53 protein-coding genes (2 of these 53 only partly in view) are annotated in these 55,822 nt (G+C 72.2%); 26 read left to right on the plus strand and 27 right to left on the minus strand.

Annotated features, from left to right (window positions below):
* On the minus strand, positions 1–1,333 hold the 5' portion of the coding sequence (locus ACFPP6_RS25005) for a cation:dicarboxylate symporter family transporter (protein ID WP_382046433.1). It extends 74 nt beyond the left edge of the window; only the first 1,333 of its 1,407 coding nucleotides appear in the window; its start codon is at positions 1,331–1,333; its stop codon lies off the left edge, out of view.
* A gap of 225 nt (positions 1,334–1,558) precedes the next feature.
* Here ACFPP6_RS25005 and ACFPP6_RS25010 point away from each other — a divergent pair, with 225 nt between their 5' ends.
* The 4 genes from ACFPP6_RS25010 to ACFPP6_RS25025 all read left to right on the plus strand — a co-directional run bounded on the left by ACFPP6_RS25010 (position 1,559) and on the right by ACFPP6_RS25025 (position 6,528).
* Entirely contained in the window at positions 1,559–3,346 is a 1,788-nt protein-coding gene (locus ACFPP6_RS25010) for a sensor histidine kinase (RefSeq protein ID WP_382046435.1), read from the plus strand.
* Entirely contained in the window at positions 3,343–4,041 is a 699-nt protein-coding gene (locus ACFPP6_RS25015) for a response regulator (protein WP_382046438.1), read from the plus strand. Before ACFPP6_RS25010 ends, ACFPP6_RS25015 begins: the two co-directional genes overlap by 4 nt.
* 196 nt (positions 4,042–4,237) lie before the next feature.
* Entirely contained in the window at positions 4,238–5,608 is a 1,371-nt protein-coding gene (locus ACFPP6_RS25020) for an extracellular solute-binding protein (RefSeq protein ID WP_382046441.1), read from the plus strand.
* A 56-nt stretch (positions 5,609–5,664) separates the two neighbouring features.
* A complete protein-coding gene (locus ACFPP6_RS25025) occupies positions 5,665–6,528 on the plus strand; it encodes a carbohydrate ABC transporter permease (protein WP_382046444.1) in 864 nt (287 codons plus the stop codon).
* 68 nt (positions 6,529–6,596) lie between these two features.
* On the opposite strand, the gene ACFPP6_RS25030 is transcribed toward ACFPP6_RS25025, so the two are convergent.
* Complete coding sequence (locus tag ACFPP6_RS25030) at positions 6,597–7,367, minus strand: hypothetical protein (protein WP_382046447.1); 771 nt, start codon at positions 7,365–7,367, stop codon at positions 6,597–6,599.
* A gap of 144 nt (positions 7,368–7,511) precedes the next feature.
* On the opposite strand from ACFPP6_RS25030, the gene ACFPP6_RS25035 reads away from it, so the two are divergent.
* Positions 7,512–7,958: an RICIN domain-containing protein gene (locus ACFPP6_RS25035; RefSeq protein WP_382046450.1), complete on the plus strand. Its 447-nt coding sequence runs from the start codon at positions 7,512–7,514 to the stop codon at positions 7,956–7,958.
* Between the two features lie 66 nt (positions 7,959–8,024).
* Entirely contained in the window at positions 8,025–8,861 is an 837-nt protein-coding gene (locus tag ACFPP6_RS25040) for a carbohydrate ABC transporter permease (RefSeq protein WP_382046453.1), read from the plus strand.
* Positions 8,862–8,878: 17 nt separating this feature from the next.
* Here the strand turns inward: ACFPP6_RS25040 and ACFPP6_RS25045 are convergent, their stop codons facing one another.
* The 5 genes from ACFPP6_RS25045 to ACFPP6_RS25065 form a co-directional block, all read right to left on the minus strand.
* Positions 8,879–9,784 (minus strand): NAD(P)-dependent oxidoreductase, encoded by a 906-nt coding sequence (locus ACFPP6_RS25045; RefSeq protein ID WP_382046456.1) that lies wholly within the window; start codon positions 9,782–9,784, stop codon positions 8,879–8,881.
* Positions 9,785–9,927: 143 nt separating this feature from the next.
* Positions 9,928–12,459: an ABC transporter permease gene (locus tag ACFPP6_RS25050; RefSeq protein WP_382046459.1), complete on the minus strand. Its 2,532-nt coding sequence runs from the start codon at positions 12,457–12,459 to the stop codon at positions 9,928–9,930.
* A gap of 105 nt (positions 12,460–12,564) precedes the next feature.
* The gene (locus ACFPP6_RS25055) at positions 12,565–13,353 is read right to left on the minus strand and encodes an ABC transporter ATP-binding protein (RefSeq protein WP_382046462.1); all 789 of its coding nucleotides are present in this window, start codon (positions 13,351–13,353) and stop codon (positions 12,565–12,567) included.
* Between the two features lie 368 nt (positions 13,354–13,721).
* A complete protein-coding gene (locus ACFPP6_RS25060) occupies positions 13,722–14,720 on the minus strand; it encodes an AraC family transcriptional regulator (protein WP_382046465.1) in 999 nt (332 codons plus the stop codon).
* A gap of 262 nt (positions 14,721–14,982) precedes the next feature.
* Positions 14,983–15,273 carry a DUF6255 family natural product biosynthesis protein gene (locus tag ACFPP6_RS25065; protein ID WP_382046468.1) on the minus strand — a complete coding sequence of 97 codons (291 nt, stop codon included), beginning with the start codon at positions 15,271–15,273 and terminating at the stop codon, positions 14,983–14,985.
* 258 nt (positions 15,274–15,531) lie between these two features.
* Between ACFPP6_RS25065 and ACFPP6_RS25070 the strand changes: the two genes are divergently transcribed.
* Positions 15,532–16,359 (plus strand): helix-turn-helix domain-containing protein, encoded by an 828-nt coding sequence (locus ACFPP6_RS25070; protein ID WP_382046471.1) that lies wholly within the window; start codon positions 15,532–15,534, stop codon positions 16,357–16,359.
* On the plus strand, positions 16,356–16,577 hold the full coding sequence (locus tag ACFPP6_RS25075; protein ID WP_382046474.1) for a DUF397 domain-containing protein: 222 nt from the start codon (positions 16,356–16,358) through the stop codon (positions 16,575–16,577). The genes ACFPP6_RS25070 and ACFPP6_RS25075 overlap by 4 nt, the downstream gene beginning before the upstream one ends.
* 77 nt (positions 16,578–16,654) lie before the next feature.
* Here ACFPP6_RS25075 and ACFPP6_RS25080 read toward each other — a convergent pair whose 3' ends face one another.
* Together ACFPP6_RS25080 and ACFPP6_RS25085 are read right to left on the minus strand one after the other, a co-directional pair.
* Positions 16,655–17,272, minus strand: a complete 618-nt coding sequence (locus tag ACFPP6_RS25080; RefSeq protein ID WP_382046476.1) for an NAD(P)-dependent oxidoreductase — start codon at positions 17,270–17,272, stop codon at positions 16,655–16,657.
* 86 nt (positions 17,273–17,358) lie between these two features.
* Positions 17,359–17,736 (minus strand): allene oxide cyclase barrel-like domain-containing protein, encoded by a 378-nt coding sequence (locus tag ACFPP6_RS25085; protein ID WP_382046732.1) that lies wholly within the window; start codon positions 17,734–17,736, stop codon positions 17,359–17,361.
* 20 nt (positions 17,737–17,756) lie between these two features.
* Here ACFPP6_RS25085 and ACFPP6_RS25090 point away from each other — a divergent pair, with 20 nt between their 5' ends.
* Positions 17,757–17,966: a hypothetical protein gene (locus ACFPP6_RS25090; protein ID WP_382046479.1), complete on the plus strand. Its 210-nt coding sequence runs from the start codon at positions 17,757–17,759 to the stop codon at positions 17,964–17,966.
* An 86-nt stretch (positions 17,967–18,052) separates the two neighbouring features.
* Here the strand turns inward: ACFPP6_RS25090 and ACFPP6_RS25095 are convergent, their stop codons facing one another.
* The 3 genes from ACFPP6_RS25095 to ACFPP6_RS25105 all read right to left on the minus strand — a co-directional run bounded on the left by ACFPP6_RS25095 (position 18,053) and on the right by ACFPP6_RS25105 (position 20,699).
* Positions 18,053–18,913: a tyrosinase family protein gene (locus tag ACFPP6_RS25095; RefSeq protein WP_382046482.1), complete on the minus strand. Its 861-nt coding sequence runs from the start codon at positions 18,911–18,913 to the stop codon at positions 18,053–18,055.
* Positions 18,914–18,950: 37 nt separating this feature from the next.
* Complete coding sequence (gene melC1, locus ACFPP6_RS25100; protein ID WP_382046485.1) at positions 18,951–19,316, minus strand: apotyrosinase chaperone MelC1; 366 nt, start codon at positions 19,314–19,316, stop codon at positions 18,951–18,953.
* Positions 19,317–19,673: 357 nt separating this feature from the next.
* Positions 19,674–20,699 carry an ATP-dependent 6-phosphofructokinase gene (locus tag ACFPP6_RS25105; protein WP_382046488.1) on the minus strand — a complete coding sequence of 342 codons (1,026 nt, stop codon included), beginning with the start codon at positions 20,697–20,699 and terminating at the stop codon, positions 19,674–19,676.
* A 295-nt stretch (positions 20,700–20,994) separates the two neighbouring features.
* On the opposite strand from ACFPP6_RS25105, the gene pta reads away from it, so the two are divergent.
* From pta to pyk, 3 genes are all read left to right on the plus strand, one after another.
* A complete protein-coding gene (pta, locus tag ACFPP6_RS25110; protein WP_382046491.1) occupies positions 20,995–23,103 on the plus strand; it encodes a phosphate acetyltransferase in 2,109 nt (702 codons plus the stop codon).
* A 102-nt stretch (positions 23,104–23,205) separates the two neighbouring features.
* Complete coding sequence (locus tag ACFPP6_RS25115) at positions 23,206–24,417, plus strand: acetate kinase (RefSeq protein ID WP_382046494.1); 1,212 nt, start codon at positions 23,206–23,208, stop codon at positions 24,415–24,417.
* A 72-nt stretch (positions 24,418–24,489) separates the two neighbouring features.
* Entirely contained in the window at positions 24,490–25,917 is a 1,428-nt protein-coding gene (gene pyk / locus ACFPP6_RS25120; RefSeq protein ID WP_382046497.1) for a pyruvate kinase, read from the plus strand.
* Between the two features lie 110 nt (positions 25,918–26,027).
* On the opposite strand, the gene ACFPP6_RS25125 is transcribed toward pyk, so the two are convergent.
* The 4 genes from ACFPP6_RS25125 to ACFPP6_RS25140 all read right to left on the minus strand — a co-directional run bounded on the left by ACFPP6_RS25125 (position 26,028) and on the right by ACFPP6_RS25140 (position 30,085).
* Positions 26,028–27,344 carry a hypothetical protein gene (locus ACFPP6_RS25125; protein ID WP_382046499.1) on the minus strand — a complete coding sequence of 439 codons (1,317 nt, stop codon included), beginning with the start codon at positions 27,342–27,344 and terminating at the stop codon, positions 26,028–26,030.
* Complete coding sequence (locus ACFPP6_RS25130; protein ID WP_382046502.1) at positions 27,334–27,807, minus strand: DUF6114 domain-containing protein; 474 nt, start codon at positions 27,805–27,807, stop codon at positions 27,334–27,336. Before ACFPP6_RS25130 ends, ACFPP6_RS25125 begins: the two co-directional genes overlap by 11 nt.
* Before the next feature lie 100 nt (positions 27,808–27,907).
* A complete protein-coding gene (locus ACFPP6_RS25135; protein WP_382046505.1) occupies positions 27,908–28,552 on the minus strand; it encodes a DUF6230 family protein in 645 nt (214 codons plus the stop codon).
* A 558-nt stretch (positions 28,553–29,110) separates the two neighbouring features.
* Entirely contained in the window at positions 29,111–30,085 is a 975-nt protein-coding gene (locus ACFPP6_RS25140) for a tetratricopeptide repeat protein (RefSeq protein WP_382046508.1), read from the minus strand.
* 182 nt (positions 30,086–30,267) lie between these two features.
* Between ACFPP6_RS25140 and ACFPP6_RS25145 the strand changes: the two genes are divergently transcribed.
* Positions 30,268–30,888 carry a TetR/AcrR family transcriptional regulator gene (locus tag ACFPP6_RS25145; protein WP_382046511.1) on the plus strand — a complete coding sequence of 207 codons (621 nt, stop codon included), beginning with the start codon at positions 30,268–30,270 and terminating at the stop codon, positions 30,886–30,888.
* Positions 30,889–30,923: 35 nt separating this feature from the next.
* Here ACFPP6_RS25145 and ACFPP6_RS25150 read toward each other — a convergent pair whose 3' ends face one another.
* From ACFPP6_RS25150 to ACFPP6_RS25175, 6 genes are all read right to left on the minus strand, one after another.
* Positions 30,924–32,624: an acyl-CoA mutase large subunit family protein gene (locus ACFPP6_RS25150; protein ID WP_382046514.1), complete on the minus strand. Its 1,701-nt coding sequence runs from the start codon at positions 32,622–32,624 to the stop codon at positions 30,924–30,926.
* 172 nt (positions 32,625–32,796) lie between these two features.
* The gene (locus ACFPP6_RS25155; protein ID WP_382046517.1) at positions 32,797–33,126 is read right to left on the minus strand and encodes a DUF3817 domain-containing protein; all 330 of its coding nucleotides are present in this window, start codon (positions 33,124–33,126) and stop codon (positions 32,797–32,799) included.
* A gap of 140 nt (positions 33,127–33,266) precedes the next feature.
* Positions 33,267–33,779: a MarR family winged helix-turn-helix transcriptional regulator gene (locus ACFPP6_RS25160; protein WP_382046519.1), complete on the minus strand. Its 513-nt coding sequence runs from the start codon at positions 33,777–33,779 to the stop codon at positions 33,267–33,269.
* Between the two features lie 43 nt (positions 33,780–33,822).
* Positions 33,823–34,185: a hypothetical protein gene (locus ACFPP6_RS25165; protein WP_382046522.1), complete on the minus strand. Its 363-nt coding sequence runs from the start codon at positions 34,183–34,185 to the stop codon at positions 33,823–33,825.
* Positions 34,186–34,449: 264 nt separating this feature from the next.
* Positions 34,450–34,746 carry an MTH1187 family thiamine-binding protein gene (locus ACFPP6_RS25170; protein WP_073792111.1) on the minus strand — a complete coding sequence of 99 codons (297 nt, stop codon included), beginning with the start codon at positions 34,744–34,746 and terminating at the stop codon, positions 34,450–34,452.
* Positions 34,743–35,087 carry a DUF3817 domain-containing protein gene (locus ACFPP6_RS25175; protein ID WP_382046525.1) on the minus strand — a complete coding sequence of 115 codons (345 nt, stop codon included), beginning with the start codon at positions 35,085–35,087 and terminating at the stop codon, positions 34,743–34,745. Before ACFPP6_RS25175 ends, ACFPP6_RS25170 begins: the two co-directional genes overlap by 4 nt.
* Before the next feature lie 172 nt (positions 35,088–35,259).
* On the opposite strand from ACFPP6_RS25175, the gene ACFPP6_RS25180 reads away from it, so the two are divergent.
* The 4 genes from ACFPP6_RS25180 to ACFPP6_RS25195 all read left to right on the plus strand — a co-directional run bounded on the left by ACFPP6_RS25180 (position 35,260) and on the right by ACFPP6_RS25195 (position 37,894).
* Positions 35,260–35,898, plus strand: coding sequence for an AIM24 family protein (locus ACFPP6_RS25180; protein ID WP_382046528.1), 639 nt, complete (start codon positions 35,260–35,262; stop codon positions 35,896–35,898).
* Positions 35,898–36,548, plus strand: a complete 651-nt coding sequence (locus ACFPP6_RS25185) for an AIM24 family protein (RefSeq protein ID WP_382046531.1) — start codon at positions 35,898–35,900, stop codon at positions 36,546–36,548. Before ACFPP6_RS25180 ends, ACFPP6_RS25185 begins: the two co-directional genes overlap by 1 nt.
* Positions 36,545–37,318: an AIM24 family protein gene (locus ACFPP6_RS25190; protein ID WP_382046534.1), complete on the plus strand. Its 774-nt coding sequence runs from the start codon at positions 36,545–36,547 to the stop codon at positions 37,316–37,318. The genes ACFPP6_RS25185 and ACFPP6_RS25190 overlap by 4 nt, the downstream gene beginning before the upstream one ends.
* A gap of 99 nt (positions 37,319–37,417) precedes the next feature.
* Positions 37,418–37,894, plus strand: coding sequence for a MarR family winged helix-turn-helix transcriptional regulator (locus ACFPP6_RS25195; protein WP_382046735.1), 477 nt, complete (start codon positions 37,418–37,420; stop codon positions 37,892–37,894).
* A gap of 96 nt (positions 37,895–37,990) precedes the next feature.
* Here ACFPP6_RS25195 and ACFPP6_RS25200 read toward each other — a convergent pair whose 3' ends face one another.
* The 3 genes from ACFPP6_RS25200 to ACFPP6_RS25210 form a co-directional block, all read right to left on the minus strand.
* Positions 37,991–39,892, minus strand: a complete 1,902-nt coding sequence (locus tag ACFPP6_RS25200) for a transglycosylase domain-containing protein (protein WP_382046537.1) — start codon at positions 39,890–39,892, stop codon at positions 37,991–37,993.
* Positions 39,893–40,075: 183 nt separating this feature from the next.
* Positions 40,076–41,035 (minus strand): methylmalonyl Co-A mutase-associated GTPase MeaB, encoded by a 960-nt coding sequence (gene meaB / locus ACFPP6_RS25205; RefSeq protein WP_382046540.1) that lies wholly within the window; start codon positions 41,033–41,035, stop codon positions 40,076–40,078.
* Positions 41,036–41,072: 37 nt separating this feature from the next.
* Positions 41,073–42,248, minus strand: coding sequence for an acetyl-CoA C-acetyltransferase (locus ACFPP6_RS25210; RefSeq protein ID WP_382046737.1), 1,176 nt, complete (start codon positions 42,246–42,248; stop codon positions 41,073–41,075).
* Positions 42,249–42,441: 193 nt separating this feature from the next.
* Between ACFPP6_RS25210 and mce the strand changes: the two genes are divergently transcribed.
* The 8 genes from mce (at position 42,442) to ACFPP6_RS25250 (ending at position 53,766) form a co-directional block, all read left to right on the plus strand.
* A complete protein-coding gene (gene mce, locus ACFPP6_RS25215; RefSeq protein ID WP_382046543.1) occupies positions 42,442–42,882 on the plus strand; it encodes a methylmalonyl-CoA epimerase in 441 nt (146 codons plus the stop codon).
* Between the two features lie 181 nt (positions 42,883–43,063).
* Positions 43,064–47,644, plus strand: coding sequence for a polarized growth protein Scy (scy, locus tag ACFPP6_RS25220; protein WP_382046546.1), 4,581 nt, complete (start codon positions 43,064–43,066; stop codon positions 47,642–47,644).
* A gap of 114 nt (positions 47,645–47,758) precedes the next feature.
* Positions 47,759–48,697, plus strand: coding sequence for a coiled-coil domain-containing protein (locus ACFPP6_RS25225; protein ID WP_058046316.1), 939 nt, complete (start codon positions 47,759–47,761; stop codon positions 48,695–48,697).
* Positions 48,698–48,854: 157 nt separating this feature from the next.
* Entirely contained in the window at positions 48,855–49,856 is a 1,002-nt protein-coding gene (locus tag ACFPP6_RS25230) for an ATP-binding cassette domain-containing protein (protein ID WP_382046550.1), read from the plus strand.
* A 2-nt stretch (positions 49,857–49,858) separates the two neighbouring features.
* Positions 49,859–50,626, plus strand: coding sequence for an ABC transporter permease (locus ACFPP6_RS25235; RefSeq protein WP_382046553.1), 768 nt, complete (start codon positions 49,859–49,861; stop codon positions 50,624–50,626).
* A 27-nt stretch (positions 50,627–50,653) separates the two neighbouring features.
* A complete protein-coding gene (locus tag ACFPP6_RS25240) occupies positions 50,654–51,553 on the plus strand; it encodes a hypothetical protein (protein WP_382046556.1) in 900 nt (299 codons plus the stop codon).
* Between the two features lie 87 nt (positions 51,554–51,640).
* Positions 51,641–52,849 (plus strand): ABC transporter ATP-binding protein, encoded by a 1,209-nt coding sequence (locus ACFPP6_RS25245; RefSeq protein WP_382046559.1) that lies wholly within the window; start codon positions 51,641–51,643, stop codon positions 52,847–52,849.
* Complete coding sequence (locus ACFPP6_RS25250; RefSeq protein ID WP_382046562.1) at positions 52,846–53,766, plus strand: ABC transporter permease; 921 nt, start codon at positions 52,846–52,848, stop codon at positions 53,764–53,766. The genes ACFPP6_RS25245 and ACFPP6_RS25250 overlap by 4 nt, the downstream gene beginning before the upstream one ends.
* 21 nt (positions 53,767–53,787) lie before the next feature.
* On the opposite strand, the gene ACFPP6_RS25255 is transcribed toward ACFPP6_RS25250, so the two are convergent.
* The gene (locus ACFPP6_RS25255; protein WP_382046565.1) at positions 53,788–54,120 is read right to left on the minus strand and encodes an ATP/GTP-binding protein; all 333 of its coding nucleotides are present in this window, start codon (positions 54,118–54,120) and stop codon (positions 53,788–53,790) included.
* 206 nt (positions 54,121–54,326) lie between these two features.
* Here ACFPP6_RS25255 and ACFPP6_RS25260 point away from each other — a divergent pair, with 206 nt between their 5' ends.
* Positions 54,327–55,352, plus strand: a complete 1,026-nt coding sequence (locus ACFPP6_RS25260; protein ID WP_382046568.1) for an LLM class flavin-dependent oxidoreductase — start codon at positions 54,327–54,329, stop codon at positions 55,350–55,352.
* Positions 55,353–55,484: 132 nt separating this feature from the next.
* Here ACFPP6_RS25260 and ACFPP6_RS25265 read toward each other — a convergent pair whose 3' ends face one another.
* On the minus strand, positions 55,485–55,822 hold the 3' portion of the coding sequence (locus ACFPP6_RS25265; RefSeq protein WP_256789670.1) for an SCO5389 family protein. The gene runs 55 nt beyond the window's last position; 338 of the gene's 393 nt are visible here — the last part of the coding sequence; the start codon falls outside the window, past its right edge; its stop codon occupies positions 55,485–55,487.

Consider the following 55,822-nt stretch of genomic DNA (forward strand, 5'->3'; position numbering starts at 1 on the left):
CCCCGCCCCCGTGGCCGTCGCCGCTCAGCGTCGTCTCGTCGAACGGCATGCGTCCGGCGAGCACTTCGCCCATCCGCTCCTTGTCGATCTCCTTGGTCCACGTGCCGACGAGGACCGTCGCCACCGCGTTGCCCGCGAAGTTCGTCAGAGCCCGCGCTTCGCTCATGAAGCGGTCGATGCCGACGATCAGGCCGACGCCGTCGACGAGTTCGGGGCGGTGGGACTGGAGGCCGCCCGCGAGCGTGGCGAGGCCCGCGCCGGTGACGCCGGCCGCACCCTTGGACGCGATGATCATGAACAGGAGCAGCGAGATCTGCTGGCCGAGCGCCAGCGGTTCGCCCATGGCCTCCGCGATGAACAGCGACGACATCGTCAGGTAGATGGCCGTGCCGTCGAGGTTGAAGGAGTAGCCGGTGGGCACGGTGATGCCGACGACAGGCTTGCTGACGCCCAGGTGCTCCATCTTGGCGATCAGGCGCGGCAGGGCGGATTCCGACGACGACGTCGACAGGATCAGCAGGAACTCGCGGCCCAGGTACTTCAGCAGCGTGAAGATGTTCACCCCGGCCACCAGCCGCAGCAGCGCGCCCAGCACCACGATCACGAAGAGCACGCAGGTGACGTAGAAGCCGATCATGATGACGGCGAGGGACTTCAGCGCGTCGATGCCCGTCGCGCCGACGACCGCCGCGATGGCGCCGAAGGCGCCCACCGGGGCCGCCCACATGATCATGGCGAGGATGCGGAAGACCAGCTTCTGGATGTGTCCGATGCCGCGCAGGACGGGCTCGCCCGCCGTGCCCATCGCCTGCAGGGCGAAGCCCGCGAGGAGCGCGACGAGCAGGGTCTGCAGCACCTGGCCGCCGGTGAAGGCGGAGACCATGGTGGTCGGGATGATGCCGAGCAGGAACTGCGTCGTGGACTCGCTCCCGCCCTTGGCCTGCGCCTCGCCCGCGTGGCGCAGCGCGTCCGTCAGGTGCAGCCCGCTGCCGGGCTCCAGGAGGTTGCCCACCACGAGGCCGATGGCCAGCGCGACGGTGGACATGACCATGAAGTAGCCGAGGGCGAGGCCGCCGACCGCGCCGACCTTCGCGGCCTTCCGCACGGAGCCGATGCCCAGCACGATCGTGCAGAAGATCACCGGCGAGATCATCATCTTGATCAGGTTCACGAAGCCGGTGCCGAGCGGCTTGAGCTCGACCGCGACGCCCGGCGCCGCGAAGCCGACGGCGATGCCGGCGAGCACGGCCGCGATCACGGCCAGGTAGAGGTAGTGGGTCCGGTCCGGCCGCCGGGGCGGCTTCGCGGCCTGTGGTGCTGCCTGTGCCGTCACGGGGTCTCCTCGTAGTCGCGGCTCTGGGCGCACTGCATCGGTCCCGGCGGGCAAGCGGACGCGAGCGAGTGCGAGCGAGCGGATGCGGGCGGGTGCAGGGCAACAGTCTGGGGGCGCCCCGCTCTCCCGACGAGTGGGGCTCCGGTGACTATGCACGGCTCTGTGACCGTGGTCACCCTTATGTGCATTACGTTCACGGGCACGGGCCGGTGCACACTGTCCGCCATGCGCAGACCCCGCATCCGCCGCCCCCGCAGCCTGGCCGGCCAGCTCTTCGCGATGCAGATCGTGCTGGTCGCCTTCGTGGTGGCCGGCTGCGCGGCCTTCGCGTACGTCGCGGACCGCGGCCAGGCCGAGGAGGCGGCGCGCCGCGAGGTGACGGCGGCGGCGGTCGCCGTGGCCGCCTCCGCGTCGGTGCGGGACGCGGTGCGCTCCGCCGACCCGCCCTTCATCCTCCAGGCGTACGCCGATCGCGTGCGCACCGACACCGGCGTCGACTTCGTGACGATCATGAGCCCGGACGGCATCCGCTGGACGCACCCGGACCCGGAGCGCATCGGCGAGCGCTTCCTGGGCCACACCGGGCCCGCCCTGCGGGGCCGGACCTTCTCGGAGACGTACACGGGCACGCTCGGGCCGTCGGTCCGCGTGGTGGTGCCCGTCATGGACGGCGACCGGGTCACCGGGCTCGTGAGCGCGGGCATCACCGTCGACGCGATCAGCGCAGAGATACGCCGCCAGCTGCTGGCCCTGCTCGGCGTGGCCCTGGGCGCGCTCGCCCTGGGCGGGGCGGGGACGTACCTGCTCAACGCCCGGCTGCGCCGCCACACCCACGGCATGAACGCCACCGAGCTGAGCCGGATGCACGACTACCACGAGGCCACGCTCCACGCGGTGCGCGAGGGGCTGCTGATGCTCGACGGGCAGCACCGCATCGCCCTCATCAACGACGGCGGGCGTGAACTCCTCGGCCTCACCGGGGAGGTGATCGGCCGCCGGGTCGACGCCCTCGGCCTGCCGCCCGCCCTCACGGACGCCCTGCTGGCCGCCGGGCCGCGCGTCGACGAGGTCCACGCGACCGCCGACCGCATCGTCGTCCTCAACACCTCGCCGGTCTCCGGGGGCGAGCACCACGGCACCGTCGTGACCCTGCGCGACCACACCGAACTCCAGGCGCTCTCCGGCGAGCTGGACTCCGTGCGCGGCTTCGCGGAGGCCCTGCGCTCCCAGGCGCACGAGGCGGCCAACCGGCTGCACGCAGTGGTCTCGCTGATCGAACTGGGGCGCGCGGACGAGGCCGTCGAGTTCGTCACCGCCGAGCTGGAGCTCGCCCAGGCCCTCACCGACGAGGTGGTCGGCGCCGTCGCGGAGCCCGTCCTCGCGGCGCTGCTGCTCGGCAAGGCCGCGCAGGCCAACGAGCGCGGCGTGGAGCTCGTCCTCGCCCCCGACACGCACGTCGACGACGGCCTGCTGCCGGACCACCTGCCGGCCCGCGACCTCGTCACCGTCCTGGGCAACCTGGTCGACAACGCGGTGGACGCCGCCGCCGAGGAGGCCAACCGCAGCGTGGCGGAGGTCCGGCACGCCCAAGTGACCGTCACCCTGCGGGCCGACGCCGGGGACCTGCTGCTGCGCGTCGCGGACACCGGGGCGGGAGTGGCGCCCGAGGCGATGGAGGAGGTGTTCCGGCGCGGCTGGTCGACCAAGTCGCCCGGCAGCGCGCCGCACGGCCGCGGCCTCGGCCTAGCGCTCGTCCGGCAGGCCGTGCGCCGCAACGGGGGTACGGTCTCCGTCGCCGGTGCGCCGGGCGGCGGTGCGGAGTTCACCGTCCGGCTCCCCCTGCACGGGGCCGCGGCCGCGGCCCGGCCCGCGGAGCCGCCTGCGGCGCCCGCCACGCCCCCGCCGTCATCTCCGCCGTCATCCCCGACGCCCCCGTCGCCCGTAGCACCCGCAGCTCCCGCACCACCCGCAGTGCCCGCAACGCCCGCCCCACGGACCGGAGTGCCCTCATGAGCAGACCCGCCGCCCCCCGGCCCATCCGTGTCCTCGTCGTCGAGGACGACCCCGTGGCCGCCGACGCCCACGCCCTCTACGTCGGCCGCGTGCCCGGCTTCACGGTGGCCGGGATCGCGCACTCCCTGGGCGACGCCTCGCACTTCCTCAAGCGGACGCCCGTCGACCTCCTGCTGCTCGACCTCTTCCTCCCCGACGGGCACGGCCTGCAGCTGCTGCGTTCGCTGCGCACCGCCGGGCATACCGCCGACGTCATCGCCGTCACGTCGGCGCGCGATCTGACGGTCGTCCGCGAAGGGGTCTCCCTCGGCGTCGTGCAGTACGTCCTGAAGCCGTTCACCTTCGCCACCCTCCGGGACCGGCTCGCGCGCTACGCCGAGTTCCGCTCGGTCGCGGGCGAGGCCAGCGGGCAGGAGGAGGTGGACCGCGCGTTCGCCGCGCTGCGTGCCCCCCAGCCCGCCGCGCTGCCCAAGGGGCTGAGCCCCGCCACCCTCCGGGCGATCACGGATGCCCTGCGGTCCGCGGGGGACGCCGGCCTGTCCTCGGGCACGGCGGCGGAGGCCGTGGGCATCTCCCGGATCACCGCACGCCGTTACCTCGAACACCTCGTGGCGGCGGGCCGGGCGGCCCGTACGCCCCGCTACGGCCAGATCGGCCGCCCCGAACTGCGCTACCACTGGCAGAGCCGACCCTGATCCGGACCTGAGCCGGTCCTGAGCCGTCCTGATCCCGACCTGATCCGGCCGACGGCGAGACAGCCCCCGGGCCGACGCGAAGAGGCCGCACGCCGACGCGTGCAGGCCGCACGGAGCGGGAACGTACGACCTCAGGAAGGCGCAGCCCGCCGAGGCCCCGTCCCGGGCGCCGAGGCCTGCCCCCAGGAGGTCGCCCGTGCGCCCCACCGCTCCCGTGCTGCTCTGCGTCGCGGCCCTCGCCGCGGCCTCCCTCACCGCGTGCGGCGGGGGATCCGGCGGCGATCCGGACACCGTGAAGATCGCCTACCAGCGCACCACCGACAACAAGACCCGGATCATGGACGACTACCTGGCCGGGATCAAGAGACAGTTCGAGCGCGCGCACGACGGCAAGAAGCTCCAGCTGGTGCCCGTACAGGCCTCCCAGGCCGACTACTACGCCAAGCTGCAGCAGATGATGCGGTCGCCGAAGACCGCGCCGGACATCGTCCGCGAGGACACCTTCCTCATCAACTCCGACATCAAGGCGGGCTACTTGCGCCCGCTGGACGACAAGCTGGCCGGCTGGAAGGACTGGAGCCGGTTCGCCCCGGCCGCGAAGGCGGCGGCGAAGGGCGAGGACGGCAAGACGTACGGGGTGCCGGACGGCACGGAGACCCGCGGCCTGTGGTTCAACAAGGAGGTCTTCGCGCGGGCCGGGCTGCCCGCCGACTGGCACCCGCGCACCTGGAAGGACGTGCTGGACGCGGCCCGCACCGTCAAGGAGAAGGTCCCCGGGGTCACTCCGCTCAACGTGTACACGGGCAAGGCGCCCGGCGAGGCCGCCACCATGCAGGGCTTCGAGATGCTCCTGTACGGGACCGGCAAGGACCCCTTGTACGACCCGGCGGTGCGCAAGTGGGTCTCCGGGAGCCGCGGGTTCCGTGACGCGCTGGAGTTCGTGCGGACCGTCTTCGCCGACAAGCTCGGCCCGGACCCCGCCGACGCGCTCGACCCCAGCGTCGACAACCGCGTCGCCACCGACTGGCTGCCCTCGGGCAAGCTCGCGATCGCCCTCGACGGCTCCTGGCTCGGCAAGTACTGGCAGCCCGGCGGCTCCAGGCCCTGGCCGGAGTGGACCTCGGTGATGGGCCGGGCGCCCTTCCCCACGCAGAACGGGGCGGCGCCCGGGGCGGTCAGCATGTCCGGCGGCTGGACGTGGTCGGTCAGCGCCAAGTCCGGCAAGGCGGACCTGGCCTGGCAGGTGATCGAGACCCTGCAGAACACGGACAACGCCACCGAGTGGACGGTGCGCGACGCGCAGATCGCCGTACGGGACGACGTGGCGGCCTCCCGCAAGTACTTGACGTCGATGCCCGGCGTCGACTTCTTCACGGCGCTGGTGAAGTTCACCCACTACAGGCCGGCGCTGCCGGTCTACCCGCAGGTCTCCAGCGCCATCCGGGACGCGATGGAGGCGGTGACGACGGGCGACGCCTCCGTGCAGCGGGCCGCCGGGCGCTACGACGAGCAGCTGAAGTCGGTCGCCGGCGAGGCGGGAGTGACGGCGCGGGAACGGGCGCGGTGAGCGGGACGGCCGGGGCGCCCGCCGAGCGGGGCCGGGGCGGGCCACGGGGCAGCGGCGTGTCGCGAGGCGAGCAGGCGCTGCGCTGGCTTCCGGTCGCCCCCGCCGGCGTCCTCCTGCTGCTCTTCCTCGCCGGGCCCGTCGCGTACTGCGTGGCCGTCGCCTTCACCGACACGCAGCTGACCGGTCAGGCCTCCGCCTCGTTCGTCGGCTTCGCCAACTTCCGCCGGGCCTTCGCCGACGAGGGCTTCCGCCACGCGGTGGTGCTGACGCTCGTCTTCACCGTGCTGTCCTCGATCGTCGGCCAGAACAGCCTGGGCCTCGCCCTCGCGGGCCTCATGCGGCGCGCCTCCCGGCCCGTACGGACGCTCACGGGCGCGGTCGTGATCGCCGCGTGGGTGCTGCCGGAGATCGTGGCCGGCTTCCTGCTCTACACGTTCTTCAACCGGCGGGGCACGCTCAACGCCGTCCTGGAGCAGCTTCACCTGCCGCCGCAGAACTGGCTGTTCACCCTGCCGATCCTGGCCGTCTCCTTCGCCAACGTGTGGCGCGGCACGGCCTTCTCCATGCTGGTCTACTCCGCCGCGCTCGCGGAGATCCCGCAGGAGATCACCGAGGCGGCGGAGGTGGACGGCGCGAGCGGCGCGCGGCGCCTGTGGCACGTCACGCTGCCGATGATCCGCCGCTCCATCGCCACCAACCTCATGCTCAACACCCTGCAGACGCTGTCCGTCTTCGGCCTGATCTGGGCCATGACGCGCGGCGGCCCGGGCAACAGGAGCCAGACGCTCCCCGTCTTCATGTACGACCAGGCGTTCCTGAAGTCGCTGATCGGCTACGGGACGGCGGTGGCGCTGCTCCTGCTGCTGGTGGGGGCGCTGTTCTCGGTGGTGTACCTAAGGCTGATGCGGGAGGAGATCTGAAGCCCCGGAGGGCTCCGTGTGCCCTCCGGGGTCCGCCCCCTCCCGCATCCGTCTCACCGGGACCCGGCTCAGCCGAGCTTCTTCACCTGGCCCTCGACGACGGCCTTCGGCTGCTCGGCCTGGCCGGCGAGGCTCAGGGCGTAGAAGGTGGCGACCGTGCTGCCCTTGCGGACCGCGATCAGGTGGGTCGTGCCGGTCGTGCCCTCGGCGTCCAGGTTGAGCGTGAAGGAGACGGCCTCGTCACCGCCCGCGGCGAAGTCGGCGGGCGCGACCTTCGTGAACTTCGTCTTGTCGGAGCCCGCGACGAGGTTGAAGCCGCCGGCGCAGTCCGCACCGGACTTCTTCAGCGCCGCGATGACGTCGCCGGCCGCCTTGGCGTCGCCGTACGAGCCCAGCGTGTCGGACGTGATCGTGCCGCCCAGGGCGCTGAGGCCGGCCTTCATCTTGTCCTCGGGGGCGGCGTCCGGGGCGGGGGACTTCGGCATCGCGATGACCTTGCGGATGACGAGCGCGGCGGGCGCACCGCCGGAACGCAGGCTCATCGCGTCGACCAGCGGCTTGCACTCGGCCTTGTCGCTGGTGACGCCCTTGGCCGTGGCGAGGTCGGCCGCGGTGGCCTCGGTGACCTTGTGGCCCGGGACGTCACCCTCGGCCAGGATGAGCTTGCCCAGCTCCTCCGCCGAGGCGGCCTTGCCGGCGGCGGGGGCGCTGGCGGACGCCTTGCCCTTGGGCTCGTCCTTCTTCCCCTCGGACTTCTCCGAACCGCAGGCGCTCACGAGCAGGGCCAGCGACATCGCGGAGGCGGCGAGAGCGGTACGGCGGACGGTGGAGCGGCGCATGAATGGTTTTCCTCTGAACTGGAATCGGCAGCGACCCCACATATAGTCATGCGCAGGTAAAAAGTTCAATATCTTTCCCGCCGCCGGACGCCCGGCGGGCATTACGATCAGATATCGAACACTTGATCGACTACGGCTGGGGTCATGGAAGGCACGTTCCGCGTACGCAACGCCGGCAGCGGTCTGCTGCTGGAGGTCGAGGGCGGCCGCAAGGGCAGCGGCGCCAACGTCCGGCAGGGCAAGGAGGACGGCAGCGCCGCACAGCTGTGGCACGTGAGCCCCGTCCACGAGGGCAGCGGCCTGCACCACTTCGTGAACGCCGCCAGCGGCAAGCGGCTCGACGTCGCGAACGCGAGCGTGGAGAACGGCGCCAACGTCCAGCAGTGGAAGGCCAACAACTACGGCGCCCAGGAGTGGCTCATCGAACAGCACCTCGACGCCCCCGGCACCGTCACCCTCGTCGCCCACATCAGCGGCCTGCTGCTGGAGGTCGCCGACGCGTCGGCGGAGCACGGCGCCAACGTCCAGCAGGGCGAGGACACGGACAGCCCGGGCCAGTGGTGGCGGCTGGAGCCGGCGCCGGATGCCTAGGCGGCGCGGCCGCAGGGAATCCAGGACCTGAGAGGCCCGCACTCCCCCGCCCCGCCCGGAGGTGCCATGCGCCCGCTCCCCGCCCGGCGCACCCGTCAGCGCCTGGCCGCCGACGCGGCGCTGCTCGTCGTGGTCGCGGCGTTCTCCGTGCCGCTCGTCTGGCTGCTGCTCGCCTCCGCCGACGCCGAGGCGGGGCTGACCGTACGGGCCCCGGACCATCCGACCGCGGAGAACTTCTCCGCCGTCCTCACGGACGAGATCACTTTCACGCCCGTGCTCAACAGCCTGCTCCTGTGCGGCTCCGCCACCCTCGTCACGGTCGCCTGCGCGACCCTCGCCGCCTACCCGCTCTCCCGCTTCCGCTCCCGGCTGACCCGCCCCTTCCTCCTGGGCGTGCTCTTCACGACCTGCCTGCCGATCACGGCGGTCATGGTCCCGGTCTACGGCCTCTTCGTACGGGTCGACCTGATCGACACGCTCACCGGCACGGCCCTCTTCATGGCCACCGCCCAACTCCCCTTCGCCATCTGGCTGATGAAGAACTTCATGGACGGCGTACCGGCCGTCCTGGAGGAGGCGGCCTGGACGGACGGGGCGAGCCGGCTGCAGGCGCTGGTGCGGGTGGTCCTGCCCCTGATGGGCCCGGGAGTCGGAGTCGTGACGATCTACAGCTTCATCATGATGTGGGGCAACTTCTTCGTGCCCTTCATGCTGCTGCTCTCCCCCGAGCAACTCCCGGCGTCCGTCAGCATCTTCACGTTCTTCGGGAACTTCGGGCAGGTCGCGTACGGGCAGCTGGCGGCGTTCTCGATCCTGTATTCGACGCCGGTGATCCTGCTGTACGCCCTGATCTCGCGCCGCCTCGGCGGCGGCTTCGCCCTCGGCGGCGCCGTCAAGGGCTGACCCGCATCCGGCCCGCGTCAGGCACGGTTCCTGAGCAGCTCCACGACGCCCGTCAGGTCCTCCGCGCCGTGCCCGCCCGCCACGCGCTCCTGCATCAGGGAGTGGAGGGCCGTGAACAGGTCGGGCCGGACGCCCTGCTCCTCGGACGCCCGCAGCAGATTGCCGAAGGCCGCGGCCTGCATGCCGATGTTCGACACGACGCCGTTGGCGTAGTCGCCCGTCTCGACCTGGTGCGCCATGTGCGGAACGGCCGTCGCCATGGCGCCGATCCACGAGCTCAGCAGCGGTACGAACTCGGCGGCCGGCACGTTCGCCGAATCCGCCAGCGCCAGGGCGTGGAAGACGCCCGAGAACAGCCCGTACATCCCGCTGAGCAGGGCGATGTCCAGCAGGGCGGCCAGGCCGGGCTCGGCGCCCGCGAAGTGCGCGGCGCCCAGGCGCTCCAGCGCCTCGCGGTGGGCGTCGAAGACCTCCCGCTCGCCGCTGTAGAGGATGAACGCCTGCTCCGTGCCGATGCCCGGCGGCACGGCCATGATCCCGCCGTCGAGGTACGCGAACCCGTGCGAGGCGGCCCACTTCGCCGCCTCGCGGGCCTCGGCGGGGGTGCCGGTGGTGAGGTTGACCAGGGTGCGCCCCGCGAGCGCCCCGGTGGCCGGGGCCAGCGTCTCGTACACCGAGGCGTAGTCCAGGATGCAGGCGATCACCAGCGGGCTCGCGGTGACCGCGGCCGTGACGTCGCCGGCCCGGACGGCGCCCAGGGCCACGAGCGGGTCGGCCTTGTCCGGGGTGCGGTTCCAGACGGTGACGGGGTGGCCCGCCGTGAGGAAGGCGGTGGCCAGAGCCTGTCCCATGGCGCCCAGGCCGAGAACGGTGACGGGGGTGGCGGAAGCGGGTACGGAGGCAGGGGCAGAGGTGTTGCTCATGTGCGGAGAGCTCCAGGTGTGCGGTGCGAAAACGGCTGTGGCGCGCCTCCATCAGAATTTCCGATGGGGCGCGCCACGCCAAGTACGCACAATTAAGTGGGTGCTTACCCGGAGGTGAGGGGGGCGGCCGGAGCCGCGGGGGCCTACTGCGCCCCGATCGACTCCAGCATGTTGAGCTTCGCCGCCCTGCGGGCCGGCCAGACCGCGGCCAGCACGCCCACGGCGAGCGCGATGAGCAGGAACAGCGCGATCCGCGCCCACGGCACGACCATCTCGTACTGCGGGAAGGACGAGCGGACCAGGTGGCCGCCGGACCAGGCGAGGAAGATGCCGACCCCGACGCCCAGCACCGCGCCGAACATCGCGATCATCACGGACTCCAGCCGGACCATCTGCTTGACCTCGCGCCGGGCCAGGCCGATCGCGCGCAGCATCCCGATCTCCCGGGTCCGCTCGAAGACCGACATGGCCAGGGTGTTGACGACGCCGACGACCGCGATGACGACCGCCATGCCCAGCAGCCCGTACATCAGGTAGAGGATGTCGTCGATGTCCCCCGCCTCGGCGCGGCGCAGGTCGTCCGGCGACTGCACCTTGATGAGCGGGTTGCCGCCCAGGGTCTCCTTGATCTTGGCGCGGAGCTCGGCCGCCTCGCCCCGGGCCGCCTTCACCAGCACCTCGTCGTCGCGCACCTTGTCCAGGTGCGGGTCCACGAGGGAGAAGGTGGCCAGGACGGAGGAGTACACGTCGTTCTTGGCGTAGATCGCGGCGACCTTCGGGGCGGCCTTCTTGCCGTCGTAGAAGGTCATCGGCAGGGCGGACCCGACCTTCAGGCCGCGCTCCTTCGCGTACTCGTCGGAGACGGCGACCGTGCCGTCGCGGATGTCGGTGGCCGAGCCGCTGATGAAGCGCCCGTAGGACACCTTGCCGATCGCCGACGGGTCCGTGGCGTGGACCAGCGCCGGATCGTTGTCCGACTGGAAGCCGACCGAGCGCATCGGGACCGCGGCGGCCACGCCGGGCTGCTTGGCGAGGGTCTTGGCGATGTCCGTGGACAGGCCGCCGAAGTTGGCCGAGGTGACCTTGTAGTCGGCCGTCAGGTCCTGCTGGCCCATCTTCGCCATGCCCTGGTTGGACGAGACCGCGACCACGGTCAGGCCGGTGATCAGGGAGAGGCCGATCATCAGCGCCGAGGCGGTGGCGGCGGTGCGGCGCGGGTTGCGCAGCGCGTTCTCCTTGGCGAGCTTGCCGCTGATGCCGGTGAGCCGGCCCGTGGCCCGGGCGAAGAGGTGCACGATCGGGCGGGAGAGCAGCGGGGCGAGCACGATGACGCCCGCCATGGTCAGGGCCGCGCCCGCCATCGCGATCTGCAGGCCGTCGCTGTCCTTGAGCGTCGTGACGTACAGCATGATCGCGACGCCCAGGCCGGTGAGCACGGCGCCGATGCCGTTGCGGACGACGAGGCTCTTGACGGCCGGCGGCTGCTCCGCGGTGGACAGCGCCTCGACGGGAGCGATCTTCGCGGCCTTGCGGGAGGGCAGCCAGGCGGCGAGCACGGTCACCACGACGCCGACGCCGAGGGCGAGCAGTACGGAGGCCGGCTCGATGACCAGCGGGCCGTCCGGCAGGCTCGCGCCGGCCGAGTTCAGCACCGCGCGCAGGCCGGTGGCGACGCCCAGGCCGAGGACGAAGCCAGCGGCGGAGGCGACCAGGCCCAGCAGCCCCGCCTCGATCAGCACCGAGCGCACCACCTGGCGGCGCGAGGCGCCCACCGCGCGCAGCAGGGCGATCTCCCGGCTGCGCTGGGCGATGAGCATGGTGAAGGTGTTGGCGATGATGAAGATGCCGACGAAGAGGGCGATGCCCGCGAACGCCAGGAAGGTGTTGCGGATCGAGCTGGTCTCCTTGTCGATCGCCTTCGACTGCTCGGCGGCCAGCTGCTTCCCGCTCTGCGCGTTGAAGGCGTCCGGCAGCACCTTGCGGACCTCGGCGGTCAGCTTCTGCTGGTCGGTGCCGGGCTTCGCGGAGACGACGAGCTCGCTGAACTCGCCGGGCTTGCCGAAGAGCTTCTGCGCGGTCGCGGTGTCGAACAGCGCGAGGCTGCCGCCGGCGCTCACCCGCGGGTCGTCGGTCTCGGCGATGCCGACGAGCTTCTTGGTCATCACCGGGCCGTCGATGGCCAGCCGGACGGTGCCGCCGATCTTCGTACCCGTCTTCGCGGCGGTCTTCTCATCGAGGACGATCTCGCCCTCGGCGGCGGGCCCGCGGCCCTTGACGATCGGGTAGCGGCTGTCCTTGCCGTCCTTGCCCGGGACGTAGTTGGCGCCGGAGCTGCCCCACTCGCTGCCCGCGGGGTTGTTCTGCCGGTCGGCGACCATGGCGACGCCGCTGACGGACGGGCGTACGGACGCCACGCCCGGCAGGGCGCGGACGGTGGCGACGGTGCGGTCGTCGAGCGCCTGGACGCCCTTCATGGCGATGTTGGAGTGGCCGGTGGTGACGGAGACCGCGACGTCGTCGAGGCTCTTGGTCATCTTGTTGCGGAAGGCGGCACCGACGGAGTCGCTGAATATCAGGGTGCCGGAGACGAAGGCCGTGCCGAGGAGGACCGCGAGGGCGGTCATCATCAGCCTGGCTTTGTGCGCGAGGAGGTTGCGCAGGGCGGTACGGAACATGGGTGTGGTCTTGTCCAGGGTTCGTGAGGGCGAGCCGGGCGGTGACGGGACGGTCGCGAGGGCCGTGCGCGGGCTGTGCGCACGAGGGCCGTGCGGCCGGCCGCCTCAGCTCGTACGGCCCTTGGCGTCGAAGCGCTTCATGCGGTCGAGGACCGCGTCCGCGGTGGGCTCGCGCATCTCGTCCACGATCCGGCCGTCGGCGAGGAAGACCACGCGGTCGGCGTAGGACGCGGCCACGGGGTCGTGGGTGACCATGACGATCGTCTGCTGCAGGGCCTGCACGGACTCGCGCAGGAAGCCCAGCAGTTCGGCGCCCGAGCGGGAGTCGAGGTTGCCGGTGGGCTCGTCCGCGAAGATGATCTCCGGCTTGGCGGTGAGGGCGCGGGCGACGGCCACGCGCTGCTGCTGGCCGCCCGAGAGCTGGCTGGGCCGGTGCGAGAGCCGCCCGGACAGGCCGACGGTGCCGACCACCATGTCCAGCCACGCCTGGTCGGGCTTGCGGCCCGCGATGTCCATGGGAAGCGTGATGTTCTCCAGGGCGGTCAGCGTCGGCAGCAGGTTGAACGCCTGGAAGATGAAGCCGATCCGGTCCCGGCGCAGCCGCGTCAGCTGCCGGTCGCCGAGCGAGCCGAGCTCCACGTCGCCGATCTGCGTCGAGCCGGACGAGATCGTGTCGAGGCCCGCCATGCAGTGCATCAGCGTGGACTTGCCGGAGCCCGAGGGGCCCATGATCGCGGTGAACTCGGCGCGGCGGAACTCCACGGAGACGGAGTCCAGCGCCGTCACGCGGGTGTCGCCCTGCCCGTAGACCTTGCTCAGACCGGTGGCTCGGGCGGCGACGGCGGTGCCGGCCGGGCCGACGGGGGTCGTGGGAAAGGCGGCCGCGTGGGACACGGGGTCTCCTCCGGGAGGTAGGGGAAGGGGGTCCGGTCATCGGTCCGCGCCGGGAATTCCCGGGGACACCATGGCCGGAATCAACTCCTCCAATTCTCGGGGCGCGGCCTGCGCGGGGCGTCAGCCGTACGGCCGGAAAGCCGTACGACCAAAAGGCCGACGGGCGGGTCCGGGCGTAGTCCCCCAGACGGACGGCGTCATCCTCAGGACGCACGGGAGCCCTGGCGGCTCGGGGCGCACGGGGCCCGGCGGGCACCGGACTCGGGCCGGTCCGCGCCGGGCTCGTGCCGGGTCCGTGCTGGGCTCGCGCCGGGTCCGTGCAGGCCTGTGCCGGCTCGCACAGGGCGGGGGCGGTCTCCGCGCTGCGCCTACCCGCGCAGGGTGCGGGAGGGCGGCCGCCCGTACCGCTGCTGGTAGTACGCGGCGAAGCGGCCTAGGTTGTTGAAACCCCAACGGTAGGCCACCTCGGCCACGGTGACGTCGCCGTCGCCGCGCGCCGCCACCAGCTCCTGGTGGGCCCGGCCGAGCCGGACCTCGCGCAGGTACCCCAGCGGCGTGGAGTCGACGTGCCGCCGGAACGCCTCCTGTAAGGCACGCGGGCTCACCCGCGCCGCCGCCGCGAGGTCGGCCAGCGTGAGCGGCTGGTCGGCGCGCTCCTCGGCCAGCGCCATCGCCCGCCGCACGGCGGGGTGCGCGACCTCGCCCGGGCGCTGCGCGTCCACGCCCTGGGTGATCAGCTCGTGCGTCTGCATGAGGATCGCGGCCGTCGACTGCGTCAGGTGCCCGGCCACGAGCGGGCTGCTGCGGGCCACGCCCTCCCCGAGCACCTCCCGGTGCACGGCCGCCGAGATCCCCGCCCAGCTCCTGGCCGCCGCCGCCGAGGTGGTCCCGTTGAGCGAGAAGCGGGCCCGTACGGAACCGTCGATGCCGAGCGCGTCGGCCGCCGCCCGCTCCACCATCTCCCGGTCGAGCCGGACGGTCGTCATCCGCGCCCCGGGCGCCCAGTGCACCTGGAAGGAGCGGTACGGGTCGAGCACGTACGTCTGCCCGGGCCCGACGACCCGCTCCTCCCGCCCCGGCGACATCACCCGGACCCGGCCCCGTACCAGCTGGCAGACCAGCAGGTACGAGTCGAGGGGCTGGGGCGCGACGAGCGTCTCGGCGCCGTACTGCAGCCCCGACACCGTGACCCCCGGGAAGCCGCCCTCCGCGTACCACGCGGAGAACTCCTTCGGGTCTCCGAGCACGCTGAGTTGATAAGGACTGTAGGCAGAGCTGATGATCTCCCTGGTCTCGTCGAGATCATTACTGAGGACGAGCGTGCGCATGTTGCCGGGGGCCTCGGGCCCCACGCCTGGTTCAGTCATCAGGGGATTCCCTCGGGTGTCCGCGTATCCGGGACAGGTGCCGCGTTTGGCGAGTAGCCGGTGGACGGCCCCGTTAGTACCGTTCCCCTTGTCCGCAGTCAAGGCGCGGGCCGGTCCCCACAGCTGTTTCGGGACAGGGCCCCGTCGGGGGGAAAGCGGGTCACGGCCCTGGGTTCACGGGGGACATCCAGGGCCGGTCCCGCAAGCGGGGGCGCCCCGCCGTCAGCGGACAGACGGCGGGGTCTTCGCTTGTGCGCGCCCGCTACGGCCTCGGCGGCGGCCGCCGCCCCGGGGCGCCGGGGCGAGGGCATCCCCACGCCGGTGCGGGCGCGCTGTCGGGCATCGGCATCCTCAGCGTCGCGTACGCGGTGTGGCGCTCGGCGCCGCACAGGGGGCACCGTTCGAACCCGAGCGCGCGGGACCATCCCACGGGGTGGGCGCAGCGGCGGAGCACGAGGCGTCCGACCGCCGTACGGGTCACGAGTGCACCAGCCGCTGATGCCGGACGAACTCGGCGTTCAGCGCCTCGGCCTCCGCGGTGCGGCCCAGGCATGCGGCCCCGTGGAAACGCACGCGGAGCTCGGCGCACCGCAGACACCACTTCGAGAGGTCAAGGGGCCGCCGGCCCGTGTCCTCTTCCGGCGCGAAACCGTGCTCTAGCTGCTGCTGTCCACCCACGCGACTTGCCTCCGTCACATTCACCCCTTGGTGGGGGGTGCTCGTTGTCTGCGGTTCCAGCGTCGCGGGCCGTACGTACGCTCGGCCAGAGTTTCAATTCCCAACCGGGTACCCGAGAAAAGGAGTTACCGGGATGGCGCGCACGCCGCGGAAGCTGACACCGGACCGGTCCGCCCGCCACCTTTTCGGCGCCGACCTCAGACACCGGCGGGAGGCGGCGGGCATGACGCTGGAGAAACTCGCCGAGGTCGTCTGCTACAGCCGCAGCCACCTGGCCCGCATCGAGACGGCCGAACACGTACCGCCGCCGGACCTGCCGGCGAGGCTGGACGAGGTCTTCGGCACGGGCGAGCACTTCGCGAGGCTCTACGCGATCGCGCGGCATGAGGTCCATCCGGACAAGTACCGCAGATTCATGGAGCTGCAAGCCCAGGCTCGGGTGATCGACGAGTACGCCGCCCACGTCGTGCCGGGCCTCGTCCAGACGGAGGGCTACGCACGGGCTCTCTTCCGCGTCAGCAATCCGAAAGCTTCGCCGGACGCGATCGAGGAGATGGTGGCGGCCCGGCTGAGCCGTCAGGTGCTGCTGACGGCGGAGGCGCCGCCTGATCTGTCCATCATCTTGGACGAGGCGGTGATCCGACGTCCCGTCGGGGGCCCGGCCGTCATGCGGGCCCAATTGGTCAGCCTGGTCGAGCTCGTGGACACCGCGACGACGACTGTTCAGGTTCTGCCGTTCGAACATGGGGAACATGCCCTGATGAGCGGCGCCCTGACGCTGATGACACTGGACGACGACACGAACGTCGCCTACGTGGAGAGCATCGCCACCGGCTCGCTGATCGAAGATCCGGAGACTGTCAGCGCCCGCCGCCGGTCCTACGATCTGCTGAGGGCCTATGCCTTGTCGCCAAGCAAGTCGGCGGCCTTCATCCGAGCCGTAATGGAGGCACCCTCATGAGCGCTCCCCTCATCTCCCGAACGGAGTGGCTGAAGTCCAGCTACAGCAACGGTGACGGCGGCAACTGCGTCGAATGGGCCCCCGCCCTCGCCGCCGCCCACGGCATCGTGCCGGTACGGGACTCGAAGATACCCGGCGGCCCGGCGCTGACCTTCGCGCCGGAGACGTGGTCGTCGTTCGTCACCGCCGTCCGCGACCGTGGGCTCGGGCCCGGCTAGGGCCGACAAACCGGCAGCAGCAGGACGGGGCGAGGCCTCCCCTCCGGGGCCTCGCCCCGATCGCCGGGCGGCGGTGCTCAGTAGCCGACGGTGAAGCGCTGACGACCGTGCCGCGGCGTCTCGATCTCGTCGAGCAGCGCGACCGCGTAGTCCTCGGCGGAGATGCGCGACGTGCCGTCGGCGTCGGCCAGCAGGTCGTCACCGCCGAGGCGGAAGGTGCCCGTGCGCTCGCCGGGCAGGAAGAGCGCGGAGGGGCTGAGGAAGGTCCAGTCGACGTCCTGCGGCAGGGCGCGCAGCGCGTCCAGCAGCTCGACGTGCGCCGACGCCTCGGGCTTCCACTCCTCGCGGAAGCCGGGCTGGTCGATGACGCGCTCGCCGGACGGCAGGCGCAGGCTGCCGGCGCCGCCGACGAAGAGCAGGCGGCGGCCCGCCGCGCGGACGGTCAGCTCGGGCAGCAGCGGCAGGGCGACGCGGGCGGGCAGCGCGCTGACGACGGCGTCCGCGGCCTCGAGCGGCAGGACGGGGTCGGTCACGTCGGCGGTCACGCGCTGCAGGCCGTCGCGGGCCGGGGCCTGCTCGTCGTGGCGGCGGGCGACGGCGGTGACGGCGTGGCCACGGGTGAGCGCCTCGTCCACGATGCGGCTGCCGGCCATGCCGGTGGCGCCGAGGACGGTGATCTTGACGGGGGTGTTCATGCGGGGTTCTCCCAAGGGTGCGGGGGCGACGGGGCGGTCACGGCCGGGGCGGGCACGAGGGCCCGCACGTCACGGCCGGGACGTGGTCACAGCTGGATGTCGAAGGTGACCTTCGCCCGCTCCACGGTCTCCTGCAGGACGCGCACCTGGCCGCGGGCGTTCTTGTACTTGCCGGTGCCGCCGGTGATGGCGAACTGCTCGTCGAAGACCGGGCCCTGGGCGTTCAGCCGGGCGGCGCCCGAGGTGGTGATCCTGTTGCCGTCGCCGAGGTCGTAGACGAAGGTCAGCATCTCGGCGGTGCGCGGCTCGGCGTCGGTGGAGATGCCCTGGAAGCTGCTGGTGCCGATCTTGCGGCCGTCGGCGCGGACGAGGTCGCCGGTGCCGATCAGCTGGTCGCCGAGGGCGGAGTCGGACGGGGCGACGTCGACGAAGTTGACCGAGGCGCCCTTCTCGACGGCCTCGATGGTGACCGAGCGCGGGCCGGATGGAGGAGGCGGGGCTGATCCGCCGCGACCCGGACCCGGACGACCGGCGGGCCGCGCTCGCGGTACTGACGGAGGCGGGCGAGCAGGCCCTGGACCGCGCGCTGCAGCAGCACCTCGCGCACCTGCGCACGCACGTCAGCGGCCGCCTCTCGGCGGCGGACCGGCGCGCCCTGGAACGGATCCTGCGGAAACTGCGGGACGCGGGATAGCAGCGGGGGCGGACCGGACACCCGGCCCGCCCCCGCCTCCCCCGCTCCCCCGGCCCCCCCGGGCCGTCGCTTACGCGCGCCGCCGCTTACGCGGCGTCGGTGTCGTACGCGTAGAACTTCCTGTGGTCGATCATGTCGGCGGGGGTGACCCGCTGCCCCTTCTCGCTCCACGGCTTCATGGGCTCGTTGAGGGCGACGATGTCCTTGACCGGCTCGACCGGCAGGTAGGCGGGCGCCTTCGGGTGCCGGCGCTGCCAGTCGGACCACAGCTTGTCGATGAAGCAGTGCAGCAGCCAGAACACCGGGTCGTTGGGCGACATGCCGGTGTTCATGTGGCCGCCGACCCAGCGGTGCACGGAGTTGTGCGGGCCGGTGTTGCCGTTCGCCCAGCCCTCGACGAGGTTGCGGAAGCCGGCCTTGGAGGTGGAGTTCCAGGGCGCCTCGTCGTAGTACGGGGCGGCCAGCGCGGCCTCGACCGTGGCGGCCGTGGGCAGCTGCGGCGTGCTCTTGCTCCGGCCCATCTCCCGCATCAGGAAGGGGCGCTCGTCGGCCTTGAAGTAGATCGGCCAGCGGCCGCCGCTGTAGGCGAACGGGCCGTCCATGACCTGGGCGTCGCGCTCGCGCCCGTTGCCGCCGAGGAAGTCGGGGGCGAAGAGCGGGTCGGACAGCGAGCGGTTGACCGTGAAGTCCCAGTACGGGAGCGTGACGGCCGGGTTGACGGACTGCAGGTCCCGCTCGAAGTCGAGCAGGAACTGCCGGTGCCAGGGCAGGAACGACGGCGAGACGTGGCCGGTGCGCTCCTGGTCGTCCAGGTCGCTCATCACGAATCGGTCGTGGATCTCGACGTACTTGTCGTAGCCGCCGCGGCGCTTGAGCTCCAGCAGCGCCTCCACGAAGTCGCGTCGCTCGGCCTTGGTGAGCTTTGCCTGGTTCTTGCGAACTGCCATGAGAATGTGGCCCTTTACGGAATCGGGATCAGCCGGATCAGACGAGGTTGGCGCCGCGCAGCGCACGCACGGCGGCGCGGGTCACCTCGTACGGCGACGCGAAGACCTCGTAGTGGTTCATGACGCTGATCCAGCCGTTGCCGCGCGGCATGATGTGCAGCGGGCGGCCGTCGACGAAGACGGCGATGCCGAAGTCGTGGTGGCCGCCGTTGCCGGAGGTGAGCCGGCCCTCGATGCGGCGGCCCTCGTAGACCTCGTCGAACGGCTGGTGGCCGGAGCCGTTGCCGTGGTGGTCGTGCCCGCTCCCGGCGGCGAAGGCCTGCGCGGCCGGTCCGGCGAGCACGATTCCGGCGGCAGCGGCGGCGGTACGGCCGAGCATGCGGCGGCGGGTGAGGTCGGACACCCGGGTCCCCCTTCAGAAGAAACGTTCCTTCCGACCAGGAGGTCCAGCTCGTCGAGCTCCCCCGACCCCCCGACCGGCGTAGATGATCATGAACGTAACAGATCTTCGGGAAGAGCCGGACATGTGGCGAGATACAGCCAATATGAGGCCGTATTAATCAAAGACCCTTCCGGAAAGGGGTGGCGTGAACCCCGGCCACCACGGGAGAACCTCGCGTGCACGACACACGCAGCCGGAAGATTTCCGGCACAACAGCCAAAGCGTGGCATGCCTCACCAAAAGCCACGAGGCCCTCGCCGACCTGGTCGGCGAGGGCCTCGTGAGAAAAGCGCTCGTGAGAGACGGGGGACGGAAGGCCTAGAAGACCGACTCCGCCTCGTCCATCCGGTTCGCCGGCACGCGCTTGAGCTCGGTGACGGCGTCGGCGATCGGCACCATCTTGATGTCGGTGCCCTTCAGGGCCGTCATCTTGCCGAAGTCGCCGCGGTGGGCGGCCTCGACGGCGTGCCAGCCGAAGCGGGTGGCGAGGACGCGGTCGTACGCGGTGGGCGTGCCGCCGCGCTGGACGTGGCCGAGGATGACCGGGCGGGCCTCCTTGCCCAGGCGCTTCTCCAGCTCGGCGGCGAGCTTGGTGCCGATGCCGGCGAAGCGCTCGTGGCCGAACTGGTCTATGGCGCCCTTCGCGTACTCCATCGAGCCCTCGGCGGGGTGCGCGCCCTCGGCGACACAGATGACGGCGAACTTCTTGCCCCGGGCGAAGCGCTCCTCGACCATCTTCACGAGGTCGTCGACCTCGAAGGCCCGCTCGGGGAGGCAGATGCCGTGGGCGCCGCCGGCCATGCCGGACTCCAGGGCGATCCAGCCCGCGTGGCGGCCCATGACCTCGACGACCATCACCCGCTGGTGGGACTCGGCGGTGGTCTTGAGGCGGTCGATCGCCTCGGTGGCCACGCCGACGGCGGTGTCGAAGCCGAAGGTGCGGTCCGTGGAGGAGATGTCGTTGTCGATGGTCTTGGGGACGCCGACGACGGGCAGGCCCGCGTCCGACAGCATCCGGGCCGCGGTCAGCGTGCCCTCTCCGCCGATCGGGATGAGCACGTCGATGCCGTACTCGCGGGCGAGCTCCTTGGAGCTCTCGCAAGCCTCGCGCAGCCGGGCCCGCTCCAGGCGGGAGGAGCCGAGGATGGTGCCGCCGCGGGCGAGGATGCCGCTGACCGCTTCCAGGTCGAGCTTGCGGTGGCGGCCGTCGAGCAGGCCCTTGAAGCCGTCCTCGAAGCCGATGACCTCGTCACCGTGGCCGACGACCGCGCGGTGCACCACCGAGCGGATGACAGCGTTCAGGCCGGGGCAGTCGCCGCCTGCGGTGAGAACTCCGATGCGCATCGCGTGCTGTGTCTCCTGCTCTGGGGTCCCCCCTACCGAAGGTAAGGGGATGGTACATGTGAGCCGGGCCGATTGTTTCACGGTCCGATGGGTACCGGCGCACCCCGGGGCCGCGCCGGTCCTGACCTCCGCCCCTGCGGGCCCGGACGCCTTGCTGACGCGCGCCTTAGCCAGGGGCGCAGGTATTGTCAAGAGGTCAAGCCCACCATAACGGGTATTTTTTAAAGCCGAAGAACACGGCGAAGAAACACCGAAGAACACCGAAGAACACGGCGATGGAGCAAGGAGAGCACGCGTGACGCGCAGCGTGTACGTGACCGGGACCGACCGGGGCGACGGGCGCCAGGTCATCGAGCTGGGAGTCATGGAGCTCCTCACCCGTCAGGTGGACCGGGTGGGCGTGTTCCGCCCGCTCGTCCACGGCGACGGGCCGGACCGCCTCTTCGACCTGCTGCGGTCCCGCTACCGGCTGGGGCAGTCCGCGGAGTCCGGGCACGGCATGAGCTACGCGGAGGCCTCCGCGCTGCAGGCCGAGCGCGGCACGGACGAGCTGGTCTCGCGGCTGGTCGAGCGCTTCCACGCGGTCGCCCGCGACTACGAGTACGTGCTGGTGCTCGGCACCGACTACGTCGGCTCCACGCTCCCCGACGAGCTCGCCCTCAACGCCCGCCTCGCCAACGAGTTCGGCGCCTCGGTGATCACGGTCGTCGGCGGCCAGGACCAGACGGCGGAGTCCGTGCGGGCCGAGGCGCGCAACGCCTACCGCGCCTACGAGGCCCTGGGCTGCGACGTCGTCGCCCTGGTCGTCAACCGCGTCGCCCCGGCCGACCGCGAGGCCGTCGCCGAGCGCCTTTCGGCGAGCCTGCCCGTCCCCTGCTACGCCCTCCCCGAGGAGGCCGGGCTCTCCGCGCCGACCGTGGCGCAGATCGTCCGCAAGCTGCACGCCGAGGTGCTGCTCGGCGACGACGCGGGCCTGGCCCGTGACGCCAAGGACTTCGTCTTCGGCGGCGCCATGCTGCCGGTCTTCCTGCCCGCCCTGACCGAGGGCTGCCTGGTCGTGACCCCCGGCGACCGGGTGGACCTGATCGTCGGCGCCCTCGCCGCGCACAGCGCCGGCGCCCCGCCGATAGCCGGCGTGCTGCTGACCCTGGACGAGAAGCCGGGCCCGGACATCCTGGCGCTGGCCGACCGGCTGGCCCCGGGCACCCCGGTCGTCTCGGTGCCGGGCGGCTCCTTCCCGACCGCGGCCGAGCTGTTCGCGATCGAGGGCAAGCTGGACGCGTTCTCGCCGCGCAAGGCGGAGACGGCCCTCGGCCTGTTCGAGCGGCACGTGGACACCGCGGAGCTGACGAACCGCATCGCCGTGGCCCGCTCCAGCCGCGTCACCCCGATGATGTTCGAGCACGAGCTGATCGAGCGCTCCCGCTCGGCCCGCCGCCGCATCGTCCTGCCCGAGGGCACGGAGGAGCGCGTGCTGCGCGCCGCGGACGTGGTGCTGCGCCGCGACATCTGCGACCTCACGCTCCTGGGCGAGGAGGGCGCGATCCGCAAGCGCGCGGGCGAGCTGGGCATCGACCTGGCCGCGGCGCAGATCATCGACCCGCAGACCTCCCCGCTGCGCGAGCGCTTCGCCGAGATCTACGCCAAGGCCCGCGCCCACAAGGGCATGACCGTCGAGCTCGCGCACGACGTGGTCACGGACGTCTCCTACTTCGGCACCCTGATGGTCCAGGAGGGCCTGGCCGACGGCATGGTCTCCGGCGCGGTGCACTCCACCGCCGCCACCATCCGCCCGGCCTTCGAGATCATCAAGACCGCGACGGGCGCGCAGATCGTCTCCTCGGTCTTCTTCATGTGCCTGGCCGACCGGGTGCTGGTCTACGGCGACTGCGCGGTCAACCCCGACCCGAACGCCGAGCAGCTCGCGGACATCGCCATCCAGTCCGCGGCGACCGCCGCCCAGTTCGGCGTCGAGCCGCGGATCGCGATGCTGTCGTACTCCACCGGCACCTCCGGCTCCGGCGCGGACGTCGACAAGGTGCGCAAGGCCACCGAGATCGTCCGCGAGCGCCGCCCGGACCTCAAGGTCGAGGGCCCGATCCAGTACGACGCCGCCGTGGACGCCGCGGTCGCCAAGACCAAGCTCCCCGGCTCGGAGGTCGCGGGCAAGGCCACCGTGCTGATCTTCCCCGACCTCAACACCGGCAACAACACCTACAAGGCCGTCCAGCGCTCGGCCGGCGCCGTGGCCGTCGGCCCGGTCCTGCAGGGCCTGCGCAAGCCCGTCAACGACCTCTCCCGCGGCGCGCTGGTGCAGGACATCGTGACCACGGTCGCGATCTCCGCGATCCAGGCCCAGGGCGAGCCCGGGAACGGAACCGCGCCGGACGCGCCCGCCGTCTGACGCCCGTAGGCCGTACGGGACCGCCGCCCGGTCCCGTACGGCATCCCCCACCGACGTCCGAGACCCAGCCCCCCCGAGACCCCCACAACCCGGAAAGCGTTCATGACTGCCAACCCCACCCGAGTCCTCGTCCTCAACTCCGGCTCCTCCTCGGTCAAGTACCAGCTGCTCGACATGGCCGACGGCGCCCGGCTGGCCGTGGGCCTGGTCGAGCGCATCGGCGAGGAGACCTCGCGCCTCGCGCACACCCCGCTCGCCACGGGCGGCGCCAAGCGCGAGCAGGAGGCGCCGATCGCCGACCACGAGGCCGCGCTGCAGGCGGTCGCCGCGGAGCTGGCCGCGGACGGGCTGGGCCTGGACTCGCCGGAGCTCGCCGCGATCGGCCACCGGGTGGTGCACGGCGGCCAGAAGTTCACCGCCCCCACCGTGATCACCGACGAGGTGCTGGCGGAGATCGAGCGGCTCGTGCCGGTCGCCCCGCTGCACAACCCGGCCAACGTCACCGGCATCCGCACGGCGCAGGCGCTGCGCCCCGACCTGCCGCAGGTCGCCGTCTTCGACACCGCCTTCCACACCACGATGCCGGAGGCCGCCGCCCGCTACGCCATCGACGTGGCCACGGCCGACACCCACATGGTGCGCCGCTACGGCTTCCACGGCACCTCGCACGCCTACGTCTCGCGCGAGACCGCGAAGCTGCTGGGCAAGGACCCCTCCGAGGTCAACGTCATCGTCCTGCACCTGGGCAACGGCGCCTCGGCGTCGGCGGTGAAGGGCGGCAGGTGCGTCGACACCTCCATGGGCCTGACCCCGCTGGAGGGCCTGGTCATGGGCACCCGTTCGGGCGACCTGGACCCGGCGGTCATCCTGCACCTGTCCCGCAACGCAGGGATGTCCACCGACGAGATCGACGCGCTGCTCAACAAGAAGAGCGGCCTGATCGGCCTGTGCGGCGACAACGACATGCGCGAGATCCGCCGCCGCATCGACGAGGGCGACGAGCGGGCGGCGCTCGCCTTCGACATCTACGTGCACCGGCTCAAGAAGTACATCGGCGCCTACTACGCGGTCCTGGGCAAGGTCGACGCCGTGGCCTTCACCGCCGGCGTCGGCGAGAACGCGGCGCCCGTGCGCGAGGCCGCCGTGGCGGGCCTGGAGGAGCTGGGCCTGGCCGTGGACGCCGGGCGCAACGCCGTCCGGTCCGGCGAGCCGCGCCTGATCTCCCCCGACGGCGCCCGCGTCGCGGTCGCGGTCGTGCCCACCGACGAGGAGCTGGAGATCGCCACCCAGACGTACGACCTGGTCAGCGCTTGATCGCCGACCACCCCTAGGTCGTTCCCACAGCTCGAATATTCCGCTCCGAAACAAACCGATAGGATCAGCCCCATGCGCCGTTCCAAAATCGTCTGCACCCTGGGCCCCGCCGTCGACTCCTTCGACCAGCTGAAGACGCTGATCGAGGCCGGCATGAACGTGGCCCGCTTCAACATGAGCCACGGGACCCACGCGGAGCACGAGGAGCGGTACCACCGCCTCCGCAAGGCCGCTCAGGAGACCGGCCGCGCGGTCGGCGTCCTCGCCGACCTCCAGGGCCCCAAGATCCGCCTGGAGACCTTCGCCGACGGCCCGGTGGAGCTGGTGCGCGGCGACGAGTTCACCATCACGACCGAGGACGTCCCGGGCGACCGCACCATCTGCGGCACGACCTACAAGGGCCTGCCGGGCGACGTCTCCAAGGGCGACCAGGTCCTCATCAACGACGGCAACGTCGAGCTGCGGGTCACCGAGGTCGAGGGCCCGCGCGTGCGGACCATCGTGATCGAGGGCGGCGTCATCTCCGACCACAAGGGCATCAACCTGCCCGGTGCGGCGGTGAACGTCCCGGCGCTGTCCGAGAAGGACGTCGAGGACCTGAAGTTCGCCCTCGCCATGGGCTGCGACATGGTCGCCCTGTCCTTCGTCCGCGACGCCAAGGACGTCCTCGACGTCCACCGCGTCATGGACGAGGTCGGCCGCCGGGTCCCGGTCATCGCCAAGGTCGAGAAGCCGCAGGCCGTCGCCAACATGCAGGACGTCGTCATGGCGTTCGACGGCGTGATGGTGGCCCGTGGCGACCTCGCGGTGGAGTACCCGCTGGAGAAGGTCCCGATGGTGCAGAAGCGCCTCATCGAGATGTGCCGCCGCAACGCCAAGCCGGTGATCGTCGCGACCCAGATGATGGAGTCGATGATCACCAACTCGCGGCCGACCCGCGCCGAGGCCTCCGACGTCGCCAACGCCATCCTCGACGGCGCCGACGCGGTCATGCTCTCCGCCGAGTCCAGCGTGGGCGCGTACCCGATCGAGACCGTCAAGACGATGTCGCGCATCGTCGAGGCGGCCGAGGAGGAGCTCCTCTCCAAGGGCCTGCAGCCGCTGGTCCCGGGCAAGAAGCCGCGCACCCAGGGCGGCTCGGTCGCCCGCGCGGCCTGCGAGATCGCCGACTTCCTCGGCGCCAAGTCGCTGGTCGCCTTCACCAAGTCCGGTGACACCGCCCGCCGCCTGTCCCGCTACCGCGCGGCCCAGCCGATCCTGGCCTTCACCACGGACGCCTCCACCTGCAACCAGCTCACGCTGAGCTGGGGCGTCGAGACCTTCGTCGTCCCGCACGTGGAGAACACCGACGCCATGGTCGACCTGGTCGACGCCGAGCTGCTGAAGCTCAAGCGCTACAACGACGGCGACACCATGATCATCACGGCGGGTTCCCCGCCCGGCGTCCCCGGCACCACGAACATGGTGCGGGTGCACCACCTCGGCGGCGAGAGCCGCTAGGTCCACCCCCTGCTCACGGCCGTGGCCGCCGTCCCCTCGCGAGGGGACGGCGGCCACGGCCGTTCTCAGCTGCGCAGTGCCCTACGGAGCAGTGCCCATGGAGCAATGCCCTACGGATACGTTCCGTCGGTCATGTACTGGTGCAGGTTCGGGATGTGCAGCGTGCCGCCGAACTGCCCGCCCTGACGGATCTTGACGTCGGTGTAGAAGACCGGGATCGGCAGCTTCAGCCCGGGTATCAGCGGCGGCGGAACGCTCGGCGAGTGCGTCGCCGGGATGATCCCGAGGAGGCTGCCCTTCAGCTCCTCGGTGTACATCGTCACCTTGCCGCCGGTGATGGTGGACTCCGTGCCCATGCCGGCCACGTGGTACTGCTTGCCCCGGCTGTTGACGATCTGGTGCAGGTCCTTGATCGCCAGCGAGTCGGCGGTGAACTTGAGGACGTCCTTCTTCTGCCCGTTCACCATGGTGATCTTCTTGACGCCCTCGTACGTCAGCCCGGTGAGGGTGAGCTTGCTCGCCTCCAGGTACCAGGGCTGGTGGGGGAACGCGTGGTGCTCGTTCTCGTCCACGACCGTGCCCTTGGGGCAGGGCGGCAGCTCGCCGTCGCCCGCCTCCGGGGCGGCCGAGGGGGACGTCGAGCCGGACGGGGCCGGACTCGGGGACGTGGACGGACCGGCGGAGGGGCCGCCCTTCTCCTCACCCTTGCCCTCATCCTGATCCCCGGGCTTCTCCGTGGGGTCCTTCCGGGCCTTGCCGGACTGCGCCGAAGGCTTGGGCGCGGGGGCCGAGGACGCCGGGCCGGGGGACGACGGCGGCGGGGCCGGCTTCTCGCCGGCCTTCTCACCCGCCTTTTCGCCCGCCTTCGTACCGCCGGTCAGGATGTCGTGGAGCTTGTCGCCGAGCCCCAGCGGGTCGAGGGGGTTGGCGGGCTTGGCGGCGGAGGGCGAAGAGGAGGGGGACGGGGAGGAGGACGGTTTCGGGGCCGCCGGGGACGGCGAGCCGGAGGGCGCGCCGGGCTTGGCGGACGTGCCCTTCTCAGGAGCCGCCGGCTTCTCCGGGCTCTCCGGCTTCTTCCGGTCCCCGGAAGGCGCGGACGCCCCCGCTCCGGGCGCGGCACTCGGACCGGCACCGGGGCCGGCGCTCGGCTTGCCGCTGGGTTTGCCACTGGGCTTGCCGCTCGGTGCGCCCGACTCGCCGGCGTCCGGGGTCTCCCCCTCGGCCGCCGTGTCCGGGGCCGTGGCACACGCTCCGTCGAACAGCTTCTTGGGCGCGGGCTTGGCGGACGCCAGCGTGGGGGTCAGCCCCATGCCCATGAGCACGGCACTCGGCATGGCCGCGAGGGCGACGGCTTTGCCCGCAGGCATGTGCAGCCGGGAGAGCAGCGGCTTCCTGGGCGCGGCGTGGCGCGGCCCCTCACTCGGCACCGTGACCTCCGTCCCGCTCCTTGCTGAGCGATATGGCGGCCGGCGGCTCCGCGGCAGCGGCGGCGGGCCTGCCGGGCGCCCAGGAGACGCCGAGGGCTCCGCCGACGAGGGCGAGCAGGAAACCGATGAGGAACGCGCCGAAGTTGGAGACGACCAGGGAGACCAGCGCGAGCAGGATGGCCGCGACTCCGGCGAAGATCCGGGACTGCTGCTGGAACCAGAGCGTGAGGCCGAGGACGACCAGCAGCACCCCTATGATCAGCGACCCGGCGCCCGCCGTGGTGGCCATGCGGATGTGCAGGTCGCCCAACGTCATGGTCTGGTAAGGGACGTACATGATCGGGATCCCGGACAGCAGGGTCCACAGCCCGCCCCAGAACGGGCGTTGCCACCGCCACTCCCGGAACGAACGGCGGGCGCGGCCGAATGAACCGACCGGGTGGGGTCGCGTGTCGACGCTCATGTCGTACAGCTCCTAGGGACGGGCATCTTCTTCGGTACGGAGCGGACGCGGTACGGGTACGGGAGCGCGCTTCCCGTCCCGCACCCGCCCGTTCGGCGTGTCAGCCCTGGGGCACCTTGCACTCGGCCTTGCCCCAGCTGATGCCCATGTGCAGACCGGGGAGCGTGAAGGTGCCCGCCGAGGTCGCCCAGGCCTTCTGGTCGACGCTGTCGAACCACACCTCGTCCGCCTGCTGGGCGAACGAGCCGGGCACGTGCGCGCCTTCGCCGTTCTTGCCCGCGCCCGCGGGGCCCGGCCCCTTGGTGGTGTTGTCCACGGACACGCCGATGTCGACGTTCTTGAACGTGGCGTTGGCCTTCATGTCCTCGGCGTCGATGTAGAGCTTCGACGCCGTGACCTGCTTGTCACCGCCCCCGGCCTCCAGCTTCATCGACACCTCTTTGCCGATGCCGGGGATGGGGATGGTGACCGCCTGGCAGAGGTTGTTGATCTCCGCCGTGTCGATGCCGACCACCGCGACGGGCTTGTTGCCCGCCTTCGTCTGGTCCATGGCTCCGTACTGGACGAACCCCTTGCCGTGCAGCTTCCCGGCGGTCACCTGGAACTGCTGGCCCGAAACGCTGAACGACGCCGCCAGCGCGCCCTGGGCGATCGCGACGCCGATCGCGGCCGTCGCCGCGACGCTGGGCACCATGACGACGGCGAACCGCCGCCATCTGGTCCCACCACGAGTCTGGGACTCCATGACTTGCCTCCTTCTCGGACGTACATCTCCGGCGCGGGCCTCGCGTCGCGAGCCGCGCCCGGGGATGGGAGACGTGCTACGTCCTCGGGAAAGGAGAGCGCCGCCGTCCGGCGACGCGAAACGCCCCCGGCAACACCGGCGATCACCCCCGAGCGACAACCACTTGGCCACGCCTTCGCGCAACCGCGGGGACAGGCCCTGCCGGAGTGCGGCGGGGACCCCCCTGTCCCTGAACCGGCCCGCGCGGGGCCGGTCCGCCCGGTGGGGACCCGCTCCCCCGACGCCGGCCGGCTGCCGGGTTGGAGGAATGGACCGAGCTTGGCCGATCGTGGTGCATTCGCGGCTGCCGCACAAGAGGTTCATTACTAGCGAGTAACGAGCCGATAACCGCGGGGCGTCCGCTGTGCATCGGCAGGCGCCGGGACGTCGCCGGACCGTGCCCGGAGAGAAGCGGAGGTAACAGAAAAACCCGGGCGAATGCCCGGGCTTTTCTTACTCGGAGTAACGGTGGCCTCGTTTACCAAGTTTTGGTAAAGCGATGCCGCTGTTTCGTTTGTGTCAGAACAGCGCGCGAGAGAGCGCGGTCCGCGCGGCGCTCACCCGCGGATCGTCCGCCCCGATCACCTCGAAGAGCTCCAGCAGCCGCACGCGCGCCGCGTTGCGGTCCTCGCCCGCGGTGCGCTTGACCGCATCGATCAGACGGCCGAAAGCGTCCTCGACGTGGCCGCCGGCCAGGTCGAGATCGGCCGCGGCGATCTGCGCCTGCACATCCCCGGGCCGGTCCGCCGCGGCCTTGCGCACCGCCTGCGGGTCCATGCCCTGGACGCGCTGGAGCAGCTCGGCCTGCGCGAGGCCCAGCTTCGCCTCGGGGTTGCCCGGGTCCTCGGCCAGCACGTTCTCGTAGGCCCGGACGGCACCGCCCAGGTCGCCCGCGTCCAGCGCCTGGTGGGCGAGGCTCAGCACGCCGTCGTGCGGACCGGCCGGCGCCTGGGGCTCCGCGGCCCCGGCCGCCTCCTCGCCCGCGTCCGCGGCGAGCGGCGCGCCCACGATGCCGAAGCGCTGCTCGGACACCTGCACGAGCTGGTCGAGCACCTGGCGGATCTGCGCCTCGGGCGCGGCGCCCTGGAACAGCGGCAGGGCCTGCCCGGCCACCACCGCGAAGACCGCGGGGATCGACTGCACGCCGAACTGCTGGAACAGCAGCTGATTGGCCTCGACGTCGACCTTGGCGAGCACGAAACGGCCCGCGTACTCGGCCGCCAGCCGCTCCAGCAGCGGGCCGAGCTGCTTGCACGGCTCGCACCAGTCGGCCCAGAAGTCGATGACGACGGGCACTTCGGCGGAGCGCTGCAGGACCTGGGCCTCGAAGCCGGCCTCGTCGACGTCGAAGACGAGACGGCCCGCGGCGGCGGGCGGCGTGCCCTTGCGGGCGGCCTCGGCGCGCGCCTGCTCCGCCTTCTGCTTGGCTTCCCCGGCCGCCTTCACCGCGGCGAGGTCGACCACTCCACTCATGGACATGTTCCGTGGCTGCATGGGCCCTATCCTCCCCCCTCGACCCGGTGAACCGGAAAAATAGCGGTGGCGTGCGACGCCGGGTCCCCACCCGGCGTCCGTGGTTGTCGCTCTTACGCTACGAGCCGTAGCGTAACTGCACCCCCCGCCCCCTCCGCAAGCCCCCCTGCCCCGGGGGCTACTCGGCGGTAGGGTCCCGTGCCATGAGCCCCGTCCCCTCCCCCGGGCGCCGCACCGGGCGCCCGCGCAGCCCCGAGGCCGACCGCGCGATCCTCGAGGCGACGCGCGCGGCGCTGGTCGAGCTGGGCTGGGGGAAGCTGACGATGGGCGACGTGGCCGCCCGCGCGGGGGTGGCGAAGACCACGCTCTACCGGCGCTGGGCGAGCAAGAACGAGCTCGTCGTGGACGCCGTCGCGGCACTCTTCGACGAGCAGCTGGAGCTGCCGGACCTCGGCAGCCTGCAGGCCGACATCGAGGGCGTGGTGCTGCGGTTCGCGGCGCTGCTGGAGCGGCCGGAGACGAAGACGGCCCTGATGGCCGTGGTTGCGGAGTCGACACGCGACGACGCGCTGCGGACCCGGATCCGCAGCGCGATCGTGGACCGCCAGAAGCGGCTGGTGCTGCTGGGCCGCGAGCGGGCCCAGCTGCGGGGCGAGCTGCCCCGCGAGGAGGATGCGGCCACGGCGGGCCGCAACGCGGACCTGATCTTCGACGTGATCGCGGGCGCCGTGGTGCACCGCACCCTCGTCAGCGCGGAACCGGTGGGCCCGGAGTGGGCCCGGGAGTTCGCGGTACTGCTGGTGGCGGGCCTGAAGACGCTCTGACCCGCCGGGCCGGGGTCCGGGGCGGGCCCCGGGGGTCAGAAGCCCGCCGGCTCCACGTAGACGCCCCACTCCTCCCGCAGGACGTTGCAGATCTCCCCGAGCGTGGCCTCGGCCCGCACCGCCTCCAGCATCGGCTCGATCATGTTCGAACCGCCCCGCGCCGCGGCCAGCATCGCCTCCAGCGACGCCCGGACCCGCGCGTCGTCCCGCGCGGCCTTGCGTCCGGCGAGGACGCGGACCTGCTCGCGCTCGACCTCGTGGCTGACGCGCAGGATCTCCAGGTCGCCCGTGACCGAGCCGTGGTGGCAGTTGACGCCGACGACGCGCTTGTCGCCCTTCTCCAGGGACTGCTGGTAGCGGAAGGCGCTCTCGGCGATCTCGCCGGTGAACCAGCCGTCCTCGATGCCGCGCAGGATGCCGGAGGTGATGGGCCCGATCGGGTGCTCACCGTGCGGCACGGCCCGGGTGCCGCGCTCCTTGATCTGCTCGAAGATCTTCTCGGCGTCGGCCTCGATCCGGTCGGTGAGCTGCTCGACGTACCAGGAGCCGCCGAGCGGGTCGGCGACGTTGGCGACGCCGGTCTCCTCCATGAGCACCTGCTGGGTGCGCAGCGCGATCTCGGCGGCCTGCTCGCTGGGGAGGGCGAGGGTCTCGTCGAGGGCGTTGGTGTGCAGGGAGTTGGTGCCCCCCAGGACGGCGGCGAGGGCCTCCACGGCCGTGCGCACGACGTTGTTGTACGGCTGCTGCGCGGTGAGGGAGACACCGGCGGTCTGGGTGTGGAAGCGCAGCCACTGAGCCTTCTCGGACTTCGCGCCGTAGACCTCCTTCATCCAGCGGGCCCAGATGCGGCGGGCGGCGCGGAACTTGGCGATCTCCTCGAAGAAGTCGACGTGGGCGTCGAAGAAGAAGGACAGGCCGGGCGCGAAGGTGTCGACGTCGAGCCCGCGGCTCAGGCCGAGCTCCACGTACCCGAAGCCGTCGGCGAGGGTGTAGGCGAGCTCCTGCGCGGCCGTGGCCCCGGCCTCGCGGATGTGGTAGCCGGAGACGGACAGGGGCTTGTAGGCGGGGATGGTGCGGGCGCAGTGCTCCATCAGGTCGCCGATCAGGCGCAGGTGGGGCTCGGGCGGGAAGAGCCACTCCTTCTGCGCGATGTACTCCTTGAAGATGTCGGTCTGGAGCGTGCCGTTGAGCACGGCGGGGTCGACGCCCTGCCGCTCGGCGGCGACGAGGTACATGCAGAAGACGGGCACGGCGGGCCCGCTGATGGTCATGGACGTCGTCACGTCGCCGAGGGGGATGTCCTTGAAGAGGACCTCCATGTCGGCGGCGGAGTCGATGGCGACGCCGCAGTGGCCGACCTCGCCGAGCGAGCGGGGGTCGTCGGAGTCGCGGCCCATGAGGGTGGGCATGTCGAAGGCGACCGAGAGCCCGCCGCCGCCGTTGGCGAGGATCATCTTGTAGCGCTCGTTGGTCTGCTCGGCGTTGCCGAAGCCGGCGAACTGGCGGATGGTCCAGGTGCGGCCGCGGTAGCCGGTGGCGTACAGGCCGCGGGTGAAGGGGTACTCCCCCGGCCAGCCGATGCGCTCGAAGCCCTCGTACGCGTCGCCGGGGCGGGGGCCGTAGACGGGAGCGACCTCGTCACCGGAGAGGGTGGTGAAGTCGGCGTCCCGCTTGCGGGCCGCGTCGAAACGCTCCTGCCAGCGGCCGCGACCGGCCTCGATGGCTGCTGCATCCATGTGCTCTCGTCCACCTCTCCGCGTCCTGCCCGCTCCGGTCCGGCGCTGGCCCGGCGGGCAATTTACTAGGACGTCCTAGTAAATCGTCGCGCAAGAGTGCCCCGAACACAAGGGGTGTCCGGGGCGGGGTGTCGCGGGGCGACGAGGGGTCCGGGCGGCGGTGCCGCCGCCGTCAGGCGGTGGCCCGCGCCGGGCCGTCCGCGATCAGCGGCTCGACCTCGCGGACGACCTTGCGCTCGACGAAGAACGCGGCCGTCGGAATGGTGCCGGAGACCAGCACCCACAGCAGCTTGCCGAACTTCCAGCGCGCCTTGGAGCCGAGGTCGAAGGCGAAGATCAGGTAGACGATGAAGAGCACGCCGTGGATCTGGGAGATCACCAGCGTGGCGTTCGCGCCTGTGTCGAAGCCGTACTTGAGGACCATGCTGGCGCAGAGGACCAGCAGCATCACGGCGGTGGCGTAGGCCAGGAGGCGATAGCGGGTCAGCACGCTTCGTTTCATGCCTACGAGCCTAACTGCTCGCAAATCCCCCGCAGACGCGGGGAGCGCGACGCCATCACGCAATATCGCGTCAGGACGCTGGGATCACCCCCGCGCAGCGGGGAAAGGCGTGCCGACCCACGCCCACGGTAGTGGCGAACCTAACCCGCGTCCTCGAAATCGCCCGCGGCCACCCGCAGGGGCCGCAGCATCGTGAAGATGTCGCCGCACTCGTCCGCCCCGTAGGCGCCGAGGCCGAAGTCCATCGCCATCAGGTCGCGCGTGGCGGCGTCCACCGCCTCCCGGCCCTTCTCGGTGATCGACGCGAGCGTGCCGCGCCCGTCCTTGGGGTTGGGGCGCTTGGCGACGAGGCCGGAGGCGACCAGCCGGTCGACGGTGTTGGTGACCGACGTGGGGTGCACCATCAGCCGCTCGCCGATCTTCGACATCGGCAGCTCACCGGCCTTGCTGAACGTGAGCAGCACCAGCGCCTCGTAGCGCGCGAACGTCAGCCCGTACGGTTTGACGACCGCATCGACCTGGCCCAGCAGGATCTGATGGGCGCGCATGATCGAGGTGATCGCGGCCATCGACGGCACGGAACCCCACCGCTGCTTCCAGAGCTCATCGGCTCGGGCGATGGGGTCGAAGGGGAGGCTGAGCGGCTTGGGCACGGTCACGAGCCTACAGTTCGGTCATATCCCGGTCGGGCGTATCTCAGATCCCGGACGCATCCGCCGGCACCGCCGCGGCCTCGCGCACCAGCCGCACCGCCGTCGCCAGGCTCAGGCCCCGCTCGGCCTTGCGCAGCGCCTTGATCGCGTGCAGCTCCTGGCTACGCGCGTCGACACCCGCCTCGGCGAGGATGCCGCGCACCCACTCGGCCCGCACCTCGCGCTCAGGGCGGGCCGCGTGCTCGGCGATCAGCGCGGCCGCGCGCTCCAGCCCGGGCCGCTCCTCGGCGCCGGCGACGGCCAGCGCCTCGCGTATCGCCTCGGCGACCGCCTGCGTGTCGCGCAGCACCACCACCTCGAAGTCGGCGCCGGACTTCTTCGCCCCGCCGGTGAACACGTCGAGCATCGCAACTCCCCCTGCAGATCTTGACCGTGGATCACGCCGAGCCTACGACAAGCCGCACGACACCCCCGACCACCAGGGTGCCGATCGCTCCGGCGCCCACCACGACCCAGTGGACGGGCGCGGCCTCCGGCGACGGCGGCCGCGTCGGCTGACGCGCCCCGCAACGGCGAACGGCCCGGTTCGGGAGCGCATGTGCGCTCCCGAACCGGGCCGTTTCCGTCGGCCGGGGTCAGATCCTCGGCGAGGTCAGTTGTCGGGCCGGGGTCAGCCCTCGGAGAGGTATCGCTCGACTGTTTCGACCTTCGATGTCAGGCCGTCCGTCACGCCCGGGCGGATGTCCGCCTTCAGGACGAGGGAGACCCGGCCCGCGCGGGCCTCGACCGCTGCGACGGCTCGTTTGACGACGTCCATGACCTCGTCCCACTCGCCCTCGACCGACGTGAACATCGCGTCCGTACGGTTCGGCAGGCCCGACTCGCGCACCACGCGCACCGCGTCCGCCACGTACTCGCCGACGTCCTCGCCGACGCCCAGCGGCGACACCGAGAAGGCGACGATCATGCGTTGACCACGCCCTCCTTGCGGGCGCGGGCGGCGATCAGGCTCGCCTCGGCCTCGCGGCGCAGCATCCGGTCGGCGAAGAAGCCGCCCGTCGGCAGGACGGAGAGGACGAAGTAGAGGGCGGCGGTCTTCAGGGTCCACTTGGTCTTGTTCCAGGCGTCCAGCCAGAAGATCACGTAGATGACGAAGAGGACGCCGTGGACGGCGCCCATCACCGGTACGGCGTTGAAGTCCGTCGTGCGCTTGAGCACGGAGCAGACGAGCAGCAGCAGGAAGGAAACGGCCTCCGGGGCGGAGACCAGGCGGAGCCGGCGCAGGGCGGAGGCGGTCTTGATGTCCACGGGGGTACGCACCTTCGTGAGTCAGTGGCTGGACAGTGGCGGGACGACTACAGCTTGTGATGGCATTCACAAGCTCGTCCATTGTCGCAGCCTCGTCCCGGATGCCTGGATCCGGGGTCATTCCGGGACCAAGGCCCTGTCGACCGGCGAGTCCGCCCGCTAGCGTCGTCCCGTGGCACAGTTTCGGCTCCAGGGGAGCAAAGTCCTCGCCGTCGACCTGACGGGCGACGCGGTCAAGGCCAAGAACGGCTCGATGGTCGCGTACGAGGGCGACATGAACTTCAAGAAGATGACCGGCGGCGGGGACGGCCTGCGCGGCATGGTCACCCGCCGGCTCACCGGCGAGCAGATGGAAGTGATGGAGGTGAAAGGACACGGCACCTGCTACTTCGCCGACCGGGCGACCGAGATCAACCTCGTCTCCCTGCGCGGCGAGGCGCTCCACGTCGAGGCGAGCAACCTCCTCGCGGCCGACGCGGGCCTGCGCACCGGCACCACCTTCACCGGTCTGCGCGGCGCCTCCCAGGGCAACGGCCTGTTCACCACGACCGTCGAGGGCACGGGCCAGGCGGCGATCATGTCCGACGGCACGGCCGTCGTGCTGCGCGTGACCCCGTCCACCCCCCTGCAGGTCGACCCGGGCGCGTACATCGCCCACACCGGCAAGCTCAAGCAGCACTTCCAGTCCGGCGTCAACTTCCGCACGTTCATCGGCGAGGGCTCCGGCGAGGCGTTCCAGATCCGCTTCGAGGGCGAGGGCCTGGTCTACGTGCAGCCGAGCGAGCGCACCACCTTCGGAGGCGACGTCTGATGCCGTTCCGGACCCTGAACTCCCGCATGGTCGAGGCGCAGATCGCCCCGGGTCAGCGCCTCTTCAGCCAGCGCGGCGCGATGCTCGCCTACAAGGGCGACGTCTCCTTCACCCCCAGCATCACCGGCGGCCAGGGCGGCGTGATGGGCATGATCGGCCGCCGCATCGCCAACGAGGCCACCCCGCTGATGACCGTGGAGGGCAGCGGCACGGTGATGTTCGGCCACGGCGGCCACCACGTGCAGGTGATCGAGCTGTCGGGCGAGACCCTCTACGTCGAGGCCGACCGGCTGCTCGCCTTCGACGGCACCCTGCAGCAGGGCACCATGTTCATGGGCTCGCAGGGCGGCGTCATGGGCATGGTCCGCGGCCAGGTCACCGGCCAGGGCCTGTTCACCACGACCCTCAAGGGCCACGGCGCGGTCGCCGTGATGGCCCATGGCGGCGTCATCGAGCTGCCGATCCGCACCCAGCGGCCCGTCCACGTGGACCCGCAGGCCTACGTCGCCCACCGCGGAGACGTCCGCAGCAAGCTCTCCACCGCCATCGGCTGGCGCGAGATGGTGGGGCGCGGCTCCGGGGAGGCGTTCCAGCTGGAGCTGTCCGGCGAGGGCACGGTCTACGTACAGGCGTCGGAGGAGAAGCTGTGAGCACTGCCAACGGTCCGGTCGTCTTCGACGCGCACACCCTGCCGGCCGACGACAACGTCAACCCGTACGCCTTCAGCGTGGACCTCGACGGCCAGTGGTTCCTGCAGAAGGGGAAGATGATCGCCTACTACGGGAACATCGACTTCCACGGCATCGGGCACGGCCGCCTCGACCGCCTCATCGCCCACAGCTTCCACTCGCCGCTGCACGCCGCGGACTGGGTGGTCGCCGAGGGCAAGGGCAAGATGGTCCTCGCGGACCGCAGCTTCGACGTCAACTCCTACGACCTGGAGGACGGCAACCTGACGGTGCGGTCGGGCAACCTGCTCGCCTTCCAGCCGTCGCTCTCGCTCAAGCAGTCGATCGTCCCCGGCTTCCTCACGCTCATCGGCACGGGCAAGTTCGTGGCGGCCTCCAACGGCCCCGTGGTCTTCGTGGAACCACCCGTCCGGGTGGACCCGCAGGCCCTCGTCGGCTGGGCCGACTGCCCCTCCCCCTGCCACCACTACGACCACCAGTACCTGCGGGGGGTGCTCGGCGGCGTGCGCGCCTTCACGGGCCTCGGCGGCACCTCGGGCGAGGAGCACCAGTTCGAGTTCGTGGGCGCCGGTACGGTGCTGCTGCAGTCCACGGAGCAGCTGATGGCCGGGATCCCCACCGGTGAGACGCCGCAGCAGGAGGGGGTCCCTCACGCAAGCCCGTCGAATCAGCCAACCACGCCCCGTATGCCGGGCCAGCTCGGAGACCTCCAGCGCCGCTTCGGGCTGTGAGCGGTACTCTGCGGAGTGTGACGTCGAACGTGTGACCTCACGCTCCGCACCACAACTGGTTAATCTTTCAACTTTCTTAGGTAGAATTCCTCTATGTCTATGGACACCGAGAACGGCACCCGCTGGCTCAGCGAAGAGGAACAGCGCGCCTGGCGCGCCCACCTGGACGTCAGCCGCCTGCTGATGCACCAGCTCGAACGGGACCTGCAGCCGTTCGGCCTCACCAACAACGACTACGAGATCCTGGTCAACCTCTCGGAGTCCGAGGACCACCGCATGCGGATGAGCGACCTCGCCACCGCCACGCTGCAGTCCAAGAGCCGCCTCTCCCACCAGATCACCCGCATGGAGAACGCGGGCCTGGTGCGGCGCGAGAACTGCGAGTCGGACCGCCGGGGCCTGTACGCCGTCCTCACGGAGCACGGCTGGGACACGATGCGGCAGGTCGCGCCGCACCACGTGGCCTCCGTGCGCGAGCACTTCATCGACCTGCTGGGCGAGGCGGACCTCAAGGCCCTCCACGCCTCCCTGGCCCCGGTCGCCCAGCACCTGCGCTCCCTGCGCGGCCGCACCTGAGCCCGGACCGCGGCCGCGCCTGAGCCCGGGCCCCGGCTGCGTCCGGGCCCGGACCGCGGCCGCGCCTGAGCCCCGCCCGCCCCGCGCCGCGCGCGCTCAGGGGCGGGCCGTGCCCATGCAGTCCGCCCAGATGCGGGCCGGGAAGGCGTTGCCCCGCCGCCCCTCCTCGCCGCCCAGGTCAGCCATCGGCAGGAGCGGGCCGCCCTCGGGCTTCGTACGGAACACCGTCACGGCCGTGGACAGGTCCCCGGACCAGCCGGTGAACCAGGCCGAGTTCAGGCGGTCCTGGTCGCCGGTCCGCCCGGCCGACCAGGATCCGCCGTCCGGGTCGCGCAAGGCGCGCGCCACCTCCCCCGCCACGTCCTTGTCCAGGGCCCGCCGCGCCTTGGCCCGGCTCTCGAAGCCGCCCACGGACGCACCGTCCTTGACGACCTTGGTGACGGAGTAGGGGTCGTTCTGCAGGCCCCCGTTGGCGAAGGTGCCGTACGCCGCGGCCATGCGGATCGCGCTCGGCGTGGACGTGCCGATGGGGAAGGCCTCTTCCAGCTCGGCCATGCTGCTCTTGAGCAGGCCGGCCCGGACGGCCGTGTCCCGCACCTTCTTCAGGCCCACCTCCCGGCCCAGGCGCACGTACGTCGCGTTGCCCCCGCTCGTGAGGGCCTGGCGGAGGGTGGGGTGGTTCTCGTCGGGGCCGGAGTCCTCGGCCGTGCGGAGCTTGCCGTTGTCGTCGTAGTAGCCGGCGGGGTCCACGCCCTCCTGCAGGGCGGCGGCGAGGACGAAGGGCTTGAAGGCGGAGCCCGCCGGGACGCCCGAGGTGTCGGCGTTGTTGGCGAAGTGCTTCGTGGCGTCGGGCCCGCCGTAGAGGGCGAGAACGGCGCCGTCCGAGGGCCGTACGGAGGCGGCCCCCGCCTGGACGTCCGTGTCGGAGTCCGGCCGCTTGCGCGGGTCGGTGTCCTTGGCGAGGACCCCGTCGACGGCCTTCTTCAGCCGCTCCATGCGGCCCTTGTCGAAGGTGGTGTGGATCCGGTAGCCGCCGTGGGCCAGGTCCTGCTCGGTGAGCATGGCCCGCTGCCTGATGTCCTTGTTGGCCACGTCGACCAGATAGCCGGCCTGGCCGCCGAGGCCGGTGGACACGGACTGCCTGCGGGGTTCGGGGAAGGTGCGGTAGGCGTCGCGCTCCGCCTGGGACATGCGGCCGGTCCTCACCTCCCGGTCCAGGATCCACTTCCAACGGTCCTCCGCCCGGGCGTGGTTGCTCCGGCTCACCGAGGGGTCGTAGAGCTCGGCCCCCTTCAACAGGGCCGCGAGCATGGCGCCTTGGCTAGGGTCGAGCTTCTTCGCGGGGACGCCGTAGTACGCCTGGGCGGCGGCCTCGATCCCGTACGCCCCGCGCCCGAACCAGCTGGTGTTGAGGTAGCCCTGCAGGACCTCCTGCTTGCTCTTCGTCCGGTCCACCTTCAGCGAGATGACGAACTCCTTGACCTTCCGGGTGGCGGTCTGCTCCTGCGAGAGGTAGGTGTTCTTCACGTACTGCTGGGTGATGGTGGAGCCGCCCTGCGTCTCCTCGCCTCCCGCCGTGCTGGCGAAGGCCCGCAGGATGCCCTTGAACGACACTCCGCGATCACGGTAGAAGCTCTCGTTCTCGGCGGCTATCACCGCGTTCTGCGTGGACTCCGGCACGTCGGACAGCCGGACGATGGTGCGGTTGACCTCGCCGACGCTCGCCAGCCGCGAACCGTCCGACCAGTAGTACGTGTTGGCCTCCTGGCGGGCCGCCGCGTTCTCGTCGGGGATGTCGACGCTCGCGTAGACGCACGCGAACAGCCCGGCCGCACCGCCCAGGCAGAACAGGAGGGTGCCTCCCGTCAGCCGCCACGACGGCAGCCAGCGGCGCACGCCGCGTCTGCCCTGACGGGGGTAGTCGATGAAGCGCTTGCGGGCTGCCGCTTCCTCCGTCCTGCGGCGGCGGGGACGCAGCTTGTGCCGGTTCTTGCTCAAGGGCTGATCGCTCTCGACGGAAACGGGGGACGTCTGTAGGACGTCCCCCGACCAAGATCCGGTTCGACGATTCGTATGAGCGTTCCATGACAGCTCAGGAGAGCCCGGCGGCCGGAGTGCGCCGGGCCCGTCCCCTTCGCGTCATCCCCGCTCCGTCAGGCCCACTCCGTCAGGCCCACTCCGTCAGGCCCGCTCCGTCAGGCCCGCCACCAGTTCGTCCGCGGCCGCGTACGGGTCCAGCGAGCCGCCGACGATGCGCTCCGCCAGGGCGGTCAGGCGGCGGTCGCCGTGGAGGTCGGCGATGCGTTCGCGCAGGGCCGTGACGGCGATGGTCTCGACCTCGCGGGCGGCCCGGGCCGTGCGACGGTCCGTCAGCACGCCCCGCTCCTCCATCCAGGCCCGGTGCTTCTCCAGGGCCTCGACCAGCTCGTCCGTGCCCTCGCCGCGCGCGGCGACCGTCTTGACGATCGGGGGCCGCCAGTCGCCCGGGCCCCTGGCCTCGCCCAGCCCGAGCATGTGGTTGAGCTCGCGGGCCGTGGCGTCGGCGCCGTCGCGGTCGGCCTTGTTGACGACGTAGACGTCGCCGATCTCGAGGATGCCCGCCTTCGCGGCCTGGATGCCGTCGCCCATTCCCGGGGCGAGGAGCACCACGCTCGTGTCGGCCTGGGAGGCGATCTCCACCTCGGACTGGCCGACGCCGACCGTCTCGACGAGGATCACGTCGCAGCCGGCCGCGTCCAGGACGCGGATGGCCTGCGGGGCGGCCCAGGCCAGGCCGCCCAGATGGCCGCGCGTGGCCATGGAACGGATGTACACCCCCGGGTCGGAGGCGTGGTCGGACATCCGTACGCGGTCGCCGAGCAGGGCGCCGCCCGAGAACGGCGAGGACGGGTCGACGGCCAGCACCCCGACCCGCTTGCCTGCCCGCCGGTAGGCGCTGACCAGCGCCGACGTCGACGTCGACTTGCCGACGCCGGGCGAGCCCGTCAGGCCCACGACGTACGCGCCGCCGGTCAGCGGGGCCAGGGCGGCCATGACGTCGCGCAGTTGCGGGGACGCCCCCTCCACCAGGGAGATCAGCCGGGCCACGGCGCGCGGCCGGCCTTCGCGGGCCTGCTCCACCAGTGCGGGGACGTCCACCATCAGTGCTCCGTTCTGGGAAACCTCGGGAAGTGTGAGGTCACTTGCCGGGGACGCGGATGATCAGGGCGTCGCCCTGGCCGCCGCCGCCGCACAGGGCCGCCGCGCCGATGCCGCCGCCGCGCCGCTTGAGCTCCAGCGCGAGGTGGAGGACGGTACGGGCGCCGGACATGCCGATCGGGTGACCGAGCGCGATGGCACCGCCGTTGACGTTCACCTTTTCCGGGGACACGCCGAGGTCCTTGATTGACTGCACGAGGACGGCGGCGAACGCCTCGTTGATCTCGATGAGATCGAGGTCCTCGACGGCCAGGCCCTCGCGGCGCAGCGCGTGCAGGATGGCGTTGGAGGGCTGGGAGTGCAGGGAGTTGTCGGGACCTGCGACGTTGCCGTGGGCGCCGATCTCGGCGATCCACTCCAGGCCCAGCTCCTCGGCCTTGGCCTTGCTCATCACGACGACGGCGGCGGCGCCGTCGGAGATCTGCGAGGAGGTGCCGGCGGTGATCGTGCCGTCCTTGCTGAAGGACGGGCGCAGCCTGCCGAGGACCTCGGTGGTGGTGTCGCCGCGGACGCCCTCGTCGTGGGCGAAGACCACCGGGTCGCCCTTGCGCTGCGGGACCTCGACCGGGGTGATCTCGGCCTCGAAGATGCCGTTCTTCTGGGCGGCGGCGGCGCGCTGGTGGGAGCGGGCGCCGATCTCGTCCTGGGCGGCGCGGCCGATGCCGAGGCGGGTGTTGTGGTTCTCGGTGGAGGCGCCCATGGCGATGGACTCGAAGGAGTCGGTGAGGCCGTCGTGGTCCATCGAGTCGAGCATCTCGATCGCGCCGTACTTGTAGCCCTCACGGGACTTGGGCAGCAGGTGCGGGGCGTTGGTCATGGACTCCTGGCCGCCGGCCACCACGATGTCGAACTCGCCCGCGCGGATGAGCTGGTCGGCCAGCGCGATGGCGTCCAGGCCGGAGAGGCAGACCTTGTTGACGGTCAGCGCGGGGACGTGCATGGGGATGCCGCCCTTGACCGCCGCCTGGCGGGCCGGGATCTGCCCGGCGCCGGCCTGCAGCACCTGACCCATGATCACGTACTGCACCTGGTCGCCGCCGATGCCGGCCCGGTCCAGGGCCGCCTTGATGGCGAAGCCGCCCAGCTCGGCCGCGGAGAAGCTGCGCAGGGAGCCGAGCAGCTTGCCCATGGGCGTACGGGCGCCCGCGACGATCACGGAGGTGGTGCTGGTCGAACCGTTCGTACCAGACATGAGGCGCGGCCCCTTCGAGTCGACTTCGAGCGGAGGTTAACGATGGTTTCCGTCAATGTACTGAGCGGTACCCGCGGGGTCACCGGGCAGCGGGTGTGATCGCAAGCACGTTGCGTACACGTTGCGTGACCAAGCCGTACGGCGGTGCACTGGTTCCATGCTGACGCGTATCGACCACATCGGGATCGCCTGCTTCGACCTCGACCGGACTGTCGAGTTCTACCGTGCCACGTACGGCTTCGAGGTGTTCCACACCGAGGTCAACGAGGAGCAGGGCGTCCGCGAGGCCATGCTCAAAATCAACGAGACGTCCGACGGCGGGGCCTCCTACCTGCAGCTGCTGGAGCCGACGCGGGAGGACTCCGCGGTCGGCAAGTGGCTGGCGAAGAACGGCGAGGGGGTCCATCACATCGCCTTCGGCACGGCGGACGTGGACGGGGACGCGGAGGCCGTCCGCGGCAAGGGCGTGCGGGTCCTCTACGACGAGCCGCGGACCGGTTCGATGGGCTCGCGGATCACCTTCCTGCACCCCAAGGACTGCCACGGCGTGCTGACCGAACTGGTCACCTCGGCGCCCCCGGCGGACCGGGAGCACTGACCCTCACCTCCCCCGGCCGGTAGAGTGCGGGTTCGGCCGGGGTCCTGGGGGTGGGGGCCCGGACCGGGCTGTACCGATGATCTGACACCATTTCTTCGGAAGGGCGGGCTCCGGATTCCAACCGATACACGCGGGAACGGGCCGGCCGCCAAGGCGACCAGGGGACGGATGGGACCGCGCAGTGCGGGGCAACGACCGCTACGAGGCTGACGACCACCTCTCGCAATTCGAAGCCGAGATGGAGCGGCTGAAGAAGGAGCGGGAGAAGGCGGTCCAGCACGCCGACGACCTCGGCTACCAGGTCGAGGTGCTGCGCGCCAAGCTCCACGAGGCGCGCCGCAATCTCGCCCACCGCCCGGCGTACGACACCGCCGACATGGGTTACCAGGCGGAGCAGTTGCTCCGCAATGCCCAGATTCAGGCGGATCAGATGCGCACCGACGCCGAGCGCGAGCTGCGCGAGGCCCGGGCGCAGACGCAGCGTCTGCTGCAGGAGCAGGCCGAGCGCCAGGCCCGGATGGAGGCCGAGCTCCACGCGGAGGCCGTCGCGCGCCGCCAGCGTCTGGACGAGGAGCTCAACGAGCGCCGCCAGACCGTCGAGTCGCACGTCAACGAGAACGTGGCCTGGGCCGAGCAGCTGCGTGCGCGCACGGAGTCCCAGGCCCGGCGGCTGCTGGAGGAGTCCCGGGCGGAGGCCGAGCAGGCGCTGGCCACGGCCCGCGCGGAGGCCCAGCGCCTGGCCGAGCAGGCCCGCGCCCGCCTCAGCTCCGCGGCCGACGAGGCCCGCGCCGAGGCCGAGGCCCTGCTGCGCCGCGCCCGTACGGACGCCGAGCGGCTGCTGACCGCCGCGTCCGCGCAGGCCCAGGAGGCCACCGACCACGCCGAGCGGCTGCGCGCGTCCGCGAGCACGGAGAGCGACCAGGCCCGTACGGCCGCGGCCGAGCTCACCCGTACCGCCGAGGCCCGCCTGCAGGAGGCCGACGGGGCGCTGCGCGAAGCGCGCGCCGAGGCCGAGAAGCTGGTCGCCGAGGCGAAGGAGAGCGCCGAGCGCCGTCTGTCCGGCGCCGAGTCGGAGAACGAGCAGCGCACCCGCACCGCCCGGGCCGAGGTCGCCCGGCTGGTCAGCGAGGCCACCAAGGACGCCGAGGCGCTGAAGGCCGAGGCCGAGCAGCTGCGCGCGGACGCCGCCGCGGAGGCCGAGCGGCTCGTCGCCGAGGCCGCCGAGAAGGCCCGCAGCGCCGCCGCGGAGGACTCCGCGGCCCAGCTGTCCAAGGCCGCCCGTACGGCCGAGGAGGTCCTCTCCAAGGCTTCCGAGGACGCCCGCGCCACCACGAAGGCCGCGGCCGCCGAGGCGGAGCGGATCCGCAAGGAGGCCGAGGCCGAGGCCGAGCGGCTGCGCGCGCAGGCCGCGGACACCGCCGAGCAGCTCAAGGGCGCGGCGAAGGACGACACCAAGGAGTACCGCGCCAAGACCGTCGAGCTCCAGGAGGAGGCGCGGCGGCTGCGCGGCGAGGCCGAGCAGCTGCGGGCGGATGCCGTCGCCGAGGGCGAGCGGATCCGCGGCGAGGCCCGGCGCGAGGCGCTGCAGCAGATCGAGGAGGCGGCCGGCACCGCCGAGGAACTGCTGGCCAAGGCCAAGGCCGACGCGGAGGAGACGCGCGGCGGCGCGGCCGCCGAGAGCGAGCGGGTCCGGTCGGAGGCCGCCGAGCGGGCCGCCTCCCTGCGCAAGCAGGCCGAGGAGGCCCTGGAGCGGGCGCGCACCGAGGCCGAGGAGATGGCCGAGGAGGCCGAGGACCACGCCGAGCGCACCCGCAGCGAGGCCGAGGAGGCCGCGCGCAAGCTGCGCGAGGAGGCCGAGAAGGCCGCCGAGGCGCGCCGCGCCGAGGCCGAGGCGGAGCTGACCCGGCTGCACGCCGAGGCCGAGCAGCGCGTGGAGGCCGCCGAGGAGGCGCTGCGCGACGCCCGTACGGAGGCGGAGCGGCTGCGCCGCGAGGCCGCCGAGGAGACCGAGAGCCGGCGCACGGAGACCGCGGAGCGGGTGCGCGCGCTGCAGGCGCAGGCCGAGGCCGAGGCGGAGCGGCTGCGCGCCGAGGCCGCCGAGGAGGCCGCGGCCGCCCGCAGCGAGGGCGAGTCGGCGGGCGCGCGGCTGCGCGCCGAGGCCAACGCGGAGGCGGAGCGGCTGCGCAGCGAGGCGCAGGAGACCGCCGACCGGGTGCGGGCCGAGGCGAACGCCGCGGCCGAGCGCACGTCCGCCGAGGCCGCCGAGGCCCTCGCGGCCGCGCAGGAGGAGGCAGCCCGCCGCCGGCGCGAGGCCGAGGAGCTGCTCGGCGACGCCCGTACGGAGGCGCAGGCCGAGCGCGAGGCGGCGCGCGAGCAGAGCGAGGAGCTGCTGGCTTCGGCGCGCAAGCGGGTCACGGAGGCGCAGGAGGAGGCCCAGCGCCTGGTCGAGGAGGCCGAGGCGCGCGCCGCCGAGCTGGTGTCGGCCGCCGAGGCGACCGCCCAGCAGGTGCGCGACGCGGTCGCCGGGCTGCACGAGCAGGCCGAGGAGGAGATCGCCGGGCTGCGCTCGGCCGCCGAGCACAACGCGGAGCGCACGCTCACCGAGGCCCAGGAGGAGGCCGACCGGGTCCGGACCGACGCGTACGCCGAGCGCGAGCGCGCCGGTGAGGACGCGGCCCGGATCCGCGCCGAGGCGCAGGCCGCGGCGGAGGCCGCCGAGGCGCTCGCCGAGCGGAAGGTCGCCGAGGCGATCACGGAGGGTCAGCGCCTGGAGGCGGAGGCCGCCCGCACGCTGGAGGACGCCACCGACAGCGCCCACGCCAAGCTCGCCGAGGCCGGCGTGCAGGCCGACGAGCTGCTCTCCGAGGCCATGGCCGAGGCGGAGAAGCTGATCGCGGAGGCCGAGGAGACGGCCGAGAAGGCGCAGCAGGACGCCGCGGCCACGGCCGACGAGGCGCGCGCCGCGGCCGCGGCGCGCCGCTCCGAGGCCGCCGAGCAGGCCGACGCCCTGATGGCGGAGGCCACGTCGGAGGCCGAGCGGCTGGTCGCCGAGGCCGGCTCCGTCCTGGAGGAGGCCCGCGAGTCGGCGCAGGCGCAGCAGGCGGAGGCGGCCGAGGAGGCCGCCAGGCTGCGCGCCGAGGCCGAGCGGACGGTCACGCAGGCCCGCGAGGACGCCGAGAAGCACCGCAGCGAGGCCGCCGAGGCCGCCGAGGCGCTCCTCGCCAAGGCGAAGGCCGACGCGGAGCGCACGGTGGCGGAGGCGTCCGCCCGCTCCAAGCAGATGCGCACCGACGCGTCCGACGCCCTGGCGTCGGCCGAGCAGGACGCGGCGCGGGCACGCGCCGAGGCCCGCGAGGACGCGAACCGGATGCGTTCCGAGGGCCACGCCGAGGCCGAGCGGATCATCCGCGAGGCCGAGGAGCTCACCTCGGGGGCGCAGGCCGAGGCGGACCGCATCGTCGACGAGGCCCGCGAGGCCGCCGGCCGGCACCGTACGGAAGCGGCCGCCCAGGCCGACGAGCTGATCGCCGAGGCCACGACCGAGGCGGAGAAGCTGCGGGCCGAGGCCGCCGAGACGGTGGAGACCGCGCGCCGCGAGGCGGCCCGTACGGGCGAGGAGGCCCGGGAGGCAGCCGAGGCCGTCCGCACGGAGGCCGCGGGGCAGGCCGAGCGCACGCTCGCCGAGGCGGACGCCGAGTCCGAGCGGCTGCGCTCCGACGCCGCCCGGGTCCTCGACGAGGCCCGGGAGGCGGCGAACGCCCGCCGCACGGAGGCCGCCGAGCAGGCCGACACCCTCGTCGCCGAGGCGACGGCGGAAGCCGAGCGGATGGCCTTGGAGGCCTCCGAGGCGCTGGCCGCCGCGCAGGAGAACGCCAACAGCACGCGCGCGGACTCCGCACGCATCAAGGCCGACGCCGTCCAGGAGGCGGAGCGGCTGCGCGCGGAGGCGCGTGCCGAGGGCGAGCAGACCGTCGACGACGCCCGGGAGGCCGCCGCCAAGCGGCTGGCCGACGCGGGCGAGCAGGCGGACGCCCTGATCGCCAAGGCGCAGGAGGAGGCGCTGCGCACGGCCGCGGCCGCCGAGGAGCAGGCCGACACGATGGTGGGCGTGGCCCGCCGCGAGGCCGAGCGGATCGTCACGGAGGCCACCGGCGAGGGCAACGCCCTGGTGGAGCAGGCCCGTACGGACGCGGACACGCTGCTCGCCGAGGCCCGCGGGGACGCCACCGCGATAAGGGAGCGCGCCGACGAACTGCGCTCGCGCGTCGAGAGCGAGGTCGAGGAGCTGCACGGCCGGGCGCGCCGCGAGGCCGCCGAGGCGATGCAGTCGGCGGGCGAGCGCTGCGACAAGCTCGTCGCGGCCGCGACCGAGCAGCTCGAGGAGGCCGAGGAGAAGGCGAAGAAGCTGCTGTCCGACGCGAGCAGCGAGGCCAGCAAGGTGCGGATCGCCGCGGTGAAGAAGGTGGAGGGGCTGCTCAAGGAGGCCGAGCAGAAGAAGGCCGCCGCCGTACGGGAGTCGGAGCGCCTGCGCACCGAGGGTGCGGAGGAGGCCAAGCGCCTTGTCGAGGAGGGAAAGCGGGAGTTGGAGGTCCTGGTGCGCCGCCGCGAGGACATTCAGGCCGAGATTTCCCGTGTCCAGGACGTGTTGGAGGCGTTGGAATCTTTTGAGGCCCCGGGGGCCGGAAGCGCCAAGGATGGCGGGGTGAAGGCAGCGGCGGGTGCCGGTGCTACTCGTTCGGGTGGCAAGCAGTCACAGAAGTAGCCACTCAAACGGGGGGACATTCTCCAGATCTGCCAACCATTCACCTGATGACACGCCGCTCGCACCCCTAGGATTCCCTCTATCACCTCACCGGTCTCTTATGACAGGAACCCCATGAGTGACACTTCCTCCCCCTTCGGCTTCGAGCTTGTGCGGCGTGGATACGACCGCGGCCAGGTGGACGACCGCATTACCAAGCTCGTCGCCGACCGAGACAGCGCACTGGCACGCATCACCTCTCTGGAAAAGCGCATCGAGGAGCTGCACCTCGAGACGCAGAATGCTCAGGCCCAGGTCAATGACGCCGAGCCGTCCTATGCGGGTCTGGGGGCGAGGGTCGAGAAGATCCTTCGGCTGGCCGAGGAAGAGGCCAAGGATCTGCGTGAGGAGGCCCGGCGCGCCGCCGAGCAGCACCGCGAGCTTGCCGAGTCCGCCGCCCAGCAGGTGCGCAACGACGCCGAGTCGTTCGCCGCCGACCGCAAGGCGAAGGCGGAGGACGAGGGCGCGCGCATCGTCGAGAAGGCCAAGGGCGACTCCGCCCAGCTGCGGGCCGAGGCCCAGAAGGACGCCCAGTCCAAGCGCGAGGAGGCGGACGCCCTCTTCGAGGAGACCCGCGCCAAGGCGGCCCAGGCCGCCGCCGACTTCGAGACCAACCTGGCCAAGCGGCGCGAGCAGTCCGAGCGCGACCTGGCCTCCCGCCAGGCCAAGGCGGAGAAGCGGCTGGCGGAGATCGAGCACCGCGCGGAGCAGCTGCGCCTGGAGGCGGAGAAGCTGCGCACGGACGCCGAGCGCCGCGCCCGCCAGACGGTGGAGACCGCCCAGCGCCAGGCCGAGGACATCGTGGCCGACGCCAACGCCAAGGCGGACCGCATCCGCAGCGAGTCCGAGCGCGAGCTCGCCGCGCTCACCAACCGCCGCGACAGCATCAACGCCCAGCTGACCAACGTCCGCGAGATGCTGGCCACGCTGACCGGCGCCGCCGTCGCCGCGGCCGGCGTCCCCGGTGACGACGAGCCGATCTCCCGCGGCGTCCCGGCCCAGCAGAGCCGCTGACCCCAGGGCCGCTGACCTTCCGGGACACCCGTCCTGCCCTGTGCGCCGCCTGAGCGGGCGCACGGGGCAGCGGTCGTCCTCCCGGGCGCCCCGGGCCGCTCCCCCGGACGGCCCGCTACCGCTGGCGGGGTGTGCCGGCCCCCCTTACCGTGGCTGAATGATCGAGCTGCAGGGCCTGACCAAGCGCTACGGCGACAAGCTCGCCGTCGACGGCCTCACCTGCACCGTCAGCCCGGGGATCGTCACCGGCTTCCTGGGGCCCAACGGCGCGGGCAAGTCCACGACGATGCGGATGATGCTCGACCTGGACAGCCCCACCGCCGGCACCGTCCTCATCGACGGGCAGCACTACCGGCAGCTGCAGGACCCGCTGCGGACCGTCGGCGCCCTGCTGGACGCCAAGGCCATGCACGGCGGCCGCAGCGCCTACAACCACCTGCTGTGCCTGGCGCAGAGCAACGGCATCCCGCGCTCCCGCGTCCGTGAGGTTCTGGACACGGTCGGCCTGGCCTCGGTGGCCGGAAAGCGCTCCAAAGGCTTCTCGCTCGGCATGGGGCAGCGGCTGGGCATCGCCGCCGCGCTGCTGGGCGACCCGCAGATCCTGATGTTCGACGAGCCCGTCAACGGGCTGGACCCCGAGGGCATCCACTGGATCCGCAATCTGATGAAGAACCTCGCCTCCCAGGGGCGTACGGTCTTCGTCTCCTCGCACCTGATGAGCGAGATGGCGCTGACCGCCGAGCACCTGATCGTGATCGGCCAGGGCCGGCTGCTCGCCGACACCTCGATGGCGGACTTCATCGCCCGCAACTCGCGCTCGTACGTACGGCTGCGCTCCCCCGAGAGCGAGCGGCTGCTGGACGTGCTGGCCGGTGCCGGGATCACGGCCGTGACCACGCAGGACGGCCACCTGGAGGTCGACGGCACGGAGGCGGCCCGGCTGGGCGAGCTCGCCGCGCGGCACCGGATCGTCCTGCACGAGCTGAGCCCCCAGCAGGCGTCCCTGGAAGAGGCCTTCATGCAGCTGACCGCCGAGTCGGTGGAGTACCACGCGCACAGCGCCCCGACCGCCGATGCGGGCGCGGGCGCTCCGCCGGGCGGCGGCGCGGTGCCGCCCGGCGGCGGGTGGGGAGCCGACTGGCGGAAGAAGGGATCCTGACGATGGCGGTGGTGGGGCAGGTCCTGCAATCGGAATGGACGAAGATCAAATCCGTCCGCTCCACGGTGTGGACGCTCGGTCTGGCGCTGGTGGTCACCGTTGCGCTCGGCGCGCTGATCAGCGCCTTCTCCAGCAGTAACTTCGAGCGTATGCCGGTGCAGGAGCGGGTGAATTTCGACCCGACCTTTACGAGTTTCGCGGGAATGGGACTCGGCCAGCTCGCCATGATCGTTTTCGGGGTGCTGGTGGTGTCCAATGAATACAGCACCGGAATGATCCGCACTTCACTGGCGGCGGTTCCGCAGCGGGGCACGTTCCTCTTCAGCAAGATCGCCGTGGCCACGCTGATCGCGTTCGTCATCGCGATGCTGACCAGCTTTGTCTCCTTCTTCGTCGGCCAGTCGATGCTCGGCAGTCACCGGACGTCGATCGGCGATGCGGGAGTCCTGCGGGCGGTGATCGGCGGCGGCCTCTATATGACGCTGATCGCGGTGTTCTCGATGGGGATCGCGGCGATGCTGCGCAGCCCCATGCTCTCGCTCGGCATTCTGATGCCGTTCTTCTTCATCATCTCCAGCATTCTGGGCGCGGTGGAGGCGACGAAGAAGGTCGGGCAGTACCTGCCCGACCAGGCCGGCCACAAGGTCATGCAGGTGGTGTCGCTCGACGACGCCCCGTACGGGCCGTGGGGCGGCTTCACGATCATGGTGCTGTGGGTGGTGGCGGCGCTGGCCGGCGGGTACGTCGTGCTGAAGCGGCGGGACGCGTAGCGCCTTGCCGGCGAGCGAGGAGCCGTCGTGACCGACCGGACCTTGCGGGCCCTCGGGCTCGACGGTGCCCCCGCCGAGCTGCCGCTGACGTATCCCGGGCGCCCGGTCGGGGAGCCGGCCCTGCTGACGGGCGGCGAGCTGCTGCCGCTGCGGCCGGAGCCGGGGCCGCCGGGCGAGTGGCGGGTGGTGACGGGGATGGGAGGCACGGAGCCGGGCCTCGACGCCTTCCTCGACCGGATGAGCGCGGCACGCGTCCGGTCGCGGCACCCCGTGCTCGCCGTGGGGTCCAACGCCTCCCCCGCCCAGCTGCACCACAAGCTCACCCGGCGCGGCCCGGGGGCCACGGTGCCGATGGCGCCCGTGGAGGTGCACGGCATCGGGGTCGGGTGCTCCGCGCACATCGGGCGGCACGGCTACGTGGCCGCGGCGCCCTACGCCGACCCGGCCGCCCGGCGCACGCTCGTGGCCGGCTGGCTGGACGACGCGCAGCTGGCCGTCGTCGACGAGACCGAATTCAACTACCGGCGGGTGTGGGTGCCGGGCGCGGACTTCCCGATGGCGCTGCCCTCGGGGGACCGGCTCGGCGGCGCACACCTCTACGTGAGCCGGCACGGCGTCCTGGCCGACCCGGGCGGCGGCGGGCCCCGCGCGGGCGGCGGCGACCAGTGCGGCCTGCTGAGCGCCCTGCTGGCCGCCTCGCAGGCCCTGCGCGAGCTGCTCGGGCCGGGCCCGGAGGACTGGGTCACCCGGGCGCGGGCGGACGAGGCGGTGCGGGCCGAGGGGCGGGCGGTCTTCCGCAGGGAGGGCTGGGTGCTCCCCGAAGGCCTGCCGCTGGGCGGGGGCCGGGGCCCGGACCAAGCCGGCGGCCGTCCCTGCGATCAGCACGGCGACCGCCCCCATCAGGCACTCCCCACCCCGCGCAGCTGATCGCGGGTAACGGGAACCGTCAGCTCCTCGTTATGCTCCTAACCCTTACGGGGCCTTACGCCCAAAAGAGCTCGCGAGGGGCGGAGAATGATCGAGGCAGTCGGTCTGACAAAGCGCTACGGCGCCAAGACGGCCGTACACAATCTGTCGTTCCAGGTGCGGCCCGGGGCCGTCACCGGCTTCCTGGGTCCCAACGGATCAGGCAAGTCCACGACCATGCGCATGATCCTGGGACTGGACCAGCCCACGTCCGGGCGCGTCACCATCGGCGGCCACCCCTTCCGCAGCCTGCCCAACGCACCGCGCCAGGTCGGCGCGCTGCTCGACGCGAAGGCCGTGCACGGCGGGCGCAGCGCCTACCACCACCTGCTCTCCCTCGCGCAGCTCGGCGGCATCCCGGCCCGCCGGGTGGACGAGGTGCTCGGCGTGGTCGGCCTGCAGGACGTCGCCAAGCGGCGCTCCAAGGGCTTCTCGCTCGGCATGGGCCAGCGCCTCGGCATCGCCGCCGCGCTGCTCGGCGACCCGCAGGTGCTGCTCTTCGACGAGCCGGTCAACGGCCTCGACCCCGAGGGCATCCTCTGGGTCCGCAACCTGATGAAGCAGCTCGCCGCCGAGGGCCGGACGGTCTTCGTCTCCTCGCACCTGATGAGCGAGATGGCGCTGACCGCCGACCACCTGATCGTCATCGGGCGCGGCCAGCTCATGGCCGACATGAGCGTCAAGGACTTCATATCCGCGAACTCCGCGGACTTCGCGCGCGTGCGCACGCCGGAGACGGAGCCGGCGAGCCGCGAGAAGCTCACGGCCGCCCTCGTCGAGGCCGGCGGCCAGGTGCTGTCCGAGCCGGACGGCGGCCTGCGCGTCACCGGTCTGCCGCTGCCGCGGATCAGCGACGTCGCCCACGAGGCGGACGTCCGCCTCTGGGAGCTCTCGCCGCACCAGGCCTCGCTGGAGGAGGCGTACATGCGGATGACGCAGGGCGCGGTCGACTACCGCTCGACGGCCGACCAGCTCGCCGCCCTCGCCCCGCCGCCCCCGGGCCCCGGCTACGGCCACCCCGGCGCCCCCGCCCCGCACCAGGGCTGGGCCCCGCCGGAGGGCAACCCCTACCCCGTGCTCCCGGGCGAGCAGCCCAACCCGTACGCGCAGGCCCCGGCCGGCGCCCCGCAGCCGCCGCAGGCCGCCCACCCGGCGGTCCCGCAGGCCCCCGCGGGCCCGCCGCCCGCCGCGCCGGCCGCCGCCCCCGCCCCCGCCCCCGCCGACCTCACCAAGCGCGACAGCGAGGACGCCCGATGACCACCCCCCAGCCCCAGGCGGCCCACCCGGCGACTCCGCAGGCCGCCCCGCAGGCCCCGCCGCACGCCGCGCCCGGCTACTGGCCCGGCGCAGCGCCCGCGGGCGGCGTCCCCGGCTACGTCTCGCCGATCCCGGTCCGCAAGGCGACCCTCATGGACGCCGTCGCGGCCGAGTGGACCAAGATCCGCTCCGTGCGTTCCACGATCTGGACGCTGAGCATCATGGTGGGGATCATCGTCGGCATCGGGCTGCTGATCGCGGCCGCCGTCAACGCCGCCGACAGCTCCATGGGCGGCACGAACGCCCTGGCCGCCGGCTTCTTCAGCGTGATGCTGGGCATGATCTGCGTGCTCACGCTCGGCGTGCTGACGATCTCCTCCGAGTACGGCACGGGCATGATCCGCACGACGCTGACGGCCTGCCCCGACCGCGCCCGGGTGCTCACGGCGAAGGCGGTCGTCTTCTTCGCCCTGACGTTCGTGATCACCCTCGCCTCCACGGCGCTGGTCGGGATCATCGACGTCGCACTGCTGGAGGACCAGGCCGAGTTCGCCTCCACCGGCAGCGAATGGCTCCGGGCGACGATCGGCACCAGCCTCTTCATCGGCCTGCTCGGGCTGATCTCGCTCGCCATGGGCACGCTGCTGCGGCACTCCGCGGGTGCGATCACGGTGATGCTGGGCGTGGTGCTGCTGCCGCTGGTCGTGGCGATGTTCATGTTCACGGAGAGCCTGTCGGACCTGCGCAAGGCGCTGTTCGAGTACTCGATCCCCATGCAGCTGTCGGTCTTCTACGGCGCCTCCGGCGAGGAGTCCGCCACCAGCCTCAGCGGCTGGGACCCGGTGTGGATCATGGCGATCGCCGCGGCCGTCGCGCTCGGCGGCGCCTACGCCTCGCTGCTCAAGCGCGACGCGTGACCGCAGAGCGCTGACAAACCCTCAGTAACGAGGGGCATTACGGGACCGCTGGAGCCGCGCGCTCCGGCGGTCCCTCGCGTTCCAGCAGGACTTGTGCCAGTGGCGCCGGTCGTCGACGCCGGCCCCGTACTGCGGCCAGGCCACCAAGTGCGGCACTCCCGGCGGGATCTCCTGGTCGCACCCGGGGCAGCGGTAGTGCTTCGCGGCCGCGCCGCCGCCGATCGTGCGCACCGCCCACTCCTCGCCCTGCCAGTCCTCGGTGCGCTCCAGGCCGTAGCGGTCGCCGCCCTCGCCGCGGGGGGCGTCGGGCTGCTTGTCTGCGCCGCCTCGCGGGCGGTTTCGGCGCGGAGACACGGGGCACCTCGGTTGGTCTGGGGAGCTACGGGCCGTGACCAGATTACGCGCCAGAGTCACCGTGGCGGGCAGGCGTCCCCCCGGGCACCGCCGCGACACTCCCCCGATCATCATGAAAACTTAACGCGGAGCCGTGCCCATGGCACGTGTCAGCCGTTATTTCCGGTGGGGGGATGCCGCGTCGGTCGCTAGGAGGAGCAAGAGCGATGCGCGTTGGAGCATTCGTCCTGGCCGCCCAATTCCCCGGACAGGGGCATGCGGAGGCCCTGCACCGGGCCGTGCGGACGGCAGTGGTCGCCGAGGAGGCGGGGCTGGACGCGGTCTGGTTCGCCGAGCACCACTTCATGCCGTACGGGGTCTGCCCCTCGGCGGTGACGCTCGCGGCACTGGCCCTGGGACGCACCCGCCGGATCCGGGTGGGCACGGCCGTCAGCGTGCTGCCCACCACCCACCCCGTGGCCCTCGGCGAGCAGGCCGCCATGCTGCACCTCGCCTCCGAGGGCCGCTTCACCCTCGGGGTGGGCCGCGGCGGCCCCTGGGTGGACCTGGAGGTCTTCAACTCCGGTCTGGCGGCGTACGAGGAGGGGTACCCCGAGTCCCTGGCGCTGCTGATGCGGTGGCTGCGCGAGCCCCGGGTGGGCGCCTCGGGCCCCCGCTTCCGCTTCCGCGAAGTGCCGGTCGTGCCGCGCCCGGACGACCTGGAGGATCGTTCCGGCCCGCCCGTCCTGATGGCGTGCACCTCGCCGTCGAGCGTCCGTCTCGCGGCCGGGCACGGCCTGCCCATGCTGCTGGGGATGCACAGCGGGGACGAGGAGAAGGCGGAGATGGTGGCCCTGTGGCGCAAGTGCTCGCTGGAGGCGGGGCGTTCGCCCGGGGAGGTCGCCGCGGCCGCCCACGTCTCCGCCGGGGTCGTCCAGGTCGGGGACCGCCGGCAGGAGGCCGCGGAGACCCTGACGAAGGCCATGCCGGGCTGGCTGCACCAGGGCCTCTCGGCGTACGTGACGGTCGACGGCCGGGCGCGCACGATGCGCGATCCGCTCGAGTACACCAAGCTGCTGTGCGAGCTCCATCCCGTCGGCCCGCCGCAGCTGTGCGCCGACCGCCTGGCGGCCACCGCGGAGCGCACGGGCATCACCCGCTTCGCCCTGCTGACCGAGGGCTCCGGCGACCTCGCCGCCACCGAGGACAACCTCCGCCGGCTCGGCACCGAGGTGCTGCCGCTCCTCTCCTGACCGTCCCCTGCGCCCCCCGCGGCACCTCCGCCGCGGCTGCGCCCCGCTCGCCCGCCGCGGGCCGCTCCCGGGGCCGCTGCCGCTCCCGCACTGATCGACACCTCCCGCGTGCGGAGCGGCAGCGCCAGCGCCTCAGCAGTCCCGCAGCTCCGGCGACTGGTTCAGCAGCTGGCCCCGGATCGACGTGAAACGGGCCAGGCGCTCGTCCGCCTGCGGGGCAAGCGGGAACACCGCCACCCGATGGCAGTTCTGGAACGCCAGGCGCACTCCGAAGTGCCGCTCCAGGGCACCTCGGATGGCATCACTCGCCAGGGCGCGCAGCAGCTGGCCACGGGCCTGCTCGTCCGGCGGAGGCGTCTGGTTGTCGGCGAACTCGCCACCGTCGATCCTGAGCCGGGCCACCAGGGAGCCGATCATCTCCCACGCGTACGGCAGGGAGGTCCGGACGCAGTCGACGAATTCCGCTTCAT

Origin of the sequence: Streptomyces aureoversilis (genome assembly GCF_042657885.1) — a bacterium.
GTDB classification, from domain to species: Bacteria; Actinomycetota; Actinomycetes; order Streptomycetales; family Streptomycetaceae; genus Streptomyces; species Streptomyces aureoversilis.

Excerpts from the sequence above, each read along its gene's own strand:
- ACFPP6_RS25010 (WP_382046435.1), top strand. The coding sequence starts at position 1,559 with ATGCGCAGACCCCGCATCCGCCGCCCCCGCAGCCTGGCCGGCCAGCTC.
- ACFPP6_RS25015 (WP_382046438.1), top strand. The coding sequence starts at position 3,343 with ATGAGCAGACCCGCCGCCCCCCGGCCCATCCGTGTCCTCGTCGTCGAG.
- ACFPP6_RS25030 (WP_382046447.1), bottom strand. The coding sequence starts at position 7,367 with ATGCGCCGCTCCACCGTCCGCCGTACCGCTCTCGCCGCCTCCGCGATG.
- ACFPP6_RS25035 (WP_382046450.1), top strand. The coding sequence starts at position 7,512 with ATGGAAGGCACGTTCCGCGTACGCAACGCCGGCAGCGGTCTGCTGCTG.
- ACFPP6_RS25040 (WP_382046453.1), top strand. The coding sequence starts at position 8,025 with ATGCGCCCGCTCCCCGCCCGGCGCACCCGTCAGCGCCTGGCCGCCGAC.
- ACFPP6_RS25045 (WP_382046456.1), bottom strand. The coding sequence starts at position 9,784 with ATGAGCAACACCTCTGCCCCTGCCTCCGTACCCGCTTCCGCCACCCCC.
- ACFPP6_RS25050 (WP_382046459.1), bottom strand. The coding sequence starts at position 12,459 with ATGTTCCGTACCGCCCTGCGCAACCTCCTCGCGCACAAAGCCAGGCTG.
- ACFPP6_RS25060 (WP_382046465.1), bottom strand. The coding sequence starts at position 14,720 with ATGACTGAACCAGGCGTGGGGCCCGAGGCCCCCGGCAACATGCGCACG.
- ACFPP6_RS25065 (WP_382046468.1), bottom strand. The coding sequence starts at position 15,273 with ATGCCTGGGCCGCACCGCGGAGGCCGAGGCGCTGAACGCCGAGTTCGT.
- ACFPP6_RS25070 (WP_382046471.1), top strand. The coding sequence starts at position 15,532 with ATGGCGCGCACGCCGCGGAAGCTGACACCGGACCGGTCCGCCCGCCAC.
- ACFPP6_RS25075 (WP_382046474.1), top strand. The coding sequence starts at position 16,356 with ATGAGCGCTCCCCTCATCTCCCGAACGGAGTGGCTGAAGTCCAGCTAC.
- ACFPP6_RS25080 (WP_382046476.1), bottom strand. The coding sequence starts at position 17,272 with ATGAACACCCCCGTCAAGATCACCGTCCTCGGCGCCACCGGCATGGCC.
- ACFPP6_RS25090 (WP_382046479.1), top strand. The coding sequence starts at position 17,757 with ATGGAGGAGGCGGGGCTGATCCGCCGCGACCCGGACCCGGACGACCGG.
- ACFPP6_RS25095 (WP_382046482.1), bottom strand. The coding sequence starts at position 18,913 with ATGGCAGTTCGCAAGAACCAGGCAAAGCTCACCAAGGCCGAGCGACGC.
- ACFPP6_RS25105 (WP_382046488.1), bottom strand. The coding sequence starts at position 20,699 with ATGCGCATCGGAGTTCTCACCGCAGGCGGCGACTGCCCCGGCCTGAAC.
- ACFPP6_RS25115 (WP_382046494.1), top strand. The coding sequence starts at position 23,206 with ATGACTGCCAACCCCACCCGAGTCCTCGTCCTCAACTCCGGCTCCTCC.
- pyk (WP_382046497.1), top strand. The coding sequence starts at position 24,490 with ATGCGCCGTTCCAAAATCGTCTGCACCCTGGGCCCCGCCGTCGACTCC.
- ACFPP6_RS25130 (WP_382046502.1), bottom strand. The coding sequence starts at position 27,807 with ATGAGCGTCGACACGCGACCCCACCCGGTCGGTTCATTCGGCCGCGCC.
- ACFPP6_RS25135 (WP_382046505.1), bottom strand. The coding sequence starts at position 28,552 with ATGGAGTCCCAGACTCGTGGTGGGACCAGATGGCGGCGGTTCGCCGTC.
- ACFPP6_RS25140 (WP_382046508.1), bottom strand. The coding sequence starts at position 30,085 with ATGCAGCCACGGAACATGTCCATGAGTGGAGTGGTCGACCTCGCCGCG.
- ACFPP6_RS25145 (WP_382046511.1), top strand. The coding sequence starts at position 30,268 with ATGAGCCCCGTCCCCTCCCCCGGGCGCCGCACCGGGCGCCCGCGCAGC.
- ACFPP6_RS25150 (WP_382046514.1), bottom strand. The coding sequence starts at position 32,624 with ATGGATGCAGCAGCCATCGAGGCCGGTCGCGGCCGCTGGCAGGAGCGT.
- ACFPP6_RS25155 (WP_382046517.1), bottom strand. The coding sequence starts at position 33,126 with ATGAAACGAAGCGTGCTGACCCGCTATCGCCTCCTGGCCTACGCCACC.
- ACFPP6_RS25165 (WP_382046522.1), bottom strand. The coding sequence starts at position 34,185 with ATGCTCGACGTGTTCACCGGCGGGGCGAAGAAGTCCGGCGCCGACTTC.
- ACFPP6_RS25170 (WP_073792111.1), bottom strand. The coding sequence starts at position 34,746 with ATGATCGTCGCCTTCTCGGTGTCGCCGCTGGGCGTCGGCGAGGACGTC.
- ACFPP6_RS25185 (WP_382046531.1), top strand. The coding sequence starts at position 35,898 with ATGCCGTTCCGGACCCTGAACTCCCGCATGGTCGAGGCGCAGATCGCC.
- ACFPP6_RS25195 (WP_382046735.1), top strand. The coding sequence starts at position 37,418 with ATGGACACCGAGAACGGCACCCGCTGGCTCAGCGAAGAGGAACAGCGC.
- meaB (WP_382046540.1), bottom strand. The coding sequence starts at position 41,035 with ATGGTGGACGTCCCCGCACTGGTGGAGCAGGCCCGCGAAGGCCGGCCG.
- mce (WP_382046543.1), top strand. The coding sequence starts at position 42,442 with ATGCTGACGCGTATCGACCACATCGGGATCGCCTGCTTCGACCTCGAC.
- ACFPP6_RS25225 (WP_058046316.1), top strand. The coding sequence starts at position 47,759 with ATGAGTGACACTTCCTCCCCCTTCGGCTTCGAGCTTGTGCGGCGTGGA.
- ACFPP6_RS25230 (WP_382046550.1), top strand. The coding sequence starts at position 48,855 with ATGATCGAGCTGCAGGGCCTGACCAAGCGCTACGGCGACAAGCTCGCC.
- ACFPP6_RS25235 (WP_382046553.1), top strand. The coding sequence starts at position 49,859 with ATGGCGGTGGTGGGGCAGGTCCTGCAATCGGAATGGACGAAGATCAAA.
- ACFPP6_RS25245 (WP_382046559.1), top strand. The coding sequence starts at position 51,641 with ATGATCGAGGCAGTCGGTCTGACAAAGCGCTACGGCGCCAAGACGGCC.
- ACFPP6_RS25250 (WP_382046562.1), top strand. The coding sequence starts at position 52,846 with ATGACCACCCCCCAGCCCCAGGCGGCCCACCCGGCGACTCCGCAGGCC.
- ACFPP6_RS25260 (WP_382046568.1), top strand. The coding sequence starts at position 54,327 with ATGCGCGTTGGAGCATTCGTCCTGGCCGCCCAATTCCCCGGACAGGGG.